The organism is Sulfurovum sp. NBC37-1, assembly GCF_000010345.1.
Classification (GTDB): domain Bacteria; phylum Campylobacterota; class Campylobacteria; order Campylobacterales; family Sulfurovaceae; genus Sulfurovum.
This window is the reverse complement of record NC_009663.1, coordinates 2,191,001-2,248,671: the sequence shown is the minus strand read 5'-3', so window position 1 is coordinate 2,248,671 and position 57,671 is coordinate 2,191,001. Positions and strand designations below refer to the sequence as shown.

Sequence of the window (57,671 nt, the reverse complement as noted above, 5' to 3'; positions counted from 1 at the left end):
ATTCTCTTGTCAAATCCATTGAGTCAGGCAACCGTTACCAGACACTACTTGGGGTAACTGGTTCAGGGAAGACCTATACAATGGCAAAGGTGATAGAGAAGACCAAAAAACCTACGCTCATTATGACGCATAATAAAACACTGGCGGCACAGCTCTATTCGGAGTTCAAGAGTTTTTTCCCTAACAATCATGTAGAGTATTTCATCTCCTACTATGACTACTATCAGCCGGAAGCCTATCTGCCGCGCCAGGATCTTTTCATAGAAAAAGACTCTTCCATCAATGAAGAACTGGAGCGTTTGCGTTTGAGTACGACAGCCTCCCTGCTCAGTCATGATGATGTCATCGTCATCGCATCTGTCTCTGCCAACTATGGTCTGGGTTCACCGGAGGATTACAAGACCATCGTGCAGAAACTCGTCGTGGGAGAGGAGTACAACCAGAAAGAACTACTGCTCAAATTCGTCGACATGGGATACAAACGAAATGATGAGTTCTTCGATATCGGAAATTTCCGGGTCAGTGGAGAAGTAGTGGATATCTATCCGGCCTATTCAGATGAATTTGCTATACGCATAGAGTTCTTCGGGGATGAGGTGGAGGCGATCTATGAGTTCAACTCGCTGACAGGAGAAAAGAACAGGGATCTCAAGGAAGTCACTGTTTATTCTGCCAACCAGTTCATCGTCAGTAAAGAGAAACTGGCGCGGGCGGTCAAAACCATCGAAGAGGAACTGGACGAGCGTCTGTCCTATTTTCAGAAAGAGGACCGGATGATCGAGTATAATCGTCTGAAACAGAGAACGGAATTCGATCTGGAAATGATAGAGGCGACGGGGATGTGTAAAGGGATCGAGAACTATTCGCGCCATCTTACGGGTAAGAAACCTGGAGAGACTCCATACTCTATGATGGATTACTTCGAAGCGATGCATGATGACTACCTTGTGATCGTCGATGAATCACATGTTTCCCTTTCTCAGTTCCGGGGGATGTATGCCGGGGATAGAAGCAGGAAAGAGGTGCTGGTAGATCATGGTTTCAGACTTCCTTCCGCACTTGACAATAGACCTCTGATGTTTGACGAATACATCAATAAAGCACCCCATTACCTTTTTGTCTCCGCAACGCCTGCACCATTGGAAATAGAGCTTTCCTCCGTAGTGGCTGAACAGGTGGTACGCCCGACAGGACTGCTTGATCCGGAGATAGAAGTGATCGACAGTACCTACCAGGTAGAGAACCTTCACGACAGAATGAAACCGATAATCGAAAGAGGAGAACGCATACTTGTCACCGTGTTGACAAAAAAGATGGCGGAGGAGTTGACAAGTTACTACAACGACCTTGGTCTAAAAGCGCGCTATATGCACTCTGATCTCGATGCGATAGAACGGAATCAGGTGATCCGTTCACTGCGTCTTGGAGAATTCGACATCCTCGTGGGGATCAACCTTCTCAGGGAGGGGCTTGACCTTCCTGAAGTGAGCCTGGTGGCTATACTCGATGCGGACAAAGAGGGCTTTTTGCGTTCAAAGACCTCACTCATACAGACTGCCGGAAGGGCGGCGAGGAATGCCAATGGTAAAGTACTTATGTATGCCAAGAAGATGACGGACTCCATGAAAGCGACCATTGAGACCACCCAGCAAAGAAGAGAGAAGCAGATCGTCTACAACAAAAAGCATGGCATTACCCCCACTACGACTATACGGGAGTTGGATGCCAACCTGAAAGTGGAAGATGCCGGAGAGCTTTACAACAAACGAAGCAAACTTGACAAAATGCCCAAAGCGGAACGTCAACAGCTTGTCAAGGAACTCAAGGCAAAAATGCTTGCAGCAGCGAAAAATCTGGAATTTGAAGAGGCGGCACGTTTGCGTGATGAGATCGCGAAGGTGAAAAAACTGTAGTTTGGCACGGCCAAACCTACGATGGAGCGATTTTTTGCTATAATACTCTCAATATAAAGCGGAGCCACTGCACCGCATACAATAATTATTCATATTACCTATATTAATTTTTTCCGAAGGAAACAGATGGCTATAGATCTTGATTCATCACAACTCTATTTCAACCGTGAACTCTCATGGCTGCAGTTCAATTCACGTGTCCTGGCACAGGCGCTTGACGAAAAGCTGCCCCCGCTTGAAAGGCTGAAATTCCTTGCGATCTACGGGACTAATCTCGATGAATTCTATATGATACGCGTTGCAGGTCTGAAGGCGCTTTTCAAGGCGCGCATACAGGAGACCGGCGCAGACAAGCTCACACCGACCGAACAGCTGGACGCAATACGGGAATACCTGCACAAAGAGCAGGAAGTACTTGAAAACTGTTATGCCTCCATCATCTCCGAATTGCACAGCCATGGGGTGCATGTCAAGAATTTCGACGCACTGAATGCCGATGAAAAGTCACAGATTGAAGAGATATTTTTCAATGAGATCTTTCCTGTTATCATACCCATCGCGGTGGATGCAACGCACCCGTTTCCGCACCTGAACAATCTCAGTTTCGGTCTGGCGATGACGCTCCAGGATGATTCGAAAAATATCAAGCACGGGTTGATCCGCATACCGAGGATCCTTCCGCGTTTCATTCATGTTGACCATACCTTTGTTCCCATCGAAAGTGTAGTGGAATATTTTGCCTCTGAACTTTTTCCGGGCTTTACACATCTTGCTTCTACTCCGTTCAGGGTAACTAGAAATGCCGATATCGAGATAGAAGAGGAAGAAGCGGATGATTTCCTCGAAATTCTTCAGGAAGGTCTGCGTTCAAGGAACAAAGGGTCTCTGATCCGCTTGGAGCTGATGGATGGGGCCGATGAAGGGCTTCTACATTTTTTGCTTTCCCATCTCGATCTCGACGAGAACGATATCTACTCCTATAAAGGGGTACCGCTGAATCTCGGTACGCTGTGGCAGATCGTAGGCGACAAAGCACTTTCGCATCTTGTGCTGCCGACCTTCACCCCCAAAACACTGCCGCCTCTGGACAGTGAGAATATTTTCGATGCCATCGAAAAACAGGATATACTGCTCTACCACCCTTTCGACAGTTTTGAACCGGTCGTACAGTTCATTAAGGAAGCAGCCGCCGACCCCGATACGCTTGCCATTCGTATGACCCTGTACCGTGCGGGGCAGAAATCACCCATTATCAAAGCGCTGATCGATGCGGTCAGGGACGGGAAACAGGTGATGGTACTGGTAGAGCTCAAAGCCCGTTTCGATGAAGAGAACAACCTGCGCTGGGCCAAAGCGCTTGAAGATGCCGGGGCACATGTCGTTTACGGTATCCCGGGTCTCAAGGTCCATGCGAAGATCGCACAGGTCATCAAACGAAAAGGGAAGAAGCTGCAAAGCTATGTCCATCTGGCAACAGGGAATTACAACCCCAGTACAGCCAAGATCTATACGGATATCTCCTACTTTACCTCCAAAGAGGCTTTCGGCAACGATGCAACGCACTTCTTCCATTTTCTGACTGGTTTTTCCACCTATACCAAGCTCGATACTCTGTTCATGGCTCCGGTGCAGATCAAGCCCAAGCTGATCAAACTCATCGAAAAAGAGGGGAAGCAGGGAAAGAACGGACATATCATCCTCAAAGCAAACTCACTGGTGGATAAAGATATCATCAAGTCACTCTACCTGGCTTCGCAGGAAGGCTGCAAGATTGACCTGATCATCCGCGGTATTTGTTGTCTTAAACCGGGGATCAAAGGGGTGAGCGAGAACATCACTGTCTCTTCGATCATCGGTAAGTATCTTGAACATCCGAGGATCTACTACTTCAAGCACAACAAAGTCAACTGTTTCATCTCGTCTGCAGACCTGATGCCCCGAAACCTGATCCGCCGTATCGAGCTTATGACGCCTATTCTTGAAGAAAAACTGACACAGAAGATTGTGCAGATACTAATGCTCCAACTGGCAGATAACCAGCTTCGCTGGGAACTGCAGGAAGATGGTAACTATGTCAAAGTACCGATGCTCGGAAAAGCGATCAACAACCATGAAGTACTCGAGCAGTATGTCAACAAAATTTATGACAAAACCAAAAAAGAGACACCGGATTATGTCAGCCGGCTGGCAAGCAGAATACTCAAAGAGTCGTAGGAGAAAAAAATGATCTTAAAATTCAAAGAATGGACACCACAACTCAAAAAGAATGCCTGGATAGCCGAAGGGGCTTCGGTCATAGGCCGTGTCACGATGGGAGAGGACTCGGCTGTATGGTTCGGTTGTGTAGTACGCGGTGATGTACACTTCATCACCATAGGCGACAGAAGCAATATTCAGGACTTGAGCATGATCCATGTGACCCACCATAAAAAAGCCGATATGTCCGATGGAAACCCTACACACATCGGCAACGATGTCACGGTAGGTCACCGTGTGATGCTGCACGGATGTACCATCGAAGATGCCTGCCTCATAGGGATGAGCGCTACCATACTTGACGGTGCGGTCATCGGCAAAGAGTCGATCGTGGGTGCAGGAAGTCTCGTGACCAAGAACAAGAAGTTCCCGCCAAGATCACTCATCATGGGGAGCCCTGCCAAAGTAGTGCGGGAATTGACAAATGAAGAAGTCGCTGAGCTGTATGCTTCGGCGGAACGGTATGTGAAATTCAAGAATGAGTACCAATAGGAACGTATCTTTCCAAAACATGGAGTTACTTCATCCTGAATGTATTTCAGAATCTCTCCAGAACTCAAAAATAATCTGAAAAAGAAAGAAGATCCTGAAACGAGTTGCCCAGAGGAAATGCCTTGGGGTGCAGGATGACGCGGTAATAAATAAAAGTTGAGATAAAAAGGAATCAAAGCAATATGAACAAAATCATCACCAAAAGCATACAGGATATTTTATCAGGAGAAGTCCTCCTTTTCGTACTGAAGATCACGTTCGCTTCGCTAATCGTCACGGCGCTCTTTGTCTGGATTTTCGGTAGTTTCCTCTCGAAATTCATCACGACCTATCTCTCATGGATCCCCTGGGAGTGGCTGCAGACGACCGGTGCATCAGTAGCCACCATGGCGATCGCCTATATGCTTTTCATCGTTGTCATCTCGGTGGTCACTTCCCTGATGGTAGAACCACTGCTTATCAAGCTGGCAAAAAAGCACTATCCGAAAGTACCGGTGGTCGGTTCGCCAAATATTTCCGTCTCTGTCATGCTGAGCATCAAAGCCGCACTTATTTTCTTATTGCTTTTCCTTTTTACCTTTCCTCTGATCTTTATTCCTGTAGTCGGCCAGGTTTGGATGCTATGGCTCTGGTCCATCATCCTAAAAGTACCGACGGCTTATGATGTGAGTTCTCTGTTCATCAGTGACAAAAAGATCATCAAAGAGAAAACAAAAAAATCAACCTATATTGCTATGATCGCTTCACTCTTCAACTATGTACCGGTACTGAATATCTTTGCTCCGGTCTTTGCACAGATATTGTTTTTACATTATATTTTGAGGGATGCTTAACCCAAAATTTAACATTTTTATATCTCTTTAAGCTATATAGTCCTATAATAAAATTAGACCAATTATTGAATTGGTACTAAAATTTATTTTCAGGAGTTTAATCATGAGAGGAACATCTAACATGAGAAGCGGATTCACAATGATCGAATTGATCTTTGTTATTGTAATTATCGGTATTTTGGCAGCAGTTGCCATTCCAAAACTAGCAGCAACTAGAGATGATGCAAAAAATGCAAAAGACTGTCAGAATGTTGTAACATGTTTGACTGACTTGGCTGCTACATATACGGCTACAGGGACAGCGGATTCTTCTACAAAAGCTTGTTCGGATGCAAGTTCATTTATTACTTTTGGTGCTACATCAGCAACATATGGTGGAGCTATTTCAAACTGTAACGCTGATACAAGTGCTGTGGTATTTGGTGGAACAGCCGGTATCTCGATCTAATATTTAATCTGTATAAACGTACAGTGACCTCTTCCGAATAAGAGGGGGTCTTTAGTAATTATATATTCTTCTTTTTTTTAATTCCAACAGTAACTATATTTTTTGTTTGAAGGTAAATTCATGAAACAAGCTTTTACTATGATTGAACTGATTTTTGTTATTGTCATTATTGGTATATTGGCAGCCGTAGCCCTGCCCAAGCTGGCAGCAACAAGAGATGATGCAAGAAATGCTGCTGATTGTCAAAATGTCGTAACATGTTTGACCGACATAGCTGCAACCTACACAGCCAAAGGAACCCTCTCTTCACCACCAATATCCACGGCATGTGATGCCGCTTCAGGATTTGTTACCTATACGAGTGAGTCTGCAACATACAATGGATCCATTCCAAACTGCAGTGCCTCCGCCGGCACTATTGTGTTTGCTGCTGCAAAGATTTCGCTCTAATATTTAGGGTACTATTTTCCTTTTTTCTCTGGACAGTTCAATCTGTAAACCCAGAGATGCCAGGGGCTTTGTGTGCTGTTGTAGTCATTGACATATTGTATTTTGTCCGCAGAAGGTTTCTTCAGTTTTATTCCCGATATTATAAAGTTTGTTCTTAGCTTGCACAGTTCATCTGGAGATGCATAAAACGGGTATGAGGTAATGTTGTGTTCCTTAAAGAGTCTATAATTTCGCGGACGGGTTTCAATACATAGCAAGTAGGCTTTACTTCCCCACGTTTCATACATCTTGCTGCTTCCCCACATAAAGTTAAAACATTCTTTTTGCTGTACATTTTTAAATTTATGTTTATACGAGAGCGGATAGTTGGTACTGTAACCGTCCACAGTATATAGTCCGTTATAAAGTACTACGGAAGGTTCAATACCGTATTCGACAAAATGATACTTTGATATGTTTTTGGACGTAATATTCAAGTCTTTTTTGATACTATTAAATATTTCAGGAGCGTAATATTGCTGTAAGGTCATATATTTTCCATTAGGTTTGCTGGAAACGCGGCTGACATACATTGCAAAATAAAACTGAAATATTATGATTATTACTATAAAAAGTCTAAAGTATTTAAGATAGGTTGCAAATGAAGCGAATGCGAATGCAACAATTAAATATACAAGGACAGGCTGAAAAAAAGCTGCTCTTGAAATATTGAATTGATTAAGAATGTGAAACTGCTCTTTGAAGAATGCTAACCCTTCATAAAAACATAATCCATTATAGATGGCAATAAAGACATTCAGCAGCATTAATATTCCCAATATTTTAAATATTTTTTCAGATCTTATAATCGTAATTACTGAGAGTAGACTGACGCCTAAAAGTGTATATTTGTTGGTTAGAACATCGTGCCAAATACCTGCAATAATACTTAAGAGGATGATAAGCCAGATCAGCATAGATTCTGTTTGCGTAAATCTGCGTTTAAGAGTTGAGAATATCATAGCACTTAGTGACAATGGTAGAAGCCATGGCATCATTAAAGATTGCTGATGCTGTGTCCAGCCATCCAAAAAGAATTTTATGGCATATATATGTGCTTTGCGAAAAGTTTCACAAAAGTAAACATTGAATTCTGTACGGTGTGAAGTAAATACGGGGTCCAATATAGACAAGAATTGTCGATATTCTGTGATGGCATATAAAACAGTAAGAAGGAGTAATGTAAGAAATAGACGCTTTTGAAAATGTTTTGCGATAAAAAAAGTATCTATTGTAAATGCTACCCATAAATAAAAGAGAACAAAAATATACATTAAAATAAAGCTGCTGTAAAAAGGTATCAAGACAAGAAGTAGCCACTCGTATGGTTTTTCTGAGCCGTTACGTATGTTAAGCAGAATATAGAGTAAAAGAGGTAGAACGGAAGTGGTCAGTCCGCCGCCTGAGTAGAAGGGCAGTATTGCGAAAAAGAGTGAAGCGACCACAATAATAAGACTGCGGTATGACCCTTTGTACATGAAGTACCGTTGCAAGAATAGATACATCGAGATATAGGCAACTATGTGAATCAAGACGAAGTTAATACGGAAGGCAATTTCTGCATCGAAAAAATAGTAGAGCCAGAAGAGCATATTGAACTCAGATCCATAGGAAACTCTTGGTAGGCCATTCATCATATTGGGAATAATGGCACTGTTGGGAGCAAATATTTTCCCGCTCTCTGCTAAAATTTTTGCTTGCGGAATTGCAATATCAAGATTGTCAAAGGTTATCACATATAAGGGATGCCCAAAAATTGGCAGAAGATAAATGAAAACTAAAGCAAAACCTATAAAAAATAAAATGATTTTACGGTTGTCTGCAGTTTGCTTGGAATCTTTTTCTTGTTTATTTAACATTATTGTGCCTTATCTCTTTTTTCAAAATTTATTCTTTCTTTTTCAAAGACTAGCGGTCGGTTCAGCACTTGTGTATAGATCATACCGATATATTCCCCAAGAATTCCTATAAAAAATAGTAGTATAGAAAAGGCGAATGAAGCTCCTATAAGGATAGGAGCGATTCCCAGGCTCATCTGATCCCAGTAAATCAGTTTGACAATCAGATATCCTAGACCGACAAAAAAACTGACAACTCCCAGAATAATGCTAGTAAACGTCGCAATACGAAGCGGTACTTTAGAATTATTGATGATACCGAGAATGCCAATATCATACAGGGTATATAGATTGTTTTTCGTCACACCATGAAGACGTATAGGCTGATCGTAGGGAATCTTTGTTACGGTATAGCCTACCTCAGCAATCATGCCTCGAAAAAAGGGATAAGGGTCATGCATTTGCCGTATGGCATCTATAACTTTTTTATCGTATAGTCCAAAGCCGGTATAGTTTTTAAATACAGGTACTTCTGAGAGTTTGTCAAGTAAACGATAATAAATATTTCTAATTTTGAACATTAGACTACTTTCCTGACTACTTTTTTTTATAGCTAAGACTATATCTGACCCTGCTTCCCATTTTTTGATAAAATCTGCTATCATTTTTGGAGGATCCTGAAAATCAGCGACCAATGAGATAACGGCATCGCCATCGGCTTGTAATAGCCCATACATGCCTGAGCGTATTGCACCAAAATTTGTAGAGTTTACAATAACCTTTACACATGTGTCTTTTTGAGCAATGTCACGTAAAATTTTCACTGTTTCATCTTCAGAAGCATTGTCTATGAAGATATGTTCATACTCATAGTTAGAAAAATTCTGCATAATATTTTTTACACTTTCAATAAGAAGTGCCACATTTTCTTCTTCATTATAGCATCCTGTTACAATACTTATTTTTTTCAATTTATTCTCCTATAAACATAAAACTTATTCAATAAAAATGAAATAATGGCATTGGGAAAAATCGCTATTAATCCAGCTGTATAATCATTGAGTCCAGTATTTTTCAGTACCCATATAATAGAAATACCTATCAAAAAGACAATACCATATACCAGAAAAAATCTAAATATCAGACGATTATTATGTCGTTTGAAGACCAATCTTCCTATGGTTTGAAAATTAAAGAGTACCCCAATGATGGTGGCAAAAAATGATGCCCATATATAGTTAAACCCAATCCATATAAACAGGGCATATATGCTATATCCAAAGACGGTATTAAACACACCGACAATGATAAATCTAGAAAATTCGTGCTTTATCATTGTTGTGATATAAACCCTCTGATGGTTTTTATCATATAATCTATTTGCTCTTTGCCCATACCTGGATATAATCCTATCCAAAAGCTATCATTCATTATCTTGTCAGTATTTGGAAGGTCTCCTATTGTACGATAATCTCTATTCTTAACCAAGCTGTCAAACAGTGGATGCCTTAAGATGTTGCCGGTAAACAGATTTCTAGTCTGTATCAGATTTTTTTCCAAAAAGCTTGATAACTGATTTCTGCTGAAATTTGCATTATCGGAGAGGGTCATTAAAAATCCAAACCAGCTAGGTTGGCTATCTCTTTGTGGTCTTACAAGTACCAACTCTTTTATATTAGATAATCCATCGTAAAGTCGTTGATAATTTTCTATTCTTCTATATGTGAAATCGGGAAGTTTTTCTAACTGTGCTACTCCTATGGCTGCCTGCATATCCGTAGGCTTGAGGTTAAACCCAAAGTGGCTGTAAACGTATTTATGATCATAGCCTTTTGGTAATTTTCCAAACTGCTGAGAAAATCTGGCACCACAGGTATTGTCTACACCACTTTCACACCAGCAGTCTCTACCCCAGTCACGCATAGAGAGTAGTATTTTTTTGAGCAGAGAGTTATTTGTATAAACTGCTCCCCCTTCACCCATGGTTATGTGGTGAGGCGGGTAAAAACTGGAAGTACCTATGTCACCCCACGTGCCTGTATACTGTCCATTATACTTGCTACCCAAGGCATCACAGTTGTCTTCTATGAGCCATAAGTTATGTTTGTTACAAAATGCTTTGACTGCTTTTATATCAAAGGGATTTCCTAATGTGTGTGCAAGCATAATGGCTTTTGTTTTAGAGGATAGAGCTTTTTCCAGTTGAGTCGTATCTATATTAAAATGTGTAAGTTCCATATCTACAAATACAGGTACAGCACCATATTGTACTATAGGTGATATAGTAGTAGGAAAACCTGCAGCTACAGTGATAACTTCATCCCCCCTTTGTATCTGTCTGTCTTTGAGTAGTGGTGAGGTGAGAGCATAAAATGCTAGTAGGTTAGCTGAACTGCCAGAGTTGACAAGCAGAGACCATCTGATACCTAGAAAATTACTCAGTTCAGCTTCAAACTTTTTAGAGTATTTCCCATAAGTAAGCCAAAAATCAAGAGAACTATCTACAAGATTTATTATCTCTTTTTCGTCAAATACACGACCAGCATAGTTCACACGATTATTCCCTTCAATAAATTCTTTTTGTTGTTCTGGTTTGTGTACCAATTGATAGTATTCTTTAATTTTATGAAATATCTCTTGCTTTAACTGTGCTTGTTTTTTCATTATTATTTTTTCCACATCGTATTTATTTTCTGAAGGAATGGATCATTAAAAATACTCTCTTTATCAATATTATCAGCATTATAGCGAAAATAGTTTCTTATTTTTTCTATTGCCTCTGTATGTGATGAAAATTTAAAGTTTATTAGCTCATCCAGTAATCTTTTGTTAGATGATGTGTATTCATTGTTGTGTCCAGCATTCAAAATGGTGACTTCAGATTTGAAGTCGCTTATTTTATTTACTATATTTGCCAAGGAGATAAGATCAACTTTTGTTCCTGTTGAAACATTGTATATTTTTTCTTTATTGTCATTATGGATAAACCAATCTATGATGCGCATCATATCATCCACATACATATAATCAAAGAGTACATTCTGGTGTATAACAATTGGAAGATGAAGTAAATTTTTGACTATAGCATTAGAGATGAATTTATATCTATAATTCTCATATTCGCCATAACAGCCAAATATTCTAAGTTGAACAATTTTATTTGATTTTTCAATATATTTTGAAATAATAGATTTATAAAGCCCATATTCATCAAGTGGCTGAGTATCCCAATATTCATTTTCTGATACATTGATGATGGGCTTATGCTTGCCATACTCTGCACCACTACCAAAAGAGATGATTTTCTTTACATTTTTTTCATGTTTTGCTATATTGAAAAACATTCGCAGATTATATTCTGTAAGATTTTTGAAATCGATACTATCTCTGCCTCCACCTTTGTTAGCAGTATGTATGATGATGTCTATTTTATTGCCAATTATAAATTTATCTACGGCCTCTTCATCTATTAGATTTAACTCTTTACTGTTTGGAGCAAAAATATTGTATATATAGTTATGCCTTAAGTATTCTTTTAGATGAGAAGCTATAAATCCATTTGCTCCTGTGATGAGAATATTCATCAGTCTAAAATAGCTGTTGAATGCTTATTGTATTTTATGAGTTGTTGTACCAAGTCGGTTTTTAGCTGTGTTAACTCATATCCACCGTTTAAGCCGAATCGTCTTAACATATGTTCTATAGTTAAATTACCATCATGCCATTTACCACCCAATCCTAAGAGTGTGGCATCTGTATATTTGCAACCTTTATTGATAGCTACTTCCAATAGCATTTCAGCCGTTCCATTTTTGTCATGCAGATGCATACCCGCTTCTATGCCTTCCGCTTTACATATGTCTATCGTTTTGGAAACAAACTCTGGAGTAAAGACACTTTCAGTATCTGCAAAATAGATTATATCTAACCCTATTTTTTTAGAAAATTTGGCAAATTCTATAGTCATTTTTTCATCATTGTAACCGGCACTGGTAAAATTAACAAATGCTTCGTAGCCATTATTTCTTATATTGTCAACTTCTTTTTCTAATTGTTCAAAATTATTTTCATGTGATCTATTGATGATTCTTATTGCATCAATCACACTCTCTTTTTTAGGAATGAGCTCAGATAAGGGTCTTTGTATGTCTCTCATAGCAGACAATTTTGTTCTACCTTTGATAGAATCAAACACTCTATTTATCTCATCGTTTTTTTGGCTGCAGTATCTATATATTCCACGATTTGGATCAGCTTCTTGGTCATGGAAGAACCCTAACTCGAGATAGTCAATACCTTTTCCTTGTGCAAAACTATACATGTCATGCGCAAATTTTGTATCAAAAAACCATCCTGTTTGGTAACCAGCTTCTCTAATGGTACAATCAAATAGTGTTAAATCGTTTATCATAATTTAGTCCTTTTTCAATAAGTATTTTTTTGGTAAAGCATAATAAACTAGTCCAAATCCATTATGTTCATATATCCTAAGGTAAAATGAATATTTAAGTTTCCATTGGGAAAGTAACGCTGTGATAGTCCATAAATCATCAAATTTATGATAGGCAGAAAGAGCTAGAATCGGGGTATTCTTCTGTATGAGATTTTTGGCACCAAGAAGGGCTTCAATCTCAGCACCTTCTATATCCATTTTTATAAAGTTAACCTTATAATTGAGTAACACTTCATCCATACTTACTACCTGAATAACATCATCCCCCTGATTGTCAATATGTGAAGCAGAACCCTGACCCCCACTAAACCGTAGTTGTTTAGAACTACTATAAACACCAGAGGGGTAGATGAAACCTTCAATATCTTCGTATTCTTTAAGATTTTTATTTAATTTTTCAAGGTTTGAAATATCTGGTTCAAAAGCAATAAAAGACTCAATATCAATATTATTTTTAATAAAATGTATAATGGTATCACCATCATAAGCACCACAATCAATAAAATTTAATTTTGGATAATTTATATTAATATCTAGGGGAATATATTGTGTATGTACATTTTGTGGAGATTGTATATGCTTAAGTTCTTTCTTTAGTCTGTATTCGATAATATTTTGGAATAATATTTTAGAATGTGTGTCTTCAAGCTTATTGTATGCATCAAGAATTTCTTTTTTGTAAGCTTTCAAATTTTTTACGGAAGTTAGCCAGAAATGATCACCCATATCATCATAAAATAAGTCAATAAACTCCATAGGATTGATAATATTCACAAAATTTTCGGCTCTTATATCATCTTGGATTAAAGCTAAATCTACATAAGCATTAAAAATACTTAAGATACAGCTTGAATTAATTTTTATTTGCTCTGTTAGTCTAGAATCATCAAAAGATATTACAGGTACAGAATCAATAAAAAGATTTTGTTTACCTTTGTATTTATCTATAATAAACAAAACCTCATAATTATGTTTTTTTAGAGTTGTTAAACACTCCTTTGCAAAATTTCCTGCACCGTACAAAACAATGGTTTTGGTTAATTTAATTTCTTTAGATAATGTATCATTTAAAATCTTCTCTAAGGTCATCTTTACTCCTGCAGGGACGATATAATCATATTTTGTTCAAATAGCTCTCTATCTAAAAAGGGAAACATATCTTCAAGAGGTTTAGATACCAGCGTACCATCCTTTTTAACTTCTGACGAGAGTTTAGGTTCCATTTTTTCATCAGGGTCTAACATTATTTCACAAATGAAGGCTTTTTCATGAGCATAAATTGTTTTTAACTCTTCATATAGATTTTGTTGATCGGAAATTTTAAACACTTTGAATCCGTATGCTCTGGCAATTTTCTGTGTATCAGGAAAACTGACACCACTTCCAATCTCTGAACCAACTTTAAAGCCGCCGAAAAAATTATTTTGTGTATTTTTGATTGAAGCGTAGCCCCGATTGTTCAACACAAACAGTTTGATTGGCAAATTATAATGAATAATCGTTTGTAATTCCTGTAAATTCATTTGCAGACTGCCGTCTCCACTGACGCAGATCACTTCTTTTTTTCCATTTGCTATACAGGCACCGATAGCTGCCGGCAAATCATATCCCATCGCAGCACAGCCTGAGTTTTCAACGATCTTTTGTGTTCCTTTTGTTCTCAGGCTCTGAAATGATGAGACACTTGCTGTGGCATTTGCAAACACAAAAACTGCATCATCTGAGGCGATATCGGAAAGAACGTCAAAAAAACGGTAAGAATCAACATACTTTTTAATAGCGATTCGCTCTGGTGTTATCGTTGGAAAATCTGCTTTGTATTTTTTGCACCGCTCAACCCATGTTCCGTATGAAGGGAGAATTGCGTTGGATTCAAGCATCGTTTGAATAAATACGCCAGCATCTGCCTGAATTTTTATATCAAGTTTCAATGTATGTTTTTGCAGTTCCGCTGCATCGATATCGATAGCGATCTTCTTTGCTTCTCTGGCAAAATATTCCCAATTGTAACTGATGGAACGGATATTCATTCTTGCACCAATTGCTAAAACAAGGTCACTGTTTTGTATAATGAAATTTGCTGCCCTGTGCCCAATTGTCCCATAACGCCCGAATGCCAACGGATGATTATCCTGAACAATATCATACCGCGCAAACGTTCCTACCACCGGTATTCCCAGTTTTTCTACCAACCGCAAAAACGCTTTGTTCGCACCTGAAAGCGTGATACCGTTTCCGGCAATGATTACCGGTCTTTTCGCCTGCTTCAAAAGTGCAAGAACCTCATCGATTTTTAGATCGTATTCCGGTGGTGCCGGTGGGATGAAGCGCTTCAGATCGTTCTCATTGACCTTCGTTCCCTGAATATCAAGGGGGATATCTATCCATACTGGGCCTGGCCTACCGCTTTTGGCTTCGTAAACTGCCTTTTGGAGGTGATAAAGGATATCATGTTTATCGGTTACCATCACGGCATACTTGGTAATAGGTTTGACAAGATCAATAATGTTGATCTCCTGGTCACCTAACTGGCGCAGTTGCAGTTCTGGCTGACTGGCAATGGTCGTCTCAAATTTGACCTGTCCTGAAATTATCATTGTCGGGATTGAATCTACCCATGCACCATAAACGCCCGTAATCGCATTTGTACCACCTGGTCCTGTCGTCACCATCGCTACGCCGACCTTATTCGTAACACGAGCATATCCTTCCGCCGCAAGGGTGCAAGCCTGTTCGTGGTGGTTGCAGATATAGTTGAGTCTCTTGTGGCGTCCGATCGAATCGATCAGATGCATGTTCCCACCGCCGGAAACCATAAAAATTTTTTTCGAGACCATAGGATGTTCTGCCAAAAAATCTGTCACTATTTCGCTTACTTTGATCATGTCATCCCTAATACTATAATATTTGATTGCGGAAACCTTGATATAGCTTCCCTATATATATCATCGGTATACAAAGCCGACGCTATCACAACTGTGCCACTGTATGAATGCAATGCGTCCGGAGATTTTATCTCGATACCATTGAGACTGGCTCCTTGTTTGTTTCTATCTTTATCTACAAAAAAATCAATATTAATATTTTTGAGTTTCGTAGTTGCCAGCAATCGTTTAGTATAATTCCCTGCTCCCCATACGACTATACTTTTCTTTTGCCGCATTATTGATTCAAGTACGCTTGCAATACCTTTTTCTTTATTGGACTGATCCACAAATTTTATAACCGCTTCAGCGTCATCATATCTGCCGTTTGTATAGAATGTAAATAATGCCGGGTAGCGTATTGTATTGGATATCTCGAGTTCTTTCGTACCTGAACAGCGTTCACTAAGACCAAAAAGCATCATGAGCGATGTCAAAGATCGCTGCGTAAAATGATTGATATGTTCGATGTCAAAATAGTAATAGGGGACAAGGAAAAAATCTTTGTATCTTCTGGCATCGGGAACTTCAATGTAAATTACACCGTTTTTATCCAGGAGACCTGAAATATTTTTAACAGCCAAATGTAAATCACGGATATGTTCCAGGACATGCGACAAAATAATCAAGTCAAATTTTCTTGTACCAAAATGTTGGTGCATGTCATCAAAAAGGCTGCCGCGAACAGCCTCTATTGATTGACCTTTCATATAGGCAACACATTTGCTAGATGGATCAAGTGCGCTTAAATTGGAAAAACCTTTTTCCCCAAGCAAACGCAGCATACCTCCATTTCCAGAACCAATATCAAGTATTCGGCTCTCTTTCGACTCTAAAAAAGCTTCTAAACTCCGTATTGTTTCCTTCAAGCGTTTTTCATCATATGCCTGACCACCGGACCCACTTCCGATTTCAGTATCTTCATATTTAGAAAAGTTTTGATAATAAATGTCATATAACTCTTGCCCAGCATTTGTATCTGAAAAGATGAACCCGCACTGATAGCACTGTACAATATCGTACCTATCAGGTAGCGGATTACCTCTTTCAAGTAAGAATTCCTGTATATGTAGGATTTCTCCTTTTGATTCATTGCAAATTGGACAATTTCTAGAAAACTGTTTTTTCATTTTTTAACTGACTTATATATTGTTTTAATTGTAAGGATGACTGTACTTCATTGTATAGCAAAAAATGTAAATACCACTGTGCAGTCATTGTGATCGCTTTATCCGCAGTCCACTTTCCTTGCCATTTAAGTAGCATATGTGCTTTGGAACAATCAAGTTTCAGATATCCAGCCTCATGGGGAGCTTCCACACTCTCTTCCGTTTTAATCTGCATATCCGGCCACTGCTCTTGAAACAAATCACACATTTGCAAAACACTCAATTCATCTTCATCCAAAGGACCGAAGTTCCACGCATCGGCGAATTCGCGTTTGCCCTCAAGCAGTTTCTGCCCCAGCAGCAGGTAACCATTAAGCGCATCGAGCACGTGCTGCCACGGCCGTGTCGCATTCGGTGACCGGATCGCGACCGCTTCCCCCGCCGCCGCGGCACGGACGATATCGGGGATTAGTCTATCCTCACTCCAGTCGCCGCCACCGATGACGTTGCCCGCGCGACAGGTTGCTAACAGTGTTTCGTGCGTCTTTCCGTACGCGGCGTTGTTGAAATAGGAGCGGCGGTACGCGGCGCTGACGAGCTCCGCCGCGCCCTTGCTGGCGCTGTAGGGGTCGTACCCGCCCATTGGGTCGTTCTCGCGGTACCCCCATACCCATTCGCGGTTTTCGTAGCACTTGTCGCTGGTCACGTTGATGATAGCACGAACAGATGGGGTCTGGCGGCAGGCTTCCAGCACATTGACCGTTCCCATCACATTGGTGTTGAAGGTCTCAACTGGTTCACGGTACGAGCGCCGTACCAGCGGCTGCGCCGCCAGATGAAAAACGATATCGGGCTGAAAATCATTGTACACCTGCTGCAGATATTCAAGATCCCGTATGTCACCTTCGATACTGACCATATCGAGGTCCAGTAGTGTAAAGTGAGACGGTTCCGTTTCCGGCGGGAGGGCATAGCCCACCACTTCCGCTCCAAGGGTTTGCAACCACATCGCAAGCCAGGAACCCTTGAAACCTGTATGCCCCGTTACCAGGACCTTTTTCCCGTGGTAGGCCTCAAAAAAATCAGTCATTCCAGACCTTCCATGGCGCCTGATTTGCTTTCCACATCTGATTGAGCTTTTGATTATCTCTTAGCGTATCCATACACTGCCAGAATCGTGGATGTTTGTAGGCGACAATTTCATTATCCACCGCTATCTTTTGTAGCGGCATCTGCTCAAAAACGCAGCTGTCGTCCTCTTCAAGATAGTCAAACACCCCGGGCTCGCAGACGAAAAAACCGCCGTTGATCCAGCCACCTTCGCTGCGCGGCTTCTCTGCAAAGGCCTGCACACTGCCGTCGGTGTCGATTTCGAGATTGCCGAAACGCGCTTCGGGCTGGATTGCCGTCATCGTCAGTGTTTTGCCGTGCTTTTTGTGAAGTTCGACTGTTTTGGCGATATCGACATCCGATACGCCGTCGCCGTAGGTCAGCAAGAAAGTCTCATCTCCGATATGGCGCTGCGCCCGCTTGATACGTGCCCCCGTCATTGCATCCAGTCCGGTATCGACCAGCGTCACTTTCCACGGTTCGCTGTAGTTATCGTGCACCTGCATCTGATTGTTTTGTAAATCGATCGTAATATCGCTTTGATGTAGAAAGTAGTTGGTGAAATACTCCTTGATATAATATCCCTTATACCCAAGCAGTATGACGAAATCGTTGAAGCCGTAATGCGAATATATCTTCATGATATGCCACAAAATGGGCTTGCCGCCAATCTGCACCATCGGTTTTGGTTTAATGTCGGTTTCTTCTGCGATACGTGTACCATAACCTCCTGCTAAAATAACAACCTTCAATAAAACTCCTTTAAGTGTTAAAATATTTTATCTAAAATTAGATTGGTTTAAAATTAGAATTATGCTATACTAGATTGTAAAAGAGATTTATCATTCTTATAATGAATGGAAAGAAATACAAAATTGGTTAATCTTTAACATACAAAAGTAATTAATTTTCTCATTGGAAGAAAGGGGATTGAAGTAATGAAAAAAGCATTTACAATGGTAGAATTAGTATTTGTGATAGTGGTAATTGGGATATTGGCAGCAATTGCAGTACCCAAATTTGCTGCGACAAGAGATGATGCACTAATTGCAAAAGCAAGAGCGGCTGTAGGTGCGATGCGTTCGGCGATTGCAACGGAGAGGCAGAAAAGAATTTTAAATGCTGACTGGGATCATCTTCCGATTACGGATGGTGAAGTGCCAGGTTTACTGGATTACGGGTTGGACTCACATTGGTCAGGTTTGACATATACTGGTCCGGATGGGACTAGTACGTGTACATTTAGTGTGTCAGGTAGCAAATTAAATGCAAATAGTACTTCCACTCTTTGTAATCAACTTGCAAAATAGTAGTTAGGTGTAGGTGGTTAGTGATAAGCTGGCTAAAAGAACTTGCAGTAGATCGGTAAGAAAAGAATATTTAATTATCCTTAATGGTATGTTATAAAATTCTGGTTTGCTAAGTTGCGTAATTGTAAAAAATTTATTTTGATCATTCAAAATACTTTAGAATACAAAAATAAAAAGACAAAATAAACCTTTGAAATATTATGAAATAGTATTCCTCAAATCAAGTGCGCCAAACTTGACATATTGTTCCCAGGAAATATTAGCGATAGGGACTGTTGTTTTGGTGCCTTTAAAAACAACATTTAAAGACGCCATTGTTGTTTTGGAAGTGAAAAATCCGGAATTTGAAACAGCTGAGATAGTTTCAATATCAAATAAAATTTACAGCTCGGGACAGATGCAGATCGCAAAGTTCATTTCCGAGTATTATTTCTCCTCATTTTCTGAAGCGATATCGTTATTTTTACCCTTTCACGTAGGGTGCTGTCCCCCGACAGCACCAAATGTTATATTACCTGAGGGTAATTGTGCTGTGAGGACGCAGCACCCTACATTATCTCCTGTACAACAAAAAGCCTATGAACAACTCTTAAAAAAAGAGCGTGCTTTACTTTTCGGTGTCACAGGATCGGGGAAAACGGAGATTTTTATCAGCCTGATGGCAAAGATGATTGAAGAGGGAAAAACGTCTATTTTCCTGATGCCTGAGATCTCGCTTTCTCCGCAGATGGAGAAGCGTCTGAAGGTCTATTTCGGCGATGCCGTGGCGATGTGGCACTCCAAGATCACCAAAAAGAAGAAAGAGCAGATCCTTGAAGGCATTGGGAACGGAACTGTCCGCATCATTGCCGGGGCACGTTCGGCGCTCTTTACACCGCTAAAAGACCTGGGGTTGATCATTGTCGATGAGGAGCATGACGACAGCTACAAGGCGCAGACCAGGCCGCGCTACCATGCACGCGATGTGGCGGTGCTGATGGGGCAGAGGCTGGGTGCCAAAGTAGTGCTGGCTTCGGCGACACCTTCGGCTGCGAGTTACTATAAGTATGATGTGGTCAAGCTTGAGAAGCCTTATGTGCAGATGAAAAAAGAATACCGTTTTATCGGTGGTGACAGCATCAATGCACCTATTTTGAATGCATTGCAGCAGAATTTTGCAGCAAAGAACCAGTCGCTGCTTTTTCTGCCTACGAGGGGGAATTTCAAATACCTCTACTGTGAAAGCTGCGGCAAGACGCATCTCTGTCCCTACTGTTCGGTGGGGATGGCACTGCATCGCAAGCGCAGACACCTCAAATGCCACTACTGCAACTTCACCGAAGCCATAGTCGACACCTGTACCTACTGTGGGCATACACCGCTTAAGAGTGAACGCATGGGAACCCAGGAGGCTATAGAGGTCATTGGCAATGCCATAGAGGGCATGCAGATAGAACAGTTCGACAGGGACAGCATCGGTACGGCAAAGCAGCTTAAAAATGCCCTCAAGCGTTTTGAGAGCGGAGAAAGCCATCTGCTGCTTGGTACGCAGATGCTGAGCAAGGGGCATGACTATGCCAACATCACGCTTTCGGTGATCATGGGGTTGGACCACATTCTGGGGTTGGCGGATTACCGTGCGAGAGAACGGGCGGTGAGTCTGCTGTTTCAGGTAGCAGGACGAAGTGGGAGGGCCAAAGAAGGACAGGTGATCGTTCAGACCGGCGATGCGGAATTTTTCAAAAATTATCTGCACGACTATGAAGATTTCATCAAGGATGAACTGGTGTTTCTTGAAATGGCAGGCTATCCGCCGTTCGCATCTTTGGCACGCATACTCATCGCCCATAAAGATGAAGCCAAAGCAGGGAAGATCACGCTGGATACGGTGACGAAACTCAAAGAGTTCGGTGACATTGAGATCGTCGGACACGGCAAAGCCCCTGTCGAACGTATCGCCAACAAGTATCGCTTTAATATTCTGCTGCGTGCCAAGAGTCGAGTACCTTTGTTAAAAGCTTTGCATGCAGTAGACAGACGAGAGATAGAGATAGATATGGACCCGGTCGAGTTTTCGTAGGGTATGCAATGTAGGGTGTGCAATAGCACACCTTTTTGTATGCGTATTATTATTTTAACCCGGAACATACAAGAGAGATCACACATCTTTTACAAAGCATTAGCCTATGGATATTCATAAAGAATCATAGATTAACTTTTGATCGGTGTGCAATTGCACACCCTGCGACGGATTAAATAATTTACGATAAAATAAAACAATTATAATGAAGGTTAAGTGTGAAAGAAAGATACCCAACTAAAAAAATTTACGTCGGAGATGTTGCCGTAGGCGGTGATGCACCGATCTCTGTACAGTCGATGACATATAGTGATACACGTGATGTAGCCGCAACGGTAGAGCAGATCAACAGGCTGCATTTTGCCGGGGCCGATATGGTGCGTGTGGCTGTGCCGGAGATGGAAGATGCTTTGGCGCTTAAAGCGATCAAGGAGCAGATATCCCTGCCGCTCATTGCCGATATCCATTTTAACTACCGACTGGCACTCGAAGCGGCCAAATGGGTGGACTGCATCAGATTCAACCCGGGGAACATCGGTGAAAAATCACGTATCAAAGAGATCGTAAAAGCATGTCAGGAGCGTAATTTACCTATCCGTGTGGGTGTGAATGCCGGTTCTCTGGAAAAAGAATTTGATCAGAAATATGGTGCAACAGCTGAAGGTATGGTAGCCTCTGCCGAGTATAATATCAAGTTTCTCGAAGACCTTGGATTTACCGATATCAAAGTTTCTCTCAAAGCTTCTGATGTGGACAGAACGGTAGATGCCTACAGAATGCTGCGTCCCAAAAATGCCTATCCGTTCCATCTCGGTGTCACGGAGGCGGGTACGATCTTTCATGCGACGGTCAAATCGGCCATAGGTCTGGGAGCGCTGCTGCTGGACGGCATAGGCGATACGATGCGGGTTTCCATTACCGGCGAACTGGAAGAGGAGATCAAAGTAGGCAAGGCGATACTCAAAGACAGCGGACGGGTGCAGGAGGGACTGAACATCATCTCCTGTCCTACCTGCGGGCGGATAGAAGCGGACCTTGTTTCTGCCGTTGCCGAGGTGGAAAAAAGAACGGCACACATTAAAACACCGATGGATGTCTCCGTCATGGGCTGTGTGGTCAATGCCATAGGAGAGGCCAAGCATGCCGATGTGGCTATAGCCTATGGCAAAGGCAGCGGTCTGGTGATGGTCAAAGGGGAAGTGGTGGCAAAACTGCCCGAAGGTGAACTGGTAGAGAGGTTTGTAGCTGAAGTCGAGAAGTTTGCCGGGGAAAATGGCTGATGGAGAACATGTATAACCTGAACATAGAGAGGGCGGTGCTTTCGGCCATCATTTTTGATCCGGAGATCTATGAGGAGATCGCTGCGAAACTCCATCCGCATGATTTCTATCTGCCGTTCCACCAGCATGTCTTTCTTGCAATGGAAGAACTTTCACGGGAAGAGAAACCCATAGATGAAGAATTCCTCCGTTCCAAGCTTGTCAGTATGGGCAAGTTCGATGAAGTGGCGATGCTTGAGCTTCTTTCGGCAAACCCCATCTCCAATACCGCAGCCTACCTTTCCGAGATCAAAGCCAAATCAAGCAAGCGGGCATTGGCAACTCTGGCGACAGAGATCAAGAAAGTCACCATAGAGGATGACCTGCCTGCCGAAGAGGTGATGAACCTGGTGGAGAAGAAACTCTACGAGATCACTCAGAACAATACCAATGAGGACTTCAGGGAATCCAAAGAAATTACTCTGGCAATGATGGATGAGATCAACCGTCTCAAAGCGCTGGGAAACTCCAAGCTCATCGGTACCGATACGGGGTTCAAAAACCTGAATGATAAAACCTCCGGGTTCGGTAAAGGAGACCTGGTGATCATCGCTGCCAGGCCGGCGATGGGGAAATGTCTTGGGAAAGGCACCAACGTTCTAATGTATGATGGTACGTTGAAAAAAGTGGAAGATGTAAAGGTGGGTGATCAGCTCATGGGGGATGATTCTACACCACGGAATGTACTCTCTCTTGCACGGGGTAGAGAGGAAATGTATTGGGTACGGCAGAACAAGGGTATAGACTACCGTGTCAATAAGTCGCACATTCTTTCACTGAAACGTTCTCGCAATGAGAATGGACATCATCATGGAGATGTCCTGAATATAGAAGTATCTGAATATATCACTAAAAGTGATAAGTTTAAATCCAACTATAAAGGGTACAAGGTTGCAGTAGATTTTCCGGAAAAAGTACTGGAAGTCGAGCCCTATTTCCTGGGGCTGTGGTTGGGGGACGGAAGAAGTTCTGATGTGCGTATTGCTACGGAAGACGATGAAGTGGTCGAGTACCTGCAGGCGTATGCCTTTAGACTGGATAAGAAAGTACATCGTTATGCAGCGGATGGAAAATGTACCATGTATGGTATTACAAGTATACAAAAAGAGGGTGCATTGAAAGATGTAAGTGATTCTCTTCAGGGGAAACTCAGAGTTCTGGGTGTCATAGACAATAAGCATATCCCCCGATCATACCTTACGGGCAGTACCAAACAGAGACTGGAACTTCTGGCAGGTCTGATAGACAGTGATGGGTATTATGATGATGCATATCATGTCATGGAGATCGTTCAGAAGCGAAAAGAGCTTGCTGAACAGATAAAATTTTTAGCGGATTCCTTAGGATTCAGGAGCTCTCTTGTCAAGAAAAAAGCAAGCATAAAAGCCATTGGATACGAAAGTGAAGTCTATAGGGTTCGTATCGTTGGACATCTAAATATAATACCTACAAAAGTAGTACGAAAACAGGTAAGAGCATTGATGTCAAAACGTGAGCATATGCATACAGGTATAAAAGTGGAATATGATAAGGTAGATGACTATTATGGGTTTGTTCTGGATGGGAATCACCTCTTTTTACTTGAAGATATGACAGTGACCCACAACACGGCATTGGTACTCAATATGGCGCTCAGGGCCATTGAAAGAAACGAAGGGGTAGCTTTCTTCTCGCTGGAAATGCCGGCGGAGCAGCTGATGCTGAGATTGCTTTCTGCAAAGACTTCCATACCCCTCCAGCAGCTTAGAGTTGGTGATTTGCGAGATGAGCAGTGGAGTCAGCTTTCAGCGGCAACGGATGAACTTTCACAAAAGAAGCTTTTTGTCGATGACGGCGGATATGCGACCATTCACCATGTGCGAAGCAAACTACGTAAGCTCAAAACACAGCATCCGGAGATCTCCGTTGCGATCATTGACTACCTTCAGTTGATGAGTGGTGAAGGAAAAGAGGGAAGACAGCAGGAGGTCTCTGAAATATCCAGAGGTTTGAAGCAGCTGGCCAGAGAGTTGGAGATACCTATCGTGGCACTTTCGCAGCTGAACCGTGGACTGGAAGCCAGAGAGAACAAACGTCCGATGCTCTCTGACCTGCGTGAATCGGGGGCAATCGAGCAGGATGCCGACATTATCCTTTTTGTCTATCGTGACGATGTCTACCGTGAAGCCAAAGAGAAAGAGAAGGAGATGAAGGCAAAGGCGGAGGGGAAGCCTTATGAATCCGACTTTAGAAAAAAAGCGGAAGAAGAAGCAGAGATCATCATCGGGAAACAGAGGAACGGGCCGACCGGTACTGTCGATCTTGTCTTCCAGAAACAATATACGCGTTTTGTAGATGCGTCGCATTCTCCTGCTTTTGAGGTGGTCTACGAAGAGAATGATATTCCTGCCAATACAGGAAATATCTCCGTGGATATGCCACCAATATAAATTAAAAGTTAAAATCAAATGGAAAAACCGAAACTTTTTGAAACGAAAAAGAGTTTTGCCTGGACCATGGCTTTTCTTTTGCTCCTTTTCACCCTTAGACTTGGGTGGGAATATACAAACTATAAAGAGTTTATCTCTAAACCCTTCTACTTTACTTATGCAACAGTAATGAATGCCTACACAAAACAAAAAGGGAAACGTTCCTATCAGGTCCTGAAACTTCACAGTGATGACGGCCTGACTTTCTATACGATAACCCACCAGAAAAAGTTGCTTCAGAACAGACGATTACGTTTGCAGATATTCCCCAGTGAACAGATCGGTTTTACCGATTATCTGGAAAGTTTCTATGTCAAAAGTCGTATCAGGTCAAATGACCCTGTCTCGGCAGGCGTAAAAGAATATGTACTGGGAAAGGTGGCCTCTCAACATGATGACCCCGCGCTTGGGGCCTTTTACAATGCGATCTTTTTTGCCACACCGATCTCAAAGGAGATCAGAGAGAAGATCAGTTTGCTTGGTGTGAGCCACTTAGTAGCACTCAGTGGATTCCATTTGGGTATTTTGTGGGCTTTGGTCTATGGGGGACTGTTGCTGCTTTATAGGCCTTTGCAACAGCGTTATTTTCCATATCGGCATGCACTGTTCGATGTTGGACTGGTTGCTATAATCGTGCTGGGAATTTACGTATGGTTTGTTGGAGCGCCACCCTCCCTGATACGCTCCTATGCGATGATACTTGCAGGCTGGGCTGTACTTTTGATGGCTATTGAACTTCTTAGTTTTGATTTTCTGATGACGGTTGCTGTTTTGTTGTTGATTTTTTTCCCTTCACTCTCTGTCTCACTTGGATTCTGGCTCTCTGTATCAGGTGTTTTTTATATCTTTCTCCTTTTACAATATACCAAACAGTATAACAGGTGGATCATTACATTGCTGGTTATTCCCGTAGGTATCTTCCTTCTGATGCTTCCCATTGTTCATATAGTTTTTGGTACCACATCTTTTTATCAGCTTCTCTCTCCGATTCTGTCTATCCTGTTCATTCCGTTTTATCCTTTGGTAATGCTTCTACATCTACTGGGAATTGGAGATATTTTCGATACCGCTCTTTTGTGGCTGTTCGATCTTCCTATCAAAGGGGAGGAGCATTTATTGCCTCTATGGATGGGTATGGTGTATATCATACTTTCTTTGGTAGCTATTCGGTATCGGTCAATATTTTATGTAGTTTTGGGCAGTACTCTGATGTATGCAGGATTTCTGTTCCTGTTTTAAACCCGGGTTAAATATGGTCTATTTCTTTACCTTTGTTGAGCAGGTAGCAAAAGCGTAATCCATGCAGGAAAATGGCCCAGGAGATATAGATCCACAGCAGGAAAAAGAGGACAGTGCTGATACTGCCGTAGACCGAGGTATACGTCTTGTTGTGCATTACATAGAAGACAAATCCGCTTTTGGAAAGGTACCAGATGAGTGATGCAATGAATGAACTGGTAAGTGCCGCTCTTTTTCTGATGGTTGTATTTGCAGAGAGCTGATAGGCGATATAGAAGGCACTCCAGATGATGATATAGGGTATGACGGAATAGAGATGTATGGCGCTGGTGATCTCGTTCCTGTCAAGATAACTTTGGATAAGTGTGGAGAGATAAAAGGATGCACCCATCATCGTAGGTAAAAGAACGATAAGCAGAAGATAGGTTTTGATACTTTTCAGGATCCCCCGGCTGGGAAGCTCAAAGATATCGTTCACAATGTAGTCATAACTCTTGAAGAACATGATCGCTGCAAATGTGACATAGAATGCACCTACGATCCCCAGCTTGTCCGAATTGGCGATGAAGGTATTGATATATTCCATGATCTCTTTGGACTGTGTCGGCATGAGGTTGGCAAAGATAAGCTGCTGTACCTTGTCATACATTTCATGGAAAAGAGGGAGTGTGGTAAAAACATAAAGAAGAATGACAAGCAGAGGAATGATGGAGAAAATGGTGTTCCAGCTCAGACTCGAAGCATAGTAGCCAAGCCTATCATCAAGAAAATCTTTGAAAAAATCCCTGAGAAAAATATAATATGCTCCAAAGATTTTTTTCATTGCACTTTTCTCTTTTTTCTTCTCTGAGACTTTCATTTTTGGTTATACGCCGGGTAATCCCATTTTCCCCGGATTCAAGATATTGTTCGGGTCAAATGCTTGTTTGATATCTTTGAATAGTGAGAGCTCCGCTTCATTGAAGGCGATATTCATAAAAGGGGCCTTGCTGGTACCGATACCGTGTTCTCCACTGAGCGTCCCGCCCATATCGACGACCAGTTCAAAGATCTCTTCAATAGCTTTGTGTCCCTCTTCAAGCTGTTTTTCGTCAGAACCGTCCACCATGACATTGACATGGATGTTCCCGTCTCCGGCATGCCCGAAACAGGGTACTTTGAAATTGTAACGCTCACCGATTTCGTAGATTCGCTTCAGCGCTTCGGGTAGCATACTTCTGGGTACGGAGATGTCCTCATTGAGTTTTTTGCTTCCAAAAATGGTGATGGAGGGTGAAGCATTTCTTCTGGCATACCAGAGTCTATCCCTCTCTTCATTGGTATGTGCGACCACAAAATCCTGTGCACCATTCTCTTTGAAGGATTTTTCAAGGATCTCAAGCTGAAAATCGACTTCTTCTATGACATTCCCGTCCACATCACCGATAAGTAGGGCACCTGCATCTTCGGGAAGTTCAATGCCCAGTTTTTCTTTGAGGGCCTGAACAACGAGTGCATCCATGAATTCCATGGCAACAGGGTTTGCACCACCAGCAAGTGATTTGAAAACAGCGTTCATTGCATTGTCAACAGAGGGGAAGATGCCCATATAGGCTTTCCTGAACTTCGGTTTGGGAAGCAGTTTGACTGTAATCTCGGTGATGACGGCAAGCGTACCTTCGGATGCGATGAGGATACCCGCGATGTTGTAGCCTGCCACATCTTTGATGGTCCTTTTTCCAGCACGGATGATGTCCCCGTTGGGACGGACGGCACGCAGGGCCATGACATAATCTTTGGTGATACCGTATTTGGCTGCGCGCATACCCCCTGCATTTTCAGAGACATTCCCGCCAAGGGTGGAGTACTCTTCACTGGCAGGATCCGGCGGATAGAAAAGACCTATCTCTTCTACGGCTTTTTGCAGGTCCATGTTGATCACACCCGGCTGTACCACTGCCACCATGTTCTCCATATCGATCTCCAGGATCTTGTTCATGTGTTTTTCCATGGCGAGGGTGATACCGCCGTTCGTCGGAAGCGCACCACCTGTAAAGCCGGAGCCTGCACCTCGCGGTGTGATGACGATACTATGGTGGTTGCAGTAGACAAGGATACGGCTTACATCTTCTTCATTTCTTGGGAAAACGACCGCATCAGGTTCAAAACGGGTACGTGTGGCATCGTATGAATAGGCGATGAGATGGGCTTTGTCGCTGTAGACATTCTCTTTGCCTACGATCTCCTTGAGTGTTTCAACATGTTTGGGATCAAGCACTACAATGCCTCCATAGTTTGGTAATAGCTTCCTGAACCATTTTTTGAGAACCATCCGGTCCGGATCTCTTTGAAGTGCATATAGAAAGGAAACTGTGCTTTTGCAGGAAGATTTCCCATCGCCTTTTTACTGATGATCCTGCCGGAAACAGGGTCAAGCAGTACCAGGGAATTTTTACGAACAATACAGATGAGTCCTATCTGGTAATCTTTGGCGAAGGAGGAAAGATTTTCACGTGTAGGAAAGGCATCTCCTCTTTTGGAAAGGTAAATGGCAAAGAGATCTGGGTGTATCCAATTCTTTGTGTAAGAGGAAGTGACTTTTGCGTAAGTATCTGCATCAGGGGCAAGAAGCAGAACATTGTTATAAAGGTATCCACCTATGACCTTGTCACCTGCTCTGACCGGTGTTTTGATGGTAGGCAGCTCATCATGATGTATGATGTCCCTGCTGATCACTTTTGCATGCCCTTTTGAAGTTTGTGCAATATAGGCAGTAATAGCCTGAAGATCGCTACCGTAGTTGTGTACGATGATGCCACTCATACCGTTGGCAGGGAAAGAGGAGCGAAGTGCCATTGTGTCTCCTTTGGCAACAGAAACGGAAGTGTGAACGGTCGAAGGGAAAAACCCTGCAAAAAGAGGCAGGGCAGTCAGCAGTATCAATGCTATTCTGATCATTGTGATCCTTTGAAAATAATAGTTATTTGATTATACAAGCAAAAGATTAAAAGTCTGATTGTAAAGACCTGCTTCGTATACCTCTTTAGTTTAATTGGCTATAATATTGCATAGAATATCGCTAAGAGAACGGGGTTGGAGCAGAATTGAAATATCTTATATTGATCGTTGTACTGTTCACTCTTTCTTTCGGCATGAAAGCCGAAATGAAGAACTGGCCTCATGACTTCACATTTGCAGACTATTTGGATTTTCATGATATCTCACGAGAGATGCTTGACTCAATTTCCCCCAAAGACCAGGAATATCTCTCCGATATCCAGAGCAAATACAAATATTATGAACTACTGGATGATAACGGTACGCTGATACAGGCGTTGATCCCCATTTCCAAAGAGATGCAGATACATCTTTTCAAAGAAGCCAAGAAAGACAGGTACAAATTCGATATTATCCCTATTGCCTACAAGACCCAGGAATATTTTGCCAAGGTCATCATCAATTCAAATCCTTATACCGATGCAAAAAAAGCCATTAACCGCGACACTGTAGCAAAAAAAGCTTCTCAGGCGCTCAAAGGTATCATTGATACCAAAAAACTGCATAAAGGTGATATGGTCTCATTCATTTATACCCAACGCAGTAGGCTTGGGGTTCCTTACACCCCACCTGAGATAAAAGTGATGAAGGTCAAGACCAGAAAGTTCGACCAATTCATCTATGTCGATGAGGATGGGCATGGCTATAAAGAGACAGATAAAAAAGTAGCTTATACGGTGACAGGGAAGAAAAAAGTAACTTATAAACGAAGGGTAAAGGGAAAAGGCAGTACATTTGGAATGCCGCTTCGACATGCGCGTATTACATCGAGTTTTTCCTACAGACGCTGGCATCCGATTTTGCATCGTTACCGTCCGCATCACGGAACGGATTTTGGTGCAAGGCGCGGTACGCCTCTTCTTGCAGTCAATGATGGGACTGTCAGTTATGCCGGATGGAAAGGCGGCTATGGCCGGGTCGTTCAAATCAGGCATGGTGGAGGTTATGAGTCATTCTATGCCCATCAGAGCCGTATGCGCGTCAAGCGCGGACAGAAGGTAAAAAAAGGGCAGATAATCGGTTATGTAGGGAGTTCGGGAAGAAGTACCGGCCCGCATCTTCACTTTGGACTGAAGAAGAATGGCCGCTGGGTGGATCCGATGAAATACTTGCGTAAGAAATCTATTACAACATCAATCATGAAGAAATTTACAAAATATAAAGATGTCACAGAAACCAAATACAAAAAAGTGACCATTAAGGGAACGACAGAGAACAGAAAAAAGCTGGAAGCATACCTCCTGAATGATACTCCCTCCTATATCTGGGGGAAAGAATATACAGGAACGGTACATGTCAATGACAAAGGGAAGTTTGAAGATGCAGAACAAGATTGAGAAATTTACTTTACATCCTCTGGAAGATCCAAGGTTCATCTCTACAGCCAGGGTAACCTATGAGCAGAACGGCACGGCAAAAAGCTGGGAGATCGTCAAAGCACATGACAGTGTGGCTATACTTATTTATCATACCCAAAAAGATGCTTTCATTCTGGTGCAGCAGTTCCGTCCGGCTGTCTACATCAACAATCATGACGGTCTGACCGTTGAACTCTGTGCGGGTATCGTCGACAAAGACCTCTCTCTTGAGCAGATCGCCAAAGAGGAGATAGAAGAGGAGTGCGGTTATGATGTCCCGCTTGGGAAGATCGAGAAGATCACTTCTTTTTATACTTCTGTCGGCTTTGCCGGAAGCAGGCAGACTCTTTATTATGCCGAGGTCGATGAGACAATGAAGGTTTCGGAAGGCGGTGGTGTGGATGCCGAGCAGATCGAAGTAATCGCACTCCCGGTCAAAGAGGCACAAGCTTTTATATTTGATGAGAGTATTGCCAAAACACCGGGATTGATGTTTGCGTTTATGTGGTGGGAACAAAAGCACATACGTGTTTTAGATCAGTGATGAATGGGCAGGATACTGTCGGGAGACAGTACCCTATGCGGATTAGCTGTCTTCTTTAGCCTGAATGTAGGCGGCGTAGTAGGTACTTCCGTCAGAAAAGGTATTGACCGTCAGTTTTGAAAAATGTTCAAGATACTCCCAGAACTCTTTGATCAATTCTATATCGACATGCTGTGCTTTGTCTGCCAGTGCGTCACGCATGGTACCGAGCCATTCGATACGTGATTTTTCAGTGATGGAAAAATCATCATGGACCCGGATCATATACTCGTTGAGGTCCATTCCCTGACTTTCATCTTCGTAGACCTTTGGTCCACCGCAGATCTGGATGAAAAATTTGCTGTTCTTGAATTTAACTTTGTCGAATTCCTCTTCATCCTGTGGGAAAAAGTTGGCGATGTCGCTTTCATAAATCTTGTCATAGAAGTCATACATCAATTCTTTCATCCCCTCTTCACTGCCGATAGCGTCATAAAATGCTTTGGGCGGGTTTTTGAAATGAACGGGTTTCCCTTTCTCCACGGCTGTCATTGGTAGGTCCATAATCTCTTTTCTGCTTGCCATAATATTCCTTTATCTTATTTATCTGATTGGATTATAGTTAAGTTCTCTTAAATTCAGTCACAGTAGCGTTTGAACAGACAGTCATATGCTTCTATACGCCGGTCACGCAGGAAAGGCCAGATATCACGCACTTCTTTAGTCCGTTCATGCACTATACCGGCATACAGTATCTGTTCATTCTCTCCATCGGCCTGTGCAAGTATCTCTCCCTGTGCGCCGCAGATAAAAGAGTTCCCCCAGAAGCGGATTCCGTTCAACACTCCGCTGCCGTCGGGTTCAAAACCGACACGGTTGCAGGAGAGTACCGGAATGCCGTTGGCGATGGCATGGGAACGCTGTATGGTGATCCAGCTGTCAAGCTGACGTGCTTTCTCTTTGTCCGTATCCTCATCGAACCAGCCTATGGCTGTTGGATAGATGAGCAATTGGGCACCTTTGAGTGCCATGATGCGTGCCGCTTCCGGGTACCACTGGTCCCAGCAGACCAGTACTCCCAGTTTACCCACAGAAGTTTCAATGGGTTCAAAACCAAGGTCTCCGGGAGTGAAGTAGAACTTTTCATAAAATCCCGGATCATCTGGAATATGCATTTTCCGGTATTTTCCTGCGATATTTCCGTCTTTTTCAAAGACAACAGCCGTATTGTGGTAAAGCCCTGGAGCACGTTTTTCAAAAAGCGAGGTAACAAGGACAATACCATGCTTTTTTGCGACAGCTCCCCAAAACGATACATCTGCATCAAAGTCGGCAGCATAATCGAAGAATGCGGTATCTTCGCTCTGACAGAAGTATTCGTTCTGATGGAGCTCCTGAAGAACAATCAGTTCCGTACTGTTGGAGGCAGCTTCTTCTATCTTTTCTACTGTAGCCCGGACAGTATCTTCTTTGTTTCCGTAAAATTTCTGTTGTATCAATGCTGTTTTCATGATGAATGATTCCTTTTAATAAGCTACCTGCATCGTAGAGCAATGGAGGCTTCCTCCCTCTTCTATGAGTTTCAGGCAGTTCACCGGGATCATCTCCCTCCCCGGGAACAGTGCCCTCAATGCCTCTTCCGCTTTGCTGTCGTTGTGATCGTCGCTGTATGTCGGGAATACCAGTGCATCGTTCGTGATGAGGAAATTGGCGTAGGTGGCGGGCAATCTTTTCCCCTCCTTGTCATATTTGGCTTCGCACATGGGCAGAGGGACCAGCTTATAGGGTTTGCCGTTCTGCTGCCTGAAGCTTCGAAGCTGCTCCTCCATTGCTTTGAGGGCATGGTAGTGTTCGTCTTCCGAATCTTCACACTGCACATAGGCAATGGTCGCTTCGTCAGTAAAGCGTGCCAGTGTATCGATGTGGCCATCGGTGTCATCCCCTGCAAGATAGCCGTAATCGAGCCAGAGTATCCTTTTTGCACCGAGATACTCTTTCAGTTTGTATTCTGCCTCTTCTTTTGTCGATCCGCCATTACGGTTGGGATTACAGAGGCATTGACTCGTTGTCAGAATGGTTCCTTTCCCGTCACTCTCTATGGAACCGCCTTCCAGTACGAAATCTATATGCTCAAGCGGTGTGATTCCCATATAGCCTTTCTGATGTAAAACAGTGTTGACACTGTTGTCAAGTTCTGCTTCAAATTTGCCGCCCCATCCGTCAAAGACGAAATTGAGTAGTTTTGTTTTCCCATCCTCTTCGATGCTGATGTATCCGTAATCCCGTATCCACGTATCGTTGGTCGGTATCTCTATAAAGGTCATGTTCTTTGTACTGCAGAACATGGAGGATATTTTCTTTTTATGTTGACAAATGATGTAAACAGCCTCTTTATAGGCAATCGCCTGGGCGATACGTATAAACGGAGAAAGTGCATCATTGAGTGAAGCGGGATTTTCCAGATCATGCCAATCGGTATGTTCATGGGGGAAAGACATAAGTACGCAGCGTTGACGCTCCCATTCGGCAACCATTCTTCTTTCAGTCAAGGTCACATCTCCCGCTTACTTTTCCCTGTTTGCTCTCTCTAATGCTTTTCTTGAACTCTTTAATGAGCAGAAAGATGAGGTAGGCGGTAAAGAACATACTACCGATCTCAAGCAGTGTAAGCCAATCCATTTTAATCCCCTTTTAGTCATTATGTTTGTATAATCATAATTATGGCAACTATTATAATCAACAAAGAAAACTTCTACCACAATCTTAACCAAATTGCACTAAAAACAGGCTCAGTTGAGAAGATCGCCATTGTACTCAAAGACAATGCCTATGGGCACGGTCTTCAACTTATGGCTTCCCTCTCTGCAGAGTTCGGCATCAGGCATGCAGTGGTCAGGAGTATGGAGGAAGCCAAGAATATCAAAGAACTCTTCCGGACGGTACTGGTACTGGGAGACCATGCGGTCAAAGATGATATCTGTTCTTTTGCACTCAACTGTTTGAACGACATAGAAAATGCAGAGCTGGGCGCCAGAGTGGAACTCAAGGTCGATACCGGGATGCATCGTAACGGTATTGCACCCGAAGAGCTGGAGCGTGCATTGCAAATGATCCAAAAGAAAGATTTGGAACTTGTGGGGGTCATGACCCATTTCCGTTCGGCCGATGAGATGGGTTCAGAACTCTTTTGGCAGCAGAAGCAATTTGCATCAGTGAAAGAGAGAGTGAAAGAGGCCGGTTTTATGAATGTACGTTTCCATTCTCACAACTCTGCCGCTACGCTGCGTTCAAAAACATTCGATGAAGACCTGGTACGTGTCGGCATAGGCGCATATGGCTACAATGAACTGCCTGACGTTTTTGATGACATCCCCTTGAAACCAGTACTGTCCCTGTCTGCAAAGAAGATCGCTACTCGCAGACTTAAAAAAGGGGAAAGGGTAGGGTACGGAGGAGATTTCACTGCACCCGAAGAGATGACTGTTTCAACCTATGACCTGGGGTATGGTGACGGCTGGTGTCGCGGTGACAGCGCCCATCCGTATATCACAGCAGAAGGATTGCCTATCTTGGGGCGTGTTTCCATGGATTTCATTATTCTGGAATCTGCAAAAGAGGAACTTGTGATTATGAATGATGCCCAAAAAGCCGCCAGACAGTTCGGTACGATCTCTTATGAAATGACAACGGCTTTGAGTATCAATATTGAAAGAAAGATCGTTGATCGCTAATGGATGACTCTGGATAAACTGCTTCCCATGCACTGGGAACTGCATATTTATGAAAACTATTTATAAAGCAGTCTGACCGCTCCTGTGGCAAAGAGTATAATCGCTGCCACTTTGTAGGCAGGATCGATCAGCAGAATGAAAAACGCGAGCAAGATCAGCACAAACGAGAGTTTAAACGAATCGAGATGGTTAGCTAAACGGCTCTCAAGCCATTCCAGCTGTCTTTCGCTCAAATGCACCCGCAGTTCATCCTCACTGATCTTCTGTATTCTTGTCTTGATCTGTCTGAGCGTCAGGGGAAGTGATCCCGCTTCATCTATGACCGCTTCGAGTATGCCGCTATCTGCTCCCAGTGCTTTTGGGATGTTCTTCTGGAGCAGGGGGAGGATGTCCTTAACACCGTTGAAATTGTGGATATAAATGGTCCCCAAACCTTCAATGATGGCACTTGCCCTCATAATGTAGATCGCTTCCTGCGGCAGTTTGAACGGGAAATCCCGCATCGATGCCATGACACCGAAAGCAAGTTCCTGCATACTTGTTGCATCGAGTGAGTCATCGTTGAAGATCTCGAACATTTTTTGTGTCAGTTCGGTCATCTGGTCCTGAGGTGCTTCATAGGTGATGACCCCCAGGCGTTTGCAGCTGGAGATGTAAAGTTCAAAATCCTGCTCATGGGCGGATTTGACCATCTCTATGATCGCGATACGGGCCGGGTTGCTGATGCGTTTTACCATCCCGAAATCCAAAAGTACCAGTTGTCCGTCTTCGCGGATCAGAAGATTGCCCGGGTGCGGGTCTGCATGGAAGTAACCGTTGATCAGCATCTGCTCAGTGTAGAATTCTATGAGTTTGTGCATGGCGGTCTGAAAGTCGATCTTGTTGTTCAGAAGCGCCTCTTTGTCGTCGAAGCGGATGCCCTTTTCAAAGCTCATTACAATGGCATCATCGCAGCAGTGTACCTCATAGGGAACAGGGAAAATGACACCGCTCTTCTCGTAGACCAGACTGAAACTTTTAAGATTGGAGAGTTCATTGGTGAAACTGACCTCTTTGAGGATCATATCGGAAAATTCAGCTATAAGCGAATCAATGGAGTTCTTGGTGTAGTGTGAAAAGAGCGGACGGAAGATCCGGTTGAAAAAAGTCAATATCCGGATATCTGCTCTGATCTGCTCTTCGATCTGCCAGCGGCGCAGTTTGACCGCTACGTGTTCACCGCTTTTGAGCCATGCTTCGTGCACTTCTCCTATGGAAGCACTGGCGATCGGTTCTTCATTGAAACGTTCAAAGGGATTACTGTTCCCAAAAGCACGGTCATAGACTTTTTTGAAGTTTCTGTGAGACATGGGAGGGATCTCATCGTGCAGGGAACGCAATTCTGCCAGGTAGGCATCACTGAAGAAGTCGGCTCTCGTCGCCAGTACCTGTGCCAGCTTGATGAAACTTGCACCCAGTTCGTTGATGCTCTCCCTCAGCTCGGAAGGAGAAAGCGGGCGCATAAAAAGAAAACGCTCTTTCTTTTTGATCAGCAGATAGACTGTCAGCAGAAAAATAAAAACTTGTTTGACCCGTCCGGGCGAATAGTTTGAAAGGGTCAAGTAATTACTTTTTCTTCTCTTTCTCTTTGTGAAGCGCTTCTATGTCTGATTTGGTAGCCAGGTCCATCTCTTCAAGGACTTCACGGATCGCCTCTTTGAGTTTGGACTTGAACTCCTTTTCTTCATCTTCGCCTTTGGCTTTGGCCTTGTCGATCAGCTTTTGAGCCTCTTCTTTGTTCAGTTTGCCCTTTTCAACCAGCTCATTGAGCTCTTTCTCAACTTTTTCCTTAGCCAGAAGCGCACCGCCCAGGCCAATGTAAAATAGATCTTTTAACATAATGATATCTCCTGTCTGTATATTTTTAATGATAGCATTTTTGCGTTAACAAAAATCAGCGTTTATACGAAATGGCTTTTGTGATTTGTTTTGCATTGTAGTTTTGTGAAGATGAGGGGAATTTTACTTCCCCTTAGTGGGATTGAAATATAGCATTATTTGAATAGCTGAGAGTGCGTACCCAAGCGTAAGAGTTCTAAGGTATTTTCCTCTATTCTATACACGACAAGAAGATCCCCGCTTATATGAAATTCTCTTGTATCTTGGTATGTACCTGTAAGGTCATGATCTTTTGATTGGCTGGGCAACTCTTCCCCATTAAGAAGTAGAGAGATATACATAAAAAGTTTTGCGCTATTCGTTGGGTTTAATTTTGCTTTCTTTACATCTTTTGTAAAAGTTTTATGTATAGCAATATCAAGCACCTACTTCCTTTTTAAGTTCCTCAAGTGAAACTTTAGTCATATTTTTACCAACTCTTGCTTCTTTGATGACTTGTGCTGTCTCATCATTAGGTATCTTGATTTGAAAAGGTATACCTTTTTCCATGACTGCCTGAGAGAGAAATATGTTAAAAGCATCACTCAATCCCATGCCATACTGTTTAAATATCTCTTGAGCTTTTTTCTTCATCGCAGTATCAAGATAGACATTGGTTCTAGTTTTTTCATTTGCTGTTGTAGTCATACTTGTCCTTTCTATTTTGTATGGTTTGATTATAACACACAATGTGTGTTTTTGTCAAATATTATTATTTTGATGTTCTATTCGCAGTGAAACGTATTCGCACTTCTGAGGAAGGCTCAACAACTTTACGGGACAGGCGTTGAATATCTACCTAATATGTCTGTAATAACCGTGCTTTCAAGCCATCGGCTATAAATCGTGTACCAATTCGTGTACCACTTCAAATACTTTGCCTAAAGAATTATTGTACCTTTGAGCTGCTTAAATTTGACAATCGGCTCATATTATGATACGATTATCTGAAATAATCAGCTCACACAGACCAAGGATAGAAATGCAAGATGAAAAAATATGGATATGGCAAGATGATAACTATCCTCATTTCAAATACGATAAGGATGTATTGAGTAAAAGCTTATTGTCTGTGAGTCGAAACAGTGGCAGACTGGATGGCATACTTACCATGCTCGGAGTTCAAAAAAGCAATGCTCTTAAAGTGGAATCTTCTATCAATGAAATAGTTACCTCTTCTCAAATAGAAGGAGAGGTTTTAGATCGTCAGAGTGTTCGTTCATCTATATTAAAAAAGATGGCTGGCAGCGTTACAAAAAAAGATACTTCTACTAAACACACAGATGGACTTGTGGCGATGTTTATGGATAGCAGTACAAATCACTCGCCACTCACAGTTGATCGTCTCAATGGATGGCACAATACGCTGTTTCCTGACGGATATAGTGGATTGTATAAAATAAATGTGGCTAAATTTAGAGAAGAGGAGATGTCAGTTGTTTCCTATAAGGGGGGCAGAGAACAGACACACTATATCGCACCACCACCAGATATTTTAGATAAAGAGATGGATGTTTTTTTGGCGTTTGTAAACACAAGTACAGAAGAACCTTACACTAAAGCCGCAATAGCCCACTTTTGGTTTGTGACTATACACCCTTATGATGATGGAAATGGTAGAATTGCAAGAGCGATAACAAACTATGTATTATCAAAAGAGCTTGGATTAAATGATGGTTACTACTCCATATCTACAGCCATAGTAGAGGATAAAAAGAGTTACTATGACCTTTTGGAGCACAGTCAAAAGCTCATGTATAACAAAAGTTTAGAGATAACAGAGTGGATATCTTGGCATACAGATATGATAAACAAAGCCATAGAAATATCACTACAACAGGTTCAAATAGCCATACAAAAAGCCAATTTTTGGGATAGAGCAAGAGAGTATTCACTAAATACTCGCCAAATAAAAGTGCTCAATAAGTTATTGGATGCTGGAGTTGATGGTTTCGAGGGTGGGCTAAATACAAAAAAATATATCTCCATAGCCAAAACTTCTACCGCCACAGCCAAGAGAGACATCGCTGATCTGGTCTCAAAAAACCTCATAGAACAAGTAGAGGGAACGGCTGGTAGAAATGTGAGGTATGTTGTTAAGGGCACCTCTAATAATAGGTAACACCCACAATGGGTTTTGCAAATGTGAGATTGTGCAAGAGATTTTCAAGTCCTAGCCGTAGCTAAGACGAAGTAAATATCTTGTGCAAGATTACGTTTGCAAAGCCCACCCTACGGGCATCACTAGCTTTCGCCTATGCGTTGTTACTCTTTTTCACCTTAGCTATGGCTAGGGTTTCAAAAGAGTGCCTAGCCTAGACAAAAGCTAGAGATGTTGTGGCTATCACCTATTTTTAGAGGTGCCCTTAAGTTAATGGATTCAGAGCAGTTAGCTTTAGACCTTACAAAAACTGGAGGGTTCCCATCGGTAAAGATCAGAGGATAAACTCCTCTACCTTTACAATATTCTGTTTTTAGGTATATCTACCGTGTGAGGATTCCATTTTTTACCTGTTTTAAAATTGGCTTTGGCGATTAGTGGTCCATCGTTGGTATTTTCTTTTTTTGGTGTCTCTTTTTTGGTTTCAGTTTTTGTACTCTTTTTGAGGGGTAATTCCAGTTTGGCATATTTGACAAAACTCCAGTATGACATCCGCCCACTAAGACTCACTCATGCAAACTATGAGTCCATTTTTGTCTTTTGCGGCTCTTTTTGATGTAAATGTGCTAAAATTTGTCTAATTATGGCTAATTTAGTTTGAATAGAAAGACAAGATGTGTTTATGTCATACAAAAACTAAGTTTTTGATGCCCTAAGCGTCTTGAAACTTATTCGTACTTCTGGGGAAGGCTCAACGGGGATAAAAAAAGGGAGGAGACATAAAGATGCCAAAAATTATAACAATGGATGAAATGAGGGCTTATTCAGAAAAAGAAATTTTAAATGAAAATACTCTAATTAAAATTGCTGCAAGAAAAGATATATCTAAAAATGTTTTTCTATCCTATTCTTCTAAAGATATAGAAATATTACCATATCCACTAAAAATATTAACTAATCATGGGGGTAAAGTCTATATGGATAAAGGGGATGATAGGCTACCTGAACCTCCTTCTTTTGAAACGGCTAAGATACTTAAAGACACAATTAAGAAACTTCCAAAGATGGTTGTTTTTGTTACACCAAATAGTAAAGACAGTAAATGGATTCCATGGGAGCTTGGATTGGGTGATGGAAGCAAAAGTAATTATGATGTTGCAATTTTTCCCTCTGTAGAAAAATCATATGATAAAAAGTGGACAGAGCAAGAGTATTTAGGCCTATATAGTCGAATAGTATATGGAGGATTGGAAGGATACGATAAAGATGTCTGGATGGTATATGACCATAAAACAAATACAGCTAAAGAATTGAGTAAATGGTTAGGAAATAGTTCAAAAGGAGTATATATATGAGGCATAAAGTATTTGTAAGTTACCATCATGCAAATGACCAATATTATAGGAATAAGTTTGAAGAATTGTTTTCAAACCAATATGATATTATGGTTTCCAGGTCTGTTCAAATAGGCGATATTGACCCTTTTTTAAGAACAGAAACAATAAGACAGAAGATTCGTGATGAATATTTGAGAGATTCAACAGTAACAGTTGTATTAATTGGTTCTGAAACTTGGAAAAGAAAACATGTGGATTGGGAAATAGCTTCAAGTATCAGGCAAACAACATATAGTTCTAGATCAGGTGTAATAGGAATTTTATTACCAAGTTACCATGACTATTATGATATTGAACACGGTAAATATAGAAAAACAACTATTCCACCTAGACTTAGTGAAAATATTGATTGTGGCTTTGCAAAGCTTTATGAATGGAGTGATAATCCTTATGAAGTACAAAGGTGGATTCATGAGGCATTTGAAAGACGGAACAATATTATCCCAGATAACTCTTTTCCTTCTTTTGTTAATAATCGTAGTGGTGTGGAGTGGCAAAAATGAGTAGAAAATATCTTCAAACAAGTTTTTCTTTTGACTATGGAAACAGAAGACCAATAGAGACAATGCTTTTACAAGTTTGTGAAAAATACAAAGATATTAGCACAGAAATTGGTTTTATATTTTGTGTAAATAATATCCCCTATAAATTAGAATTTTATTTTGTACTTGAAGTTGAAAGTAATTATGAAAAAGAGTTCAAAGAGATCAAACATAGTTTAAATGAATATGCTATTAAAGAATTAACATTTAATACAACACGAAGCTTAATGAATCAAATGAAAAATAGAAGGTTCAATATATTAACTACACCTTGCACAAAAGAAGGTATAGAAATGGCATTTCATAGTGAGAAAATATTTCTTATTGATGAACGAACAAAATTAAAAGATAGAGGATTTGAATTTTTTAATACTAATTTATATACTGATACTGTATTTTTTAGTTATTCAAATAAAGACTTGATTGATGTATTTGACAAAACAATTAATATGCTTAATGCTGATGCATACCCAGTTTTTTTAGATAGAAAAAGTTTGTATGTAGGAAATCAATTAAATTCATCTTTAGATGGCGCCATTAAAGATGCTAAGTCAATAATTTTCTTTATTGATAAAGAATTTAAAACAAGTGAGTACTGCTTAAAAGAATTAGAATTAGCAAAAAAATACAATAAGAATATGCTTATGATAGTCAATAATGATACGGAAATAGACTCTGAATATTTATTTAAAAAATTAGATTTTAATACATTAACCTCAGATCAGTTATATAAAATCATACGTGAATATTTAATAGGCAAATAGGTTAAAAAAAAATGAAAAAACTTATAAACGATGAACATTGGGAAAAGAAAGCAAATGGTTGGGTTTTTTTATCACATTCTTCTCATGATTATGAAGAGGTTAAAATAGTACGAAATTATTTAGAAGATAATGGTTTTAGTGCTTTAATGTTTTATTTGAAATCTTTGGAGGATGAAGATAAAAAGAATATGATTAAGCCTTTACTGGAATGGGAAATTTCAGCTAGAAACATTTTTGTTTCATGTACGAGTTCATTTGCAGAAGAGTCAAAATGGTTTAAATGGGAACGAAAATATGTTCAATCTTTATCTTTTAAAATTTATAGAGAAATAGATATTGAAAAATTAAAATACGAGAGATGTACGCAGTTATCAAAGCTTGACAATTTAATGAAACAGGCAACACTCTTTTTCCTTTATTCACATAAAGATAATTATAAAGTAAATAAGATTTATGAGCAATTAGAATCTTCTGGGTTTCGAATTTTTAAGGATACCGCATCTATCAAAATGGGAGACAATATACAAGATAAAATTTATGATGCTCTTCAGGAAACAAAAGACAGAGGAGCTGTTTTAATTTTTCTTAGTAAAAATGCAAAAGAGTCAAAATGGTTTTGGCAAGAAAAACAGAGGGCATTAAATCAAAATGCTTTTATTATTCCTGTTTTATTAGATAATACAAATATTAATGATTTTCCTGCCTTTAGGAATCTATCATATATTGATGCTAAAGATGGCTTCAGTAAAGCTAGCATAAATGAATTGTTACAAATTATAAATAGAAAGGAACAAACAAATGAAATGGAGTGAATTATTTGACAAATGGAGTTTGTCAGGGTTGAAAGCTAAAGCAGGTTTTATAGAAATGGATTTTATGCCTAATGATGTAGATAAAAATGCTGCATGGGAAATGTATGTAGAGATGCAAACACGTATAACTACACAAGAACTTGGTGATGAAGAAGGAGATGAAGTTACAGCTCTTCAAAGTATATATACTTTATTTCAACTCACAAGAGATTTACTGAAAAAATATGGAAGGCATGCTCCTGATTTTTCTCGTATAGCATTATTTATTATTAATGAAGAAGTACGACCTTTTACTGGGAAATGGCACAAGCTTTCTGCAGATGGTAAATTGAATGATGCAGAACAGCGTAAAATGTTTAGAAAAGAATTGAAAGATTTACAAGTAATTCTTGGAGCATATTCATCTATATTAGAAGATATGGCAGGAGTTAAAGGTTTGAGTATACAAAAGAAATAATCTATAAGGGAATGAAAGATGATTTTAAATATTTATTATGCTAAAGAGTTAGATAGCCTATCACAATTAAAGAAATTTTTTATAGAAAATTACTTTTTTAAAGATGATGATGTTTTAGGTGGAAAACTTTTTGATGTTTATTTCTTCGAATTGTCTGATTATCAAGAAAATAATAATGCAATTGATATTATTTTGATTGATGATTTATTAATAGCAAAGACTTATGCAAACAGTGATATACAATTAAAACTATTACATAAATGGCAAGAGAATAAAAGAGTAGTTTTTGTTGCATTAACTGAAAATTATGGACAAATGAAGTTGTGGGGTGATGAAATTAATTTCATTAGAGCTTTTCAAAAAGAAGATCTTCTAAATTTTCTTTATACTGAAATAACACATGATATTTTGCGATTTATCTTGAGGAAAGACAAACTACAGATATTTATCTCTCATGCAAAAAAAGATGGTAGAAATATAGCAAAATTAATTAAAACTTTTATTGATAATGATATTAAACTTGATAATTTTTTCGATGAAACGGATATCCAGAATTCATCAAGTTGGAAAAAGGTACTGGAAAAAAATGTGAATGATAGTTTGTTTCTATTTGTATATTCTGATAATTATGGACACACAGTTTGGACGCAGCAAGAATTAATTTGGGCAAAGCAAAAACAAATACCTATAGTAGGAATAGACACACTATCCAAAGAAGATAAAAGAATGTTTCCCTATCTTGGCAATGTAAAAATGGTAAAACTTTTACATAGTGTTACCAATATTGAACATCTTTGCAATGAAACATTTTCTGTTAAGTCAAACCATAATCTTAGATTAATCATTAATGCTCTGCTGAAAGAAGCATTGGAACATTACCTCTTTATAGACATGTATCAAAATAGACAAAATTGCAAGAATTATAAAATTTTAAGTAGACCCCCTGAACTCTTAGATGTTTGCATGCATGGAAACCAAACAATGCTCTATCCAGATCCACCGCTTATATTACCAGAACAGGATATTTTAAATGATTGCTTTAATAATGGTGGTATTGTCACTCCTGTATTATTAGAAAATAAATTAAAAACCAATAAAAAAATAGCTATTTCCATTAGTGAATCTAAAGATTTAGAAGAATATGGAATATCAATAGATCATATGCATATGTTAATGGTTGAATTGGCTCGTTATTTGTTTATCAAAGATAATACATTGCTATATGGTGGGGACTTGGGATATAAAAGTGAATTTAATTTTACCCTCTTACTTGTTAATCTTTTAAAGTCATATAACTCTAATTATAATGAAGAGAAAAAAATCATTAATTTTGCAGCAAGACCTTTTAGTAAGTTCATTGATACGAAGATAAAGACACGATACTTAGATGTGATAGATTTTCAAGAGATTGGCGAAGATTGTGAATTAACAGAGATTGATAAAGTAGCAGAAAATCTTACAAGAATGAGAGAGAAAATTACAAAAGAAATGGATATAAAAATTGCTGTTGGAGGAAAGATTACAGGTTATAGTGGTTTTTATCCAGGTATTTTAGAGGAAGTCTACTTGGCACTTAAAGCAGATAAACCAACATATTTAATTGGTGGTTTTGGAGGCATGACTAAAAAGATTATTAAATTGCTACAGGGATATGATGTTGAAGAATTAACATTTGATTATCAAAAAATTAACAATGAAAAACTTAGGTTATTTATAGAAAATAATCCAAAATATGAGAAGGGAATTAGAAAAAAATATGATGAAATGTATAATTTTTTAGTGATTCAAAATGTAAAAGTACGAAATATTGATTCAAATAATCAAATAAAAATATATAGTAATAAAAAAATTTATGAGATTATCCAATTAATTTTAATAGATATAAGTATTTAAGGTCAAAAAATGGGAAATGGAAGTTCAACAGGTACTGGAGGAAAACTTGTTAGAAAGCTAATTACTTGTAATAAAAATGACTTTTATGAACAGTGCTATCAGTTTCTTATAAAATTTAATCCTAATACAACAAAGGATAAAAAACTAACATCATTATTTACCAAGTCTGACAAAGGTTATTGTATTTATTACTGTTTAGGTACCGATGAGAAAGTATTAAAAATAAAAGATCTTGAAATTGATAATGATATAAAAATTATTTTAAGTGAATATGGAGTGATAGATAAAATCATCATAATACATCAAAAAGAACTAGCGAATAAACTACTCAGAAAACAATTAACTAGATTAATTGATCATTTTCAAAAAAATATTAAAATTAAGGCTTTGTCCCCTAGAAGTTTTATTGATTATATGTTTCAAAAGATGAATCAGAGTCTTATAGAAAAAATTAGTAATATCCATAATAAATATAAACAAAATCATCAAATGCGTTTATCTGAAAAAAATATATATATCGAGGAAGTACCTTATTATCTTGAAAAAAAAGACAAGGGTACTAATCCTAAAAAATATATAGAAAATTCATTTATAAAAAAAATGAACAGTACTGCAAAAACATGGACTTTTATTATAAGTGAATTTGGATTTGGCAAAACTTCCTTATTATTAAATTTATCAAGTATAAATAATGATAATATTTATATTTATATCCCTTTAATTCAATTATCAAACAAAGCTTTTGATAATGAACAAACATTAGCTAAAGAAATTCTTGAAATTCTTTTAGAAGAAGAATTACGTAAAGAAGATGACTATGATAATATCGCAATTACTGAATTTAAAAGAATGTTACGCACAGAAAAAAAGATTATCTTGCTATATGATGGATTGGATGAATATCATCTAGCATATCAAGAATATGGGCTGAAACAAATATTTAATTGTGCATCTTCTTTTGGGTGTAATTCTGTGTTTACACTCAGAAAAGAATTTAGAGATGAACGTTATGGTAGTTTTCAAGACTCTTTATTTGTTCAAAATAGACCCACTTATACAGAGTTGATTCTAGAAGAATGGAATGATAAAATCATTTTAGAATATATACTTTCTTTAAAGAATACACTATCTAGAGAGAGTCAAGATACAAAAAATTTAGAAAAATTCGAACAATTAGTTAGAGATAAAAAATATCATCAAGAATATGGAGATATACCAAAACGACCATTATTTTTAAAAATGCTTACTGATGATATCATATCTGGAGATATTAAAATTAAAAATATTTCAGAGTTATATGAATCATATTTAACTAGAAAGTTCACACTAGATAGGGAGGGTTCATATATTTCTAAAAGAGCTGCTAGACCATTATCTAAACAAGGAGATGTATATGAAGTTACAGATTATATTTTTGACCTTCTAGCAAAGATATCATGGGAAATGACCAATGTTGATGGTTTCAATATTGTATATGGTGAGTATATAACTGAAGAGGAAATTAAGAATTTAATGCATACTGATTATGGAGAAATTAATCACATAATTGAGTTGTTGCTTAACTCTGTGTTGATTCCTTACGATAAAAGAAAACGAAGAAACTTTAAAGCAAAGTTTGCACATAAATCTTTTCAAGAATATTTTTTAGCTTACTACCTTATATTTGTAATTTTAAAAGAGAAAACTATCAACATCAATGCCTTGACATTAAAATATAGCAAAGGTACTATGGATTTTTGTAAATATATGATTATAAATGAAAATATACAAGATGTTATAGATGATTTGTATATAAACTTGAATTTTGATATCAACAAAGATGCATTATTATATCGACATGCATCAATTAATGCACATCAAAGAGTTAGTGAAAAAGATAAACTAAATATAAAAACAGACAATAGCGAATTTGATTTCTTCATAAGTCATTCTTCTGTAGATAAGTTTCCGTTTGTTGATGAGTTTGTAAGTGAGTTAAAAGATTTAGGTTTCAATGTATTCTATGACAGGATGAATATTAAAGAAGCTGAAAATATTGTTCAAGAGATAAATGAAGGATTCATTAGACTAAAATATGGTGTTATTGCCATAATAAGTCCAAATTTCATAGAAGGCTCTTGGTGTAACGAAGAATTAGCAATTGGATATTCTTTAAAAATTGAAAAGGAGAAAATTCTTATACCAATACTTTTAAATATTTCATTAAAAGAAGTTAAAGATACTTATCCAATTTTGAGAAATATTAAAATGTTTGATAACTATGTTTCTTCCAAATCAATTGCTATAGAAATTACTAGATATAAACATGAGATATCAAATAATGTCTAAATCCTACAAAGCATTCATAGGCTACTCACACGATGATGAAGCGTTTGGTTCTTGGCTGCATAAAGAGTTAGAAAAATACAAGATTCCAAGAAAACTACGAGAAGACTACCAAACCTTACCCAAATCACTTTACCCCATATTTCGAGACCGATATGAGCTAAATGCAGGGGATGATTTGGGTGTGGAGATACTCAAGGCTCTTGAAAACTCTGATGCACTTATTGTAGTTTGTTCTACTAAATCGGCTGATTCTAAATGGGTAAATAAAGAGATTGTAGATTTTAAAATGATGCATGGAGAGGATAGGGTTTTTCCTATTATTGTGGATGGTGAGCCTTTTGCAATAGAGAGTGATAAGTTTGATGATGTGTTAGAGTGTTTTCCTGAGGCTTTGAAGTATAAGCTAGATAGTGAAGGGAATTTGACTGATGAAAGAACTTCTATTTTGGCTAGTAGTACTATTGAGAAAGAGGATGGTCGGGAACTTGCTAAGTTGAAGTTGATTGCTGGGATTTTGGGTGTTCCTTTTGGGGAGTTTTATCGGAGGGATGAAGAGCAGAAGAGGAGGGATAGGATAAAACTTATTTCTATATGGAGTCTGTTCACTCTAGTTATAGTTGGATTTTCTGTATTTATCTGGAATCAGAAAATAAAAATAGATAAAAACAAACAGGTAATCAAAAAAGAGCTTTACAATAATCTATATCAACAAGGTATTGATAATAAAAATAATCTTAATAATCCAGTTTATGCAAAATTCCTATTTGCAAATGCAATAACTAAAAGTTCAGATAAAAATGAAAAAAAGGAGATAAAAATACTTTACAAGACAGTTAACGGAGGAATTAAATTAAAAAAAATATTTAATAATTATATTAGTCATAGAGGTTGGGGACATGCTGAATTTACAAAATCGCAAAATAAAATATTGTTTTTAAATATTTATGATGATCAAATAAAAATTTTTGATAAAAATACATCTAACCCCATTTTAATGGGGTTAAGCAGTGACAATGCAATTGTAGATAAAAAAGAAACAATGATTTTTAGCTGGAGTGCATATCCTAATAATAATGTAAAATTATGGAAAATGAATGGCAAAATAATATATAAGTCTAAATTTAAAAATGAAATTATGGATGCCTATTTTGATAAAAAGAAAGTAATGGTATTAACTGCTTCAAATTGGCTCAGATTAAGGAGTATTCCAGATAATAAAATTTTACAGGTTTTTAAATTTGATAACAATTTAGAAAAGGCAATTTTTATAAGAGATAAAAAGCAAATATTAACTATATCAGGCTATGCAAATAAGAAAGTGGTAAAAATTCTGGATATTAATGATAGCAATAAACCCTTTTTGGTTTTTAATCACGCTGAAGAAGTGAGTTTGAGTAAAGATAATAATATTATTGCAATTTATGGGGAAAACAAGATTAAAATATGGGATATAAAAACTAGGAAAATGTTAAAAGAACTTAGTCCTATAAAAAAAAGTCCTTATCGTATGACTTTTAATAAGCAAAATACAAAATTATTATTAAATTATTTTGAAGAAAATTATATGAAAGCTTTTATATTTGATGACGAAGATATTTTTTGCCCTAATAGCGAGATCATTATGTCTCATGATGGTAGAATTGCAGGTTCACTTTTTAATAAAAAAGGTAACTTTATTTTAAGTTGGAGTGATGATAAGACAATTAAACTTTGGGATAATTGTAACCCAAGGCAATCTGAATTTGATATAGATAATTTAGAACACAAGCCAACTAAAATAATTAAATGTAGCTATAAAGTTAAAAATGCAGTTTTTAGTAATGATGAAACAAAGATTTTAAGTTGGGGGGAGAATAGATTGGATTTATGGAGTATTACTGATAATAAACCCATTTTTACAATTATGAGTGATAGTGAAATAAGTAGTGCAGAATTTAATAAAGATGAAACAGAACTTTTAACCAGTACAGAAAATGGAAAGATACAGCTTTGGGATACAAATTTATCAAAATATAATATTAAATATTCTAATGGAAGTAAAAAGATAATCTTAAGTAAAAATCAGTCTAAAATATTAAGTTATAATAATGAAACTCTTAAAGAAAAATTAAAAATAGTGTGTAAGGATAATTTTTACCATATAGATGGAGGCAAAGCTAAATTTTATGATAGGGCTACGAAGATCTTATCTTGGAATCAATACACTATCAAAGTATTTGATACTAAAACATGCAAAAATATATACACATTAAAAGATTTTAATAGAGTAAAAAGTGAGTTAAATAAAATAAAAAATCCTTTAATTGCATTTGGCTTAAAATTAAACTCTTACATAAAAGATGTAATATTGTCACAAGATAAAAAAACAATTTTTACTATAGGTGGAGAAACTATAAAATTATGGAATATTAATGATAAAAAGTTATTAAAAACTTATACGGTTAATACTCTTATTGGTAAGAGTGGCACTTCGTTTACAAATGGTACAGGAGACACTATAGAGGGGGCTACTTTTAATGCAAACAAAACAAAAATGGCATCTTGGTATAAGGATGGTGGAATAAGAGTTTGGGATCTTAATGATACACAACCAAGAGTTGTTTTAAAGGCAGGATATACAAACGGAGTACAATTTATTGAAGATAATAAAATTTTGAGCTGGGGAATTAGTGGTATTAAGTTTTGGAATATTAAAAACGATAAACCTATACTTTTAGTTGATATTAATGCAACAATTGATGATGAAATTGTGTTATCCAAAGATTCTAAACGTATCGTATACTACGAGAGAGAAAATTTATATTTATATAATATCTATAATAATAAATTAGAAACTATTATAAAACATAATAAAAACTTAAATGGGACTTTTTTTAATAAAAATGAAAAGAATGTATTAAGTTGGTGCAGAGATGAGCTGAATATTTGGGATATTGATACAAAAAAGCTATTATTCAATGGTAAACATAGTCATAATATACTTCACGCAATATTCAGTAAAGATGAAAAGGAAATTTTGAGTTGGGATGAAAAAGAAATTAGGCTCTGGAGTGTAAAGACTGGGAAAGTATTAGTCACTATTAAACATAATAAGAAAATTAATGGAGCTTGTTTTTCTAAAAATGAAACAAAGATATTAAGTTGGGGTAATGATGAAGTAAAAGAATATTCTTTATTGGGAAAAAACAATATTGAATCAATATATTATCCTTTAAAAGTTGAAGTTGAAATAGGAGCTTGCCTATATAAAAAAATACATAATTTAACGAAAAAGGAATGGCTACAAAAAAAGAAAAAATATGAACAAATTTTAAAAGAATCCAGCCCATGAAAATCTTCCTAAGTTACTCATCCAAAGACCATGTATATAAGGATGAAATAAAAATTACACTCTCTGTACTAAAGAGAGAAAATAAAATACACCTTTGGGTAGATGATGAAAAGTTAAAAGTAGGTGATATTTTTGATAGTATTATTAAAAAAGAAATCATTGATTCTGATATTTTTCTTCTATTGTTAAGTCGAAATTTTTGGGCTTCGGATTATATACAAGAGCAAGAACTACCACTGATTTTAAAACAATCAGCAGAAAAAAATGCCATAATAATTCCTATAATTTTAAAAGATACTGGCGACCTTTTAAATCACGATGAAGTAAAAAATATAAATGCGATACCAAGAGATGAAAAAGATGATAAAAGGCTACTTCCTATTGATACTTTTGAGTCTCAAGAAAAAGCTTATAATAGCATCTTGTCTTCTATTCAAAACCTAATTACTACAAGTAAAAATTATATACCTTACCTAGAACTCTCTCGATATAGTTTAAAGACACTTAGTCCGTATAATGACTTGGAAAAAATAGAATTAAGAGAGATTGTCCACAAGAATGAAACTACATTTGAAATAGAGTTTATTGAGCATTACGAGAGTCAGAAAAAGGTAGATAAAATATTGATCTTTTCTTATAGTAAAAAAGAGAAAGAGTTCTTGATCGCTAAATTTTCAAATTCAAAACAATTTAATGCTATTAGCAATCAATTAAAAACACAAAAATTGATTACGAAATATCAAATTTTGAGCTATTTAGATACTACATTAGAAGTATTATTTCCTGTGCCATCAAGAATAAAAAGTATAGAAAAGTTTATTCAAACTGATGATATTAAAGGGATAACGGATCTATTGCAATCAAAAACATCACAAAAACTATTGGCTTATGGTTCAGCAGGAGTGGGTAAAACATCTACATTATCTTCTTTAAAATCTATATTTTCTGATGCTCTAGTTTTAATATATGATAGTTTTGGAGGAGGTACATATAAAGATTTTGGTGCTCAAAGACATCTCCAGCAGAAGATACTAACACAACTCATAAATGAAACTGCAATAGGGTTAGGTTTTGAATTGTTATTAGAACAAAAATTTAATATCTATGACTTGGAATTAAAATTTAAGTTATATATAGAAGAAGCTTCAAAAACTTTAGATAAGAAAAAAGTAATTATAATAATAGATGCAGCAGATAATAATGTAGATGGTGCAAAATACTTTAATGAAGAACCATATATTCCTAAATTATGGAGCCTTAACTTACCTGAACATTGCTATTTGATAATGAGTGCTAGAGGTGGACTGAGAAAAGACTCATTATTAGCTCCAAATGATGTTTTAGACTTTGAGCTTAAAGGTTTTGATATTGAATCAACAAAACAATTTTTAACGCAGTATTTCCCAAAATTGGAAGAGAAGATAGCTTTGTCTTTTCATAAGTTGACTAAAGGTAACCCCCGTATTGAAAACTATATATTACAACAAATTAATGGGAACTATGATAGGATAGAGGCTCTTGTAAAAAAAGATGAAACTATATCTTTAGAAAAGATATTTGAAGATATGTGGGAGCAAGCATTAGCAGTTATTGAGCCTATTACTAGAGAGCATGTAGAAGAGCTTATCTGTATGTCAAGACCTGCAAAAATAGATGATTTTATGTTAGCTAGTGGATTAACCAAGAATGAATCTTTAAAAATAACTCAAACACTTGAACCAGGTATTACAGTAGATCAAGAACATACTATCGGATTCCAAGATGAAGATTTTGAAACATTTTTATCAACGAAAATTGATGAGCATACAGCACTAAACACACACAATAGAATTTCAAAGAATCTATTTACAAAAATCGTATCAAATCACTATGCTACTAAATATATAGCATTTCATTTAGAAAAAGCTGGGAATTATACTTCACTCATAGATATTACTCTCAACTTTAATTTAGAACATATTGAAGATAGACTAGAAAGAAAAGAGATACAAAAAGACAGAGTGCAACGAGCTCTAAATATGGCTCTTGAAAAAAAAGATTATCAAAATATTTATAAACTTTTATATTTAGTTTCTGAATTAACTAAATCAGATAATACGCTTCATGAGTTTCTACAAGATAGCCCTGAATTATTATCTATCTATACTAACGAAGAAAATGCAGTTAGTTACTACACGAGTAACTTTGAAAATTTAGAAAATTTAAATTATCGTTGCGCATATCTTTTATCAAAAGTAAATAATAAAAGGTCTATAGAGTTTTTAAAAGTTGGTGATGTGTGGTTAAGAAAAACACTAGATAGGCGAAAAGAAGATAAAGGAGGACATGCAAATAATATAGATACTTCAGATATAGCAAAAAGAAGTATATCGGCTTATTATACAGAAGGGCTAGAGAAATGCATAGAGTCGTTTAGTGTTTGGAGATTATGGTTTTTAATTCAAGTTATAAATGATATACCAAAAGATTTCCTACTTGAAATGACTATAGAAAAGCAAGAGGAGATATATGAAAAATATCATACTCGGATGCACCCCTTTGTTCAGGCAAAATTATTGGTTTTACTAAATAATATTGGGAATACGCCATCTAGAGAACTTGTTCACCGTGTTGCTAAAAAACTCTATAGATATATCCAGTTAAAGCCTAAAAGAATTGAAATTTTACAAGGGAATAGAGGCTACATGCATAGAGATGATTTAAATACGATTTCTCTAGATTTTTCCATTTTAGCTCTTAAGTTTGGTTTTGATAAAAAAATTATCTTACCAACAATTCTAAAAACTACAACACAATCATTTGAGACTCTTCATGATGATCATTCATTGCGTGGTTTTTATGAAACATTTTTAGCACTAGGATTAAAACATACTATAGAGACTAATGAAATTGACTATGATGAACTTATAAAAGAAAAAGATAATCCAAGCTACACAGATACAGAAGATAGAAAAAGAAAAATTGGGTATATAAAGAATATCATGCCTTATTTTCAATTTTATACTAAAGTCATAGTAAATCAATTAGATTTTAGTACCATTGAAAAAGAATGGACAACATCTTTAGAAAAAGCAACACCAAGCTGGCATAATCAAAGAGAGTATCAAGGATTTGCCATTAAATTTGAGCTTTTAACTAAAATTTTAATAATGACAAATGCAGATAGAACAGCTTTTATAGCTTTAATACAAAATTTAAAAAGTATAATGGACAAATATAATCTTATTCAGAAAATCACTCCTATATTATTGGAAGGAAGATATTTGGATGAAGCTTTTGAGCTTATTGATCTTGATGTTAATATTACTCAAAAGGAATCCTTGCCTGCTCAAGATAAAGTTGATGTTTTTAATAACTATGCGAAATTAGTTAGATTTTATGATGAAGAACGGGCTAAAATATATTTTGAATTGGCACTAGAAGCTACAGGTGGATTAGATGACAAAGTTTATTTTTTATATAAGTTTTTAGTGTCTTTAACTCAATATGTTTTACCAGTTTTAGAGAAAAATGAAAAATATAAACTAGTCAATCGAAATGTTGCTGTAGTAGAATCATTACAAGGATACTTATATGAAACAGGTGATCTTGTACTAAATGAAGCAATTAAATTAATTGCTCATTTGGATTTTTCTTTAGCATTAAATATTGCTCATCAATGGGATAATAAAATTATCTATAAACAAGAGAAGAGTTTATCTGAAATTCTTCCTATTGCTATAGAAAAAGAAGATCTAGAATATGAAAATTTATTTTCGCTAAGATTTTTAGTAAAAAATAGCGATATTTTAGATACCTTTTTATTATTAATTGAGAAATTCAATGAGACAAGTAAAGACGCACTATTTAATATCATAGAAAAGATGATAGATTTTATACGTAAAAACCTTTCGGATAAAGATCAGGTATCTACATTGGATGCAATAAGAAAATGGCTATCTCATAATGGTTATAGTTCACATACATTAACATTAGAACTTGAAAAATATCATAAGTTTTTTAAAGAAAATAATATCAACCCTGACAATTATATTCCTCCGTATACACATAAGGAAACAATTGAAAACTGGGATAACTTCTTTATTCCATATTTAATAGATCTTCCAAAATACTTAACAGAAATGGATAAAAAAATTAGTGGATACGATACAGGTAGATTACTTTCTGAAGCAAGAAGTAGATTAAAATATAATCAAAAAGTTTCATGGCTAGAAGCAATTTGTAATGTAAGGGTTTTTTATCTTAAACATTATATAGATGAATTTCTTACCTGTATATTGGAGTGGGAATCTGATATACAGGTAAATAGACATAAAGAGGCTTTAATAGAAAAATTTGTCTATACATATAGCTCTAGGCTATTAGATTCAGATGAGTATATTACAAGATTATCACACTATGTACCTAAAAATAGACTATATGAAATTATATTAAATGAAGAAGTGAAAAAATCATTTTCTTATGAACTTCGTGATTTGTATCGATTAATGGATGTTTCTAAAGAGATTTTAAAAAAAGATGATGCTAAAAATGTTATGTACGATATATTCGGAAGACTTGAAAATCAATTAGATACTACACCTTGTAACTTTAATCCTAATAACTATAAAGAAGCTTTGGTTACATTTTTATGGAAACAAATGGGACATCCTGATAGGCGAATAAGATGGAAAGCCAAATATAGTACCAGAGAGCTTTTAAAAAGCAGCCATACATTTATTCCTATGTTTATAGATAAATTTTCTACATATGATGGTTTTCCTTTTACAAATGATTTGAGTTTTTATACTATCTCAGCAAAAGAATCTCTTTTATTGGTATTTCATAGATTATCATTTGAAATTACTGATGCATTAAAGCCATATTTAAAAGATTTCAAAAATATTGTATTTGATGAAGATTTTCCTCATATAATCATTAGAGAAATAGCAAAAGCGATTACCATAAACTTGTCTAATGTTCAAGAAATGCGATTAAGATTAGCCAATTCACCTCGTAGTTGTCTTATTAAAAAACAGACACAAGGATATGGATGGAACCATCAAACAAGATTTAACTTTGATTCTATGGATACTATACCATACTGGTATAACTCTATGCAAAATATTTATGATATAGAAATGATAGATATATTAAAAGATGCAGAAACATGGATAATTGATAAGTGGGGACAAAATGATGCTATCGAAGCGAAATATCTACGACATAGATGGGAGAGAGATGATTATCACTTGACATCACATAGGCATGGTGAACTACCAACTATAGAAGAACCAGTAAGACACTTAGAATTTGAATCTATGTTTTTGGTGGCAGGTGAACTTTTGAGAACACATTCAGTTAATATAGAAAGATATTCAGATGGTGATGTGTCGGAATATGATTATTTTTTAGGTAGGTATTTTGAAAATAATGATTTTTGGCTTTCTGAATTTAGACAAGCAAAGCCACTAGAAGCATTTCCATGGGGGATTTTTGAAAGAGAACATAACTTAGAGAAGTTTGATAATCTTCTAGGTATAACAAATGACTCTTGGATACTGCATGGGAATTACAATATTTATTTAGAAAGATATTCTGAAACAATTGATATATCAAGTGCATTGGTGTCTCCTAATTCCTCAAAGACCTTACTTAAACTATTGCAAAAAGCAGATTATTATGATTACCATATGCCTATAAAAAATGACGATAAGACATTTACTTATCAAGGGTATGACCTTACAGGATGGATCGATAGCATATCTTTAGATTTGGAAAAAGATTCTCATGATCCTTATACTCATAATATGCAATCAACCTTACATCTTCCCTCTGAGGAATTTATAAAAATATGTAATTTGTCAATAGATAAATATAAAGCAATTTTTACACAAAACAAAAAACTAATTGTTAAGATAGAAAGATGGTCAGATGATGAAAAAGCAGATTATTATGATAAGTTTTCATCTTCAGGTGAACGTATGCATGTTAATAGTAATGCGATGATTCACTACTTACAGAATAAAAATATGGATTTAATCATATCCGTAACTATTAGCAATGGTGAACAGAAGCTTGGTGAAAATGAAAAAAAATATAGCAAAAAAACAATTTTATATCTTTTGACAAAAGATGGTGACCTAGAAAGGGCAGATAAAATAAAAATAGTTTAAGAGGGTTAGAGAACCTTATTTATTTTTTGCTCATCCAACCAATCACCCCACCACCGCATAAGCTCTTTCCTCTGATCCAAATACTGAGCTCTATTGTAAGCCTGTGATACCCTGGAGCCTATCTTGTGGGCTAACTGTACCTCTATAGTTGCCCGTGAACAACTCCATTTTCAGATCCAATTATCCAAAAGAATCATACCCCAAACACATCCTTATACCATTTCTAAAAATGCTATTCGGGATTTAAGCCCTGTTTGGAACCAACTGAACCCTGTATTGCTCCCTAAAGAGCATAAAAAACAAGACAGAAAGCATTTTCACGAATGCCTTCCTGAACTTGTTGTAGATTTTCCTTAGATTGTATCCACAGGCTGCCATAATCGTATTGACCAGATTGCCATGTTCTCCTATGAGGAAATTTCTTCCCATCCGGTGATCCTGTTTGGTATGGGAGAATACCGTTTCTATGGAGGATCTCCGTTTGAGCTTCTTGTGTCTTTTTTTGTTTGCAGATGTCTCGATCAGTACAGTTGTATCACCTTGATAACCGTGACCCCTGTACCCCTTATCGGTAAAGAGGTAATCAATACTTTTATTGAATAGATCGGATACACTCTCATTTGTTTTATCGAGTGCCTCTTTCAGCGTATGTCCGTCATAGGGATTGCCTTCATGCGCATCAGCGTGAATAATGAAACACTCCCTGGTGGTAGTGATGAAAGTGGACTTGTTGCCAAACTCATAACGCTTGTGTGCTTTGCCTTTTGAGATGCAGGCTGTATGAGGTTCATGAAAACTGTAGAGTTTGTTTTTGGAGTTGCGTTTTTGATCAAAGAGCTTTTGGCACTGTTCAAGAAGGATTCTGGCATCCAGGTCCAGGCTGATCCCATCCTCTTCGGATTTTCGTACTATTTCTCTCAAGACCCTTCCCAGTCTTATTTTGAGTTTCTTGAGTGTGGCAGCTTTGCGTCTGAACTGTTTGGCATGGTTGTAGCGGGAGTATTTGATCAGGAGTTTCTTTCCTGCTCTGATATAGCTTTGTCGGAGTCTGATATTCAGACGCCTG

47 protein-coding genes (2 of these 47 running past the window's edge) are annotated in these 57,671 nt (G+C 38.1%); 24 read left to right on the top strand and 23 right to left on the bottom strand.

The window, feature by feature from the left end:
- The 6 genes from uvrB to SUN_RS11135 all read left to right on the top strand — a co-directional run.
- A protein-coding gene (gene uvrB / locus SUN_RS11160) for an excinuclease ABC subunit UvrB (protein ID WP_012083923.1) crosses the window boundary here: on the top strand, nt 1–1,913 show its 3' portion. The gene continues 61 nt to the left of window position 1, outside the view; 1,913 of the gene's 1,974 nt are visible here — the last part of the coding sequence; its start codon lies beyond the left edge, outside the window; the stop codon is at nt 1,911–1,913.
- 126 nt (nt 1,914–2,039) lie between these two features.
- Nucleotides 2,040–4,127, top strand: a complete 2,088-nt coding sequence (locus tag SUN_RS11155; protein WP_012083922.1) for an RNA degradosome polyphosphate kinase — start codon at nt 2,040–2,042, stop codon at nt 4,125–4,127.
- A gap of 9 nt (nt 4,128–4,136) precedes the next feature.
- The gene (locus SUN_RS11150; RefSeq protein ID WP_012083921.1) at nt 4,137–4,661 is read left to right on the top strand and encodes a gamma carbonic anhydrase family protein; all 525 of its coding nucleotides are present in this window, start codon (nt 4,137–4,139) and stop codon (nt 4,659–4,661) included.
- Between the two features lie 182 nt (nt 4,662–4,843).
- Entirely contained in the window at nt 4,844–5,494 is a 651-nt protein-coding gene (locus SUN_RS11145) for an EI24 domain-containing protein (RefSeq protein WP_012083920.1), read from the top strand.
- Nucleotides 5,495–5,597: 103 nt separating this feature from the next.
- The gene (locus tag SUN_RS11140) at nt 5,598–5,942 is read left to right on the top strand and encodes a type II secretion system protein (protein WP_255322702.1); all 345 of its coding nucleotides are present in this window, start codon (nt 5,598–5,600) and stop codon (nt 5,940–5,942) included.
- A 120-nt stretch (nt 5,943–6,062) separates the two neighbouring features.
- Nucleotides 6,063–6,392: a type II secretion system protein gene (locus tag SUN_RS11135; protein WP_012083918.1), complete on the top strand. Its 330-nt coding sequence runs from the start codon at nt 6,063–6,065 to the stop codon at nt 6,390–6,392.
- An 11-nt stretch (nt 6,393–6,403) separates the two neighbouring features.
- Here the strand turns inward: SUN_RS11135 and SUN_RS11130 are convergent, their stop codons facing one another.
- The 11 genes from SUN_RS11130 to rfbF are packed head-to-tail and all read right to left on the bottom strand — an operon-like array spanning nt 6,404 to nt 18,617.
- Nucleotides 6,404–8,290: a DUF6044 family protein gene (locus tag SUN_RS11130; RefSeq protein ID WP_012083917.1), complete on the bottom strand. Its 1,887-nt coding sequence runs from the start codon at nt 8,288–8,290 to the stop codon at nt 6,404–6,406.
- The gene (locus SUN_RS11125) at nt 8,290–9,240 is read right to left on the bottom strand and encodes a glycosyltransferase family 2 protein (protein WP_012083916.1); all 951 of its coding nucleotides are present in this window, start codon (nt 9,238–9,240) and stop codon (nt 8,290–8,292) included. The genes SUN_RS11130 and SUN_RS11125 overlap by 1 nt, the downstream gene beginning before the upstream one ends.
- Nucleotides 9,237–9,605, bottom strand: coding sequence for a GtrA family protein (locus tag SUN_RS11120; protein WP_012083915.1), 369 nt, complete (start codon nt 9,603–9,605; stop codon nt 9,237–9,239). Before SUN_RS11120 ends, SUN_RS11125 begins: the two co-directional genes overlap by 4 nt.
- Nucleotides 9,602–10,933 (bottom strand): lipopolysaccharide biosynthesis protein RfbH, encoded by a 1,332-nt coding sequence (gene rfbH / locus SUN_RS11115; RefSeq protein ID WP_012083914.1) that lies wholly within the window; start codon nt 10,931–10,933, stop codon nt 9,602–9,604. The genes SUN_RS11120 and rfbH overlap by 4 nt, the downstream gene beginning before the upstream one ends.
- A gap of 2 nt (nt 10,934–10,935) precedes the next feature.
- Nucleotides 10,936–11,853, bottom strand: a complete 918-nt coding sequence (locus tag SUN_RS11110; RefSeq protein ID WP_012083913.1) for an NAD-dependent epimerase/dehydratase family protein — start codon at nt 11,851–11,853, stop codon at nt 10,936–10,938.
- On the bottom strand, nt 11,853–12,680 hold the full coding sequence (locus SUN_RS11105; protein WP_012083912.1) for a hypothetical protein: 828 nt from the start codon (nt 12,678–12,680) through the stop codon (nt 11,853–11,855). The genes SUN_RS11110 and SUN_RS11105 overlap by 1 nt, the downstream gene beginning before the upstream one ends.
- A gap of 3 nt (nt 12,681–12,683) precedes the next feature.
- On the bottom strand, nt 12,684–13,811 hold the full coding sequence (locus SUN_RS11100; RefSeq protein WP_012083911.1) for an FkbM family methyltransferase: 1,128 nt from the start codon (nt 13,809–13,811) through the stop codon (nt 12,684–12,686).
- Between the two features lie 2 nt (nt 13,812–13,813).
- Nucleotides 13,814–15,607, bottom strand: a complete 1,794-nt coding sequence (locus SUN_RS11095) for a thiamine pyrophosphate-binding protein (protein WP_012083910.1) — start codon at nt 15,605–15,607, stop codon at nt 13,814–13,816.
- Nucleotides 15,604–16,776 carry a class I SAM-dependent methyltransferase gene (locus SUN_RS11090; RefSeq protein ID WP_012083909.1) on the bottom strand — a complete coding sequence of 391 codons (1,173 nt, stop codon included), beginning with the start codon at nt 16,774–16,776 and terminating at the stop codon, nt 15,604–15,606. The genes SUN_RS11095 and SUN_RS11090 overlap by 4 nt, the downstream gene beginning before the upstream one ends.
- Nucleotides 16,757–17,845 carry a CDP-glucose 4,6-dehydratase gene (rfbG, locus tag SUN_RS11085; RefSeq protein ID WP_012083908.1) on the bottom strand — a complete coding sequence of 363 codons (1,089 nt, stop codon included), beginning with the start codon at nt 17,843–17,845 and terminating at the stop codon, nt 16,757–16,759. Before rfbG ends, SUN_RS11090 begins: the two co-directional genes overlap by 20 nt.
- A complete protein-coding gene (rfbF, locus tag SUN_RS11080) occupies nt 17,838–18,617 on the bottom strand; it encodes a glucose-1-phosphate cytidylyltransferase (protein ID WP_012083907.1) in 780 nt (259 codons plus the stop codon). The genes rfbG and rfbF overlap by 8 nt, the downstream gene beginning before the upstream one ends.
- A gap of 186 nt (nt 18,618–18,803) precedes the next feature.
- Between rfbF and SUN_RS13190 the strand changes: the two genes are divergently transcribed.
- The 5 genes from SUN_RS13190 (at nt 18,804) to SUN_RS11055 (ending at nt 26,260) form a co-directional block, all read left to right on the top strand.
- Entirely contained in the window at nt 18,804–19,175 is a 372-nt protein-coding gene (locus tag SUN_RS13190) for a type II secretion system protein (RefSeq protein WP_012083906.1), read from the top strand.
- 190 nt (nt 19,176–19,365) lie between these two features.
- Complete coding sequence (locus SUN_RS11070; RefSeq protein WP_012083905.1) at nt 19,366–21,234, top strand: primosomal protein N'; 1,869 nt, start codon at nt 19,366–19,368, stop codon at nt 21,232–21,234.
- Nucleotides 21,235–21,452: 218 nt separating this feature from the next.
- Nucleotides 21,453–22,514: a flavodoxin-dependent (E)-4-hydroxy-3-methylbut-2-enyl-diphosphate synthase gene (gene ispG / locus SUN_RS11065; RefSeq protein WP_012083904.1), complete on the top strand. Its 1,062-nt coding sequence runs from the start codon at nt 21,453–21,455 to the stop codon at nt 22,512–22,514.
- Nucleotides 22,514–24,982 carry a replicative DNA helicase gene (dnaB, locus tag SUN_RS11060; protein ID WP_012083903.1) on the top strand — a complete coding sequence of 823 codons (2,469 nt, stop codon included), beginning with the start codon at nt 22,514–22,516 and terminating at the stop codon, nt 24,980–24,982. The genes ispG and dnaB overlap by 1 nt, the downstream gene beginning before the upstream one ends.
- Before the next feature lie 18 nt (nt 24,983–25,000).
- The gene (locus SUN_RS11055) at nt 25,001–26,260 is read left to right on the top strand and encodes a ComEC/Rec2 family competence protein (protein ID WP_012083902.1); all 1,260 of its coding nucleotides are present in this window, start codon (nt 25,001–25,003) and stop codon (nt 26,258–26,260) included.
- A gap of 7 nt (nt 26,261–26,267) precedes the next feature.
- Here the strand turns inward: SUN_RS11055 and SUN_RS11050 are convergent, their stop codons facing one another.
- From SUN_RS11050 to SUN_RS11040, 3 genes are read right to left on the bottom strand one after another with little or no spacing between them, the layout of a single operon-like run.
- A complete protein-coding gene (locus SUN_RS11050; protein ID WP_012083901.1) occupies nt 26,268–27,083 on the bottom strand; it encodes a YihY family inner membrane protein in 816 nt (271 codons plus the stop codon).
- A 42-nt stretch (nt 27,084–27,125) separates the two neighbouring features.
- Nucleotides 27,126–28,517 carry an FAD-binding oxidoreductase gene (locus SUN_RS11045; RefSeq protein WP_012083900.1) on the bottom strand — a complete coding sequence of 464 codons (1,392 nt, stop codon included), beginning with the start codon at nt 28,515–28,517 and terminating at the stop codon, nt 27,126–27,128.
- Nucleotides 28,517–29,197 carry a plasminogen-binding N-terminal domain-containing protein gene (locus tag SUN_RS11040; protein WP_012083899.1) on the bottom strand — a complete coding sequence of 227 codons (681 nt, stop codon included), beginning with the start codon at nt 29,195–29,197 and terminating at the stop codon, nt 28,517–28,519. Before SUN_RS11040 ends, SUN_RS11045 begins: the two co-directional genes overlap by 1 nt.
- Before the next feature lie 146 nt (nt 29,198–29,343).
- On the opposite strand from SUN_RS11040, the gene SUN_RS11035 reads away from it, so the two are divergent.
- Both SUN_RS11035 and SUN_RS11030 read left to right on the top strand, forming a co-directional pair.
- Entirely contained in the window at nt 29,344–30,633 is a 1,290-nt protein-coding gene (locus tag SUN_RS11035) for a peptidoglycan DD-metalloendopeptidase family protein (RefSeq protein ID WP_012083898.1), read from the top strand.
- Nucleotides 30,617–31,198, top strand: coding sequence for an NUDIX domain-containing protein (locus SUN_RS11030; RefSeq protein WP_041672770.1), 582 nt, complete (start codon nt 30,617–30,619; stop codon nt 31,196–31,198). Before SUN_RS11035 ends, SUN_RS11030 begins: the two co-directional genes overlap by 17 nt.
- A 42-nt stretch (nt 31,199–31,240) precedes the next feature.
- Here SUN_RS11030 and SUN_RS11025 read toward each other — a convergent pair whose 3' ends face one another.
- From SUN_RS11025 to SUN_RS13630, 4 genes are read right to left on the bottom strand one after another with little or no spacing between them, the layout of a single operon-like run.
- Nucleotides 31,241–31,762, bottom strand: coding sequence for a globin (locus tag SUN_RS11025; RefSeq protein WP_012083896.1), 522 nt, complete (start codon nt 31,760–31,762; stop codon nt 31,241–31,243).
- Nucleotides 31,763–31,815: 53 nt separating this feature from the next.
- Entirely contained in the window at nt 31,816–32,688 is an 873-nt protein-coding gene (locus tag SUN_RS11020) for a carbon-nitrogen hydrolase (protein WP_012083895.1), read from the bottom strand.
- A 15-nt stretch (nt 32,689–32,703) separates the two neighbouring features.
- Entirely contained in the window at nt 32,704–33,732 is a 1,029-nt protein-coding gene (locus SUN_RS11015; RefSeq protein WP_012083894.1) for an agmatine deiminase family protein, read from the bottom strand.
- On the bottom strand, nt 33,719–33,856 hold the full coding sequence (locus SUN_RS13630; protein ID WP_158298196.1) for a hypothetical protein: 138 nt from the start codon (nt 33,854–33,856) through the stop codon (nt 33,719–33,721). Before SUN_RS13630 ends, SUN_RS11015 begins: the two co-directional genes overlap by 14 nt.
- Nucleotides 33,857–33,897: 41 nt before the next feature.
- Here SUN_RS13630 and SUN_RS11010 point away from each other — a divergent pair, with 41 nt between their 5' ends.
- A complete protein-coding gene (locus tag SUN_RS11010) occupies nt 33,898–34,908 on the top strand; it encodes an alanine racemase (protein WP_012083893.1) in 1,011 nt (336 codons plus the stop codon).
- Between the two features lie 56 nt (nt 34,909–34,964).
- On the opposite strand, the gene SUN_RS11005 is transcribed toward SUN_RS11010, so the two are convergent.
- The 4 genes from SUN_RS11005 to SUN_RS10990 all read right to left on the bottom strand — a co-directional run bounded on the left by SUN_RS11005 (nt 34,965) and on the right by SUN_RS10990 (nt 37,473).
- Nucleotides 34,965–36,509 carry an ABC1 kinase family protein gene (locus SUN_RS11005; RefSeq protein ID WP_012083892.1) on the bottom strand — a complete coding sequence of 515 codons (1,545 nt, stop codon included), beginning with the start codon at nt 36,507–36,509 and terminating at the stop codon, nt 34,965–34,967.
- Nucleotides 36,510–36,513: 4 nt separating this feature from the next.
- A complete protein-coding gene (locus SUN_RS11000) occupies nt 36,514–36,786 on the bottom strand; it encodes a phasin family protein (protein ID WP_012083891.1) in 273 nt (90 codons plus the stop codon).
- A 155-nt stretch (nt 36,787–36,941) separates the two neighbouring features.
- A complete protein-coding gene (locus SUN_RS10995) occupies nt 36,942–37,211 on the bottom strand; it encodes a type II toxin-antitoxin system RelE/ParE family toxin (protein ID WP_012083890.1) in 270 nt (89 codons plus the stop codon).
- Nucleotides 37,204–37,473 carry a type II toxin-antitoxin system RelB/DinJ family antitoxin gene (locus tag SUN_RS10990; RefSeq protein ID WP_012083889.1) on the bottom strand — a complete coding sequence of 90 codons (270 nt, stop codon included), beginning with the start codon at nt 37,471–37,473 and terminating at the stop codon, nt 37,204–37,206. Before SUN_RS10990 ends, SUN_RS10995 begins: the two co-directional genes overlap by 8 nt.
- 334 nt (nt 37,474–37,807) lie before the next feature.
- Here SUN_RS10990 and SUN_RS10985 point away from each other — a divergent pair, with 334 nt between their 5' ends.
- The 10 genes from SUN_RS10985 to SUN_RS10935 all read left to right on the top strand — a co-directional run bounded on the left by SUN_RS10985 (nt 37,808) and on the right by SUN_RS10935 (nt 56,605).
- Nucleotides 37,808–38,947, top strand: a complete 1,140-nt coding sequence (locus SUN_RS10985) for a Fic family protein (protein ID WP_012083888.1) — start codon at nt 37,808–37,810, stop codon at nt 38,945–38,947.
- A gap of 764 nt (nt 38,948–39,711) precedes the next feature.
- Entirely contained in the window at nt 39,712–40,281 is a 570-nt protein-coding gene (locus tag SUN_RS10975) for a toll/interleukin-1 receptor domain-containing protein (RefSeq protein WP_012083887.1), read from the top strand.
- Nucleotides 40,278–40,826 (top strand): TIR domain-containing protein, encoded by a 549-nt coding sequence (locus SUN_RS10970; RefSeq protein ID WP_012083886.1) that lies wholly within the window; start codon nt 40,278–40,280, stop codon nt 40,824–40,826. Before SUN_RS10975 ends, SUN_RS10970 begins: the two co-directional genes overlap by 4 nt.
- On the top strand, nt 40,823–41,629 hold the full coding sequence (locus tag SUN_RS10965) for a toll/interleukin-1 receptor domain-containing protein (RefSeq protein WP_012083884.1): 807 nt from the start codon (nt 40,823–40,825) through the stop codon (nt 41,627–41,629). Before SUN_RS10970 ends, SUN_RS10965 begins: the two co-directional genes overlap by 4 nt.
- An 11-nt stretch (nt 41,630–41,640) precedes the next feature.
- Complete coding sequence (locus tag SUN_RS10960; RefSeq protein WP_012083883.1) at nt 41,641–42,441, top strand: toll/interleukin-1 receptor domain-containing protein; 801 nt, start codon at nt 41,641–41,643, stop codon at nt 42,439–42,441.
- Nucleotides 42,428–42,898 carry a hypothetical protein gene (locus SUN_RS10955; protein WP_012083882.1) on the top strand — a complete coding sequence of 157 codons (471 nt, stop codon included), beginning with the start codon at nt 42,428–42,430 and terminating at the stop codon, nt 42,896–42,898. Before SUN_RS10960 ends, SUN_RS10955 begins: the two co-directional genes overlap by 14 nt.
- An 18-nt stretch (nt 42,899–42,916) precedes the next feature.
- Nucleotides 42,917–44,791, top strand: a complete 1,875-nt coding sequence (locus tag SUN_RS10950) for a TIR domain-containing protein (protein WP_012083881.1) — start codon at nt 42,917–42,919, stop codon at nt 44,789–44,791.
- A 9-nt stretch (nt 44,792–44,800) separates the two neighbouring features.
- Nucleotides 44,801–47,119, top strand: coding sequence for a toll/interleukin-1 receptor domain-containing protein (locus SUN_RS10945; RefSeq protein ID WP_012083879.1), 2,319 nt, complete (start codon nt 44,801–44,803; stop codon nt 47,117–47,119).
- Nucleotides 47,112–50,450 carry a TIR domain-containing protein gene (locus SUN_RS10940; protein ID WP_012083878.1) on the top strand — a complete coding sequence of 1,113 codons (3,339 nt, stop codon included), beginning with the start codon at nt 47,112–47,114 and terminating at the stop codon, nt 50,448–50,450. Before SUN_RS10945 ends, SUN_RS10940 begins: the two co-directional genes overlap by 8 nt.
- Nucleotides 50,447–56,605 carry a toll/interleukin-1 receptor domain-containing protein gene (locus SUN_RS10935; RefSeq protein WP_012083877.1) on the top strand — a complete coding sequence of 2,053 codons (6,159 nt, stop codon included), beginning with the start codon at nt 50,447–50,449 and terminating at the stop codon, nt 56,603–56,605. Before SUN_RS10940 ends, SUN_RS10935 begins: the two co-directional genes overlap by 4 nt.
- A gap of 243 nt (nt 56,606–56,848) precedes the next feature.
- On the opposite strand, the gene SUN_RS10930 is transcribed toward SUN_RS10935, so the two are convergent.
- Nucleotides 56,849–57,671, bottom strand: partial view of an IS5-like element ISSlsp2 family transposase gene (locus tag SUN_RS10930; RefSeq protein WP_011980130.1) — the 3' portion only. The gene runs 530 nt beyond the window's last position; 823 of the gene's 1,353 nt are visible here — the last part of the coding sequence; its start codon lies beyond the right edge, outside the window; the stop codon is at nt 56,849–56,851.

What these genes read in the sequence shown, in the direction of transcription:
- SUN_RS11155 (WP_012083922.1), top strand. Translation starts at nt 2,040, where the DNA reads ATGGCTATAGATCTTGATTCATCACAACTCTATTTCAACCGTGAACTC.
- SUN_RS11150 (WP_012083921.1), top strand. Translation starts at nt 4,137, where the DNA reads ATGATCTTAAAATTCAAAGAATGGACACCACAACTCAAAAAGAATGCC.
- SUN_RS11145 (WP_012083920.1), top strand. Translation starts at nt 4,844, where the DNA reads ATGAACAAAATCATCACCAAAAGCATACAGGATATTTTATCAGGAGAA.
- SUN_RS11140 (WP_255322702.1), top strand. Translation starts at nt 5,598, where the DNA reads ATGAGAGGAACATCTAACATGAGAAGCGGATTCACAATGATCGAATTG.
- SUN_RS11135 (WP_012083918.1), top strand. Translation starts at nt 6,063, where the DNA reads ATGAAACAAGCTTTTACTATGATTGAACTGATTTTTGTTATTGTCATT.
- SUN_RS11130 (WP_012083917.1), bottom strand. Translation starts at nt 8,290, where the DNA reads ATGTTAAATAAACAAGAAAAAGATTCCAAGCAAACTGCAGACAACCGT.
- SUN_RS11120 (WP_012083915.1), bottom strand. Translation starts at nt 9,605, where the DNA reads ATGATAAAGCACGAATTTTCTAGATTTATCATTGTCGGTGTGTTTAAT.
- rfbH (WP_012083914.1), bottom strand. Translation starts at nt 10,933, where the DNA reads ATGAAAAAACAAGCACAGTTAAAGCAAGAGATATTTCATAAAATTAAA.
- SUN_RS11110 (WP_012083913.1), bottom strand. Translation starts at nt 11,853, where the DNA reads ATGAATATTCTCATCACAGGAGCAAATGGATTTATAGCTTCTCATCTA.
- SUN_RS11105 (WP_012083912.1), bottom strand. Translation starts at nt 12,680, where the DNA reads ATGATAAACGATTTAACACTATTTGATTGTACCATTAGAGAAGCTGGT.
- SUN_RS11100 (WP_012083911.1), bottom strand. Translation starts at nt 13,811, where the DNA reads ATGACCTTAGAGAAGATTTTAAATGATACATTATCTAAAGAAATTAAA.
- SUN_RS11095 (WP_012083910.1), bottom strand. Translation starts at nt 15,607, where the DNA reads ATGATCAAAGTAAGCGAAATAGTGACAGATTTTTTGGCAGAACATCCT.
- SUN_RS11090 (WP_012083909.1), bottom strand. Translation starts at nt 16,776, where the DNA reads ATGAAAAAACAGTTTTCTAGAAATTGTCCAATTTGCAATGAATCAAAA.
- rfbG (WP_012083908.1), bottom strand. Translation starts at nt 17,845, where the DNA reads ATGACTGATTTTTTTGAGGCCTACCACGGGAAAAAGGTCCTGGTAACG.
- SUN_RS13190 (WP_012083906.1), top strand. Translation starts at nt 18,804, where the DNA reads ATGAAAAAAGCATTTACAATGGTAGAATTAGTATTTGTGATAGTGGTA.
- dnaB (WP_012083903.1), top strand. Translation starts at nt 22,514, where the DNA reads ATGGAGAACATGTATAACCTGAACATAGAGAGGGCGGTGCTTTCGGCC.
- SUN_RS11055 (WP_012083902.1), top strand. Translation starts at nt 25,001, where the DNA reads ATGGAAAAACCGAAACTTTTTGAAACGAAAAAGAGTTTTGCCTGGACC.
- SUN_RS11050 (WP_012083901.1), bottom strand. Translation starts at nt 27,083, where the DNA reads ATGAAAAAAATCTTTGGAGCATATTATATTTTTCTCAGGGATTTTTTC.
- SUN_RS11040 (WP_012083899.1), bottom strand. Translation starts at nt 29,197, where the DNA reads ATGATCAGAATAGCATTGATACTGCTGACTGCCCTGCCTCTTTTTGCA.
- SUN_RS11030 (WP_041672770.1), top strand. Translation starts at nt 30,617, where the DNA reads ATGCAGAACAAGATTGAGAAATTTACTTTACATCCTCTGGAAGATCCA.
- SUN_RS11025 (WP_012083896.1), bottom strand. Translation starts at nt 31,762, where the DNA reads ATGGCAAGCAGAAAAGAGATTATGGACCTACCAATGACAGCCGTGGAG.
- SUN_RS11020 (WP_012083895.1), bottom strand. Translation starts at nt 32,688, where the DNA reads ATGAAAACAGCATTGATACAACAGAAATTTTACGGAAACAAAGAAGAT.
- SUN_RS13630 (WP_158298196.1), bottom strand. Translation starts at nt 33,856, where the DNA reads ATGGATTGGCTTACACTGCTTGAGATCGGTAGTATGTTCTTTACCGCC.
- SUN_RS11010 (WP_012083893.1), top strand. Translation starts at nt 33,898, where the DNA reads ATGGCAACTATTATAATCAACAAAGAAAACTTCTACCACAATCTTAAC.
- SUN_RS11000 (WP_012083891.1), bottom strand. Translation starts at nt 36,786, where the DNA reads ATGTTAAAAGATCTATTTTACATTGGCCTGGGCGGTGCGCTTCTGGCT.
- SUN_RS10990 (WP_012083889.1), bottom strand. Translation starts at nt 37,473, where the DNA reads ATGACTACAACAGCAAATGAAAAAACTAGAACCAATGTCTATCTTGAT.
- SUN_RS10985 (WP_012083888.1), top strand. Translation starts at nt 37,808, where the DNA reads ATGCAAGATGAAAAAATATGGATATGGCAAGATGATAACTATCCTCAT.
- SUN_RS10975 (WP_012083887.1), top strand. Translation starts at nt 39,712, where the DNA reads ATGCCAAAAATTATAACAATGGATGAAATGAGGGCTTATTCAGAAAAA.
- SUN_RS10970 (WP_012083886.1), top strand. Translation starts at nt 40,278, where the DNA reads ATGAGGCATAAAGTATTTGTAAGTTACCATCATGCAAATGACCAATAT.
- SUN_RS10965 (WP_012083884.1), top strand. Translation starts at nt 40,823, where the DNA reads ATGAGTAGAAAATATCTTCAAACAAGTTTTTCTTTTGACTATGGAAAC.
- SUN_RS10960 (WP_012083883.1), top strand. Translation starts at nt 41,641, where the DNA reads ATGAAAAAACTTATAAACGATGAACATTGGGAAAAGAAAGCAAATGGT.
- SUN_RS10955 (WP_012083882.1), top strand. Translation starts at nt 42,428, where the DNA reads ATGAAATGGAGTGAATTATTTGACAAATGGAGTTTGTCAGGGTTGAAA.
- SUN_RS10950 (WP_012083881.1), top strand. Translation starts at nt 42,917, where the DNA reads ATGATTTTAAATATTTATTATGCTAAAGAGTTAGATAGCCTATCACAA.
- SUN_RS10945 (WP_012083879.1), top strand. Translation starts at nt 44,801, where the DNA reads ATGGGAAATGGAAGTTCAACAGGTACTGGAGGAAAACTTGTTAGAAAG.
- SUN_RS10940 (WP_012083878.1), top strand. Translation starts at nt 47,112, where the DNA reads ATGTCTAAATCCTACAAAGCATTCATAGGCTACTCACACGATGATGAA.
- SUN_RS10935 (WP_012083877.1), top strand. Translation starts at nt 50,447, where the DNA reads ATGAAAATCTTCCTAAGTTACTCATCCAAAGACCATGTATATAAGGAT.